56 protein-coding genes and 1 tRNA gene are annotated in these 54,102 nt (G+C 60.1%); 40 read left to right on the forward strand and 17 right to left on the reverse strand.

The genetic code is table 11. The annotated features are described in order from the left end of the window. Nucleotides 1-185: 185 nt before the first annotated feature. From HCZ30_RS15570 to HCZ30_RS15590, 5 genes are all read right to left on the reverse strand, one after another. A complete protein-coding gene (locus HCZ30_RS15570; protein WP_167639235.1) occupies nucleotides 186-932 on the reverse strand; it encodes an ABC transporter ATP-binding protein in 747 nt (248 codons plus the stop codon). A gap of 11 nt (nucleotides 933-943) precedes the next feature. After that, nucleotides 944-1,702 carry an ABC transporter ATP-binding protein gene (locus HCZ30_RS15575; protein WP_167639236.1) on the reverse strand — a complete coding sequence of 253 codons (759 nt, stop codon included), beginning with the start codon at nucleotides 1,700-1,702 and terminating at the stop codon, nucleotides 944-946. Nucleotides 1,703-1,713: 11 nt separating this feature from the next. Continuing rightward, on the reverse strand, nucleotides 1,714-2,901 hold the full coding sequence (locus tag HCZ30_RS15580; protein WP_167639237.1) for a branched-chain amino acid ABC transporter permease: 1,188 nt from the start codon (nucleotides 2,899-2,901) through the stop codon (nucleotides 1,714-1,716). 3 nt (nucleotides 2,902-2,904) lie between these two features. Beyond that, nucleotides 2,905-3,927 carry a branched-chain amino acid ABC transporter permease gene (locus HCZ30_RS15585; RefSeq protein WP_167639238.1) on the reverse strand — a complete coding sequence of 341 codons (1,023 nt, stop codon included), beginning with the start codon at nucleotides 3,925-3,927 and terminating at the stop codon, nucleotides 2,905-2,907. A 93-nt stretch (nucleotides 3,928-4,020) separates the two neighbouring features. Continuing rightward, nucleotides 4,021-5,364, reverse strand: a complete 1,344-nt coding sequence (locus HCZ30_RS15590; RefSeq protein WP_167639239.1) for a substrate-binding protein — start codon at nucleotides 5,362-5,364, stop codon at nucleotides 4,021-4,023. Between the two features lie 230 nt (nucleotides 5,365-5,594). Here HCZ30_RS15590 and HCZ30_RS15595 point away from each other — a divergent pair, with 230 nt between their 5' ends. The 5 genes from HCZ30_RS15595 (at nucleotide 5,595) to HCZ30_RS15615 (ending at nucleotide 11,216) form a co-directional block, all read left to right on the forward strand. Beyond that, nucleotides 5,595-6,878, forward strand: coding sequence for a helix-turn-helix transcriptional regulator (locus HCZ30_RS15595; RefSeq protein ID WP_167639240.1), 1,284 nt, complete (start codon nucleotides 5,595-5,597; stop codon nucleotides 6,876-6,878). A gap of 84 nt (nucleotides 6,879-6,962) precedes the next feature. Beyond that, nucleotides 6,963-7,331, forward strand: a complete 369-nt coding sequence (locus HCZ30_RS15600; RefSeq protein WP_167639241.1) for a response regulator transcription factor — start codon at nucleotides 6,963-6,965, stop codon at nucleotides 7,329-7,331. A gap of 10 nt (nucleotides 7,332-7,341) precedes the next feature. Then, a complete protein-coding gene (locus HCZ30_RS15605; protein WP_167639242.1) occupies nucleotides 7,342-7,611 on the forward strand; it encodes a hypothetical protein in 270 nt (89 codons plus the stop codon). Then, nucleotides 7,611-10,277, forward strand: coding sequence for an ATP-binding protein (locus tag HCZ30_RS15610; protein WP_167639243.1), 2,667 nt, complete (start codon nucleotides 7,611-7,613; stop codon nucleotides 10,275-10,277). The genes HCZ30_RS15605 and HCZ30_RS15610 overlap by 1 nt, the downstream gene beginning before the upstream one ends. A 54-nt stretch (nucleotides 10,278-10,331) precedes the next feature. After that, nucleotides 10,332-11,216, forward strand: coding sequence for a FliM/FliN family flagellar motor switch protein (locus HCZ30_RS15615; RefSeq protein ID WP_167639244.1), 885 nt, complete (start codon nucleotides 10,332-10,334; stop codon nucleotides 11,214-11,216). Nucleotides 11,217-11,270: 54 nt separating this feature from the next. Here the strand turns inward: HCZ30_RS15615 and HCZ30_RS15620 are convergent, their stop codons facing one another. Genes HCZ30_RS15620 through HCZ30_RS15630 form a run of 3 tightly spaced genes read right to left on the reverse strand, consistent with a single transcriptional unit; the run spans nucleotide 11,271 to nucleotide 12,584 of the window. After that, entirely contained in the window at nucleotides 11,271-11,699 is a 429-nt protein-coding gene (locus HCZ30_RS15620) for a TIGR01244 family sulfur transferase (RefSeq protein WP_167639245.1), read from the reverse strand. A gap of 10 nt (nucleotides 11,700-11,709) precedes the next feature. After that, on the reverse strand, nucleotides 11,710-12,141 hold the full coding sequence (locus HCZ30_RS15625; RefSeq protein WP_167639246.1) for a DUF6691 family protein: 432 nt from the start codon (nucleotides 12,139-12,141) through the stop codon (nucleotides 11,710-11,712). Further along, nucleotides 12,141-12,584, reverse strand: coding sequence for a YeeE/YedE family protein (locus HCZ30_RS15630; RefSeq protein WP_167639247.1), 444 nt, complete (start codon nucleotides 12,582-12,584; stop codon nucleotides 12,141-12,143). Before HCZ30_RS15630 ends, HCZ30_RS15625 begins: the two co-directional genes overlap by 1 nt. A gap of 301 nt (nucleotides 12,585-12,885) precedes the next feature. Between HCZ30_RS15630 and HCZ30_RS15635 the strand changes: the two genes are divergently transcribed. The 3 genes from HCZ30_RS15635 to HCZ30_RS15645 all read left to right on the forward strand — a co-directional run bounded on the left by HCZ30_RS15635 (nucleotide 12,886) and on the right by HCZ30_RS15645 (nucleotide 14,920). Continuing rightward, nucleotides 12,886-13,203 (forward strand): ArsR/SmtB family transcription factor, encoded by a 318-nt coding sequence (locus tag HCZ30_RS15635; protein ID WP_217703069.1) that lies wholly within the window; start codon nucleotides 12,886-12,888, stop codon nucleotides 13,201-13,203. A gap of 48 nt (nucleotides 13,204-13,251) precedes the next feature. Beyond that, nucleotides 13,252-13,464, forward strand: a complete 213-nt coding sequence (locus HCZ30_RS15640) for a hypothetical protein (protein ID WP_167639249.1) — start codon at nucleotides 13,252-13,254, stop codon at nucleotides 13,462-13,464. A gap of 97 nt (nucleotides 13,465-13,561) precedes the next feature. Continuing rightward, nucleotides 13,562-14,920 (forward strand): enoyl-CoA hydratase-related protein, encoded by a 1,359-nt coding sequence (locus tag HCZ30_RS15645; RefSeq protein ID WP_167639250.1) that lies wholly within the window; start codon nucleotides 13,562-13,564, stop codon nucleotides 14,918-14,920. Here HCZ30_RS15645 and HCZ30_RS15650 read toward each other — a convergent pair. Further along, nucleotides 14,907-15,122, reverse strand: coding sequence for a hypothetical protein (locus HCZ30_RS15650; protein ID WP_167639251.1), 216 nt, complete (start codon nucleotides 15,120-15,122; stop codon nucleotides 14,907-14,909). The two genes, HCZ30_RS15645 and HCZ30_RS15650, sit on opposite strands and share 14 nt — an antisense overlap. Before the next feature lie 105 nt (nucleotides 15,123-15,227). On the opposite strand from HCZ30_RS15650, the gene HCZ30_RS15655 reads away from it, so the two are divergent. After that, nucleotides 15,228-15,482 carry a DUF2312 domain-containing protein gene (locus tag HCZ30_RS15655; RefSeq protein ID WP_167639252.1) on the forward strand — a complete coding sequence of 85 codons (255 nt, stop codon included), beginning with the start codon at nucleotides 15,228-15,230 and terminating at the stop codon, nucleotides 15,480-15,482. A 53-nt stretch (nucleotides 15,483-15,535) separates the two neighbouring features. On the opposite strand, the gene HCZ30_RS15660 is transcribed toward HCZ30_RS15655, so the two are convergent. Then, nucleotides 15,536-16,411 carry a hypothetical protein gene (locus tag HCZ30_RS15660; RefSeq protein WP_167639253.1) on the reverse strand — a complete coding sequence of 292 codons (876 nt, stop codon included), beginning with the start codon at nucleotides 16,409-16,411 and terminating at the stop codon, nucleotides 15,536-15,538. An 81-nt stretch (nucleotides 16,412-16,492) separates the two neighbouring features. On the opposite strand from HCZ30_RS15660, the gene HCZ30_RS15665 reads away from it, so the two are divergent. From HCZ30_RS15665 to HCZ30_RS15690, 6 genes are all read left to right on the forward strand, one after another. Beyond that, a complete protein-coding gene (locus tag HCZ30_RS15665) occupies nucleotides 16,493-18,145 on the forward strand; it encodes an ABC transporter permease (RefSeq protein WP_167639254.1) in 1,653 nt (550 codons plus the stop codon). Between the two features lie 76 nt (nucleotides 18,146-18,221). Beyond that, entirely contained in the window at nucleotides 18,222-19,226 is a 1,005-nt protein-coding gene (locus HCZ30_RS15670) for a ligase-associated DNA damage response exonuclease (protein WP_167639288.1), read from the forward strand. After that, nucleotides 19,223-20,791: a cisplatin damage response ATP-dependent DNA ligase gene (locus tag HCZ30_RS15675; protein WP_167639255.1), complete on the forward strand. Its 1,569-nt coding sequence runs from the start codon at nucleotides 19,223-19,225 to the stop codon at nucleotides 20,789-20,791. The genes HCZ30_RS15670 and HCZ30_RS15675 overlap by 4 nt, the downstream gene beginning before the upstream one ends. Nucleotides 20,792-20,846: 55 nt before the next feature. After that, nucleotides 20,847-20,922 (forward strand) — tRNA-Thr (locus HCZ30_RS15680). A gap of 290 nt (nucleotides 20,923-21,212) precedes the next feature. Next, the gene (locus HCZ30_RS16850) at nucleotides 21,213-22,361 is read left to right on the forward strand and encodes a tyrosine-type recombinase/integrase (RefSeq protein WP_167639256.1); all 1,149 of its coding nucleotides are present in this window, start codon (nucleotides 21,213-21,215) and stop codon (nucleotides 22,359-22,361) included. 320 nt (nucleotides 22,362-22,681) lie between these two features. Continuing rightward, nucleotides 22,682-23,662 carry a P63C domain-containing protein gene (locus HCZ30_RS15690; RefSeq protein ID WP_167639257.1) on the forward strand — a complete coding sequence of 327 codons (981 nt, stop codon included), beginning with the start codon at nucleotides 22,682-22,684 and terminating at the stop codon, nucleotides 23,660-23,662. 39 nt (nucleotides 23,663-23,701) lie between these two features. Here HCZ30_RS15690 and HCZ30_RS15695 read toward each other — a convergent pair whose 3' ends face one another. Then, nucleotides 23,702-24,334 carry a recombinase family protein gene (locus HCZ30_RS15695; protein ID WP_167639258.1) on the reverse strand — a complete coding sequence of 211 codons (633 nt, stop codon included), beginning with the start codon at nucleotides 24,332-24,334 and terminating at the stop codon, nucleotides 23,702-23,704. Nucleotides 24,335-24,721: 387 nt separating this feature from the next. Here HCZ30_RS15695 and HCZ30_RS15700 point away from each other — a divergent pair, with 387 nt between their 5' ends. Continuing rightward, complete coding sequence (locus HCZ30_RS15700; RefSeq protein ID WP_167639259.1) at nucleotides 24,722-25,333, forward strand: hypothetical protein; 612 nt, start codon at nucleotides 24,722-24,724, stop codon at nucleotides 25,331-25,333. Here the strand turns inward: HCZ30_RS15700 and HCZ30_RS15705 are convergent. Next, nucleotides 25,297-26,001 (reverse strand): biosynthetic peptidoglycan transglycosylase, encoded by a 705-nt coding sequence (locus HCZ30_RS15705; protein WP_167639260.1) that lies wholly within the window; start codon nucleotides 25,999-26,001, stop codon nucleotides 25,297-25,299. The genes HCZ30_RS15700 and HCZ30_RS15705 overlap by 37 nt on opposite strands. A gap of 322 nt (nucleotides 26,002-26,323) precedes the next feature. Between HCZ30_RS15705 and HCZ30_RS15710 the strand changes: the two genes are divergently transcribed. Then, the gene (locus tag HCZ30_RS15710; RefSeq protein WP_167639261.1) at nucleotides 26,324-26,791 is read left to right on the forward strand and encodes an NUDIX hydrolase; all 468 of its coding nucleotides are present in this window, start codon (nucleotides 26,324-26,326) and stop codon (nucleotides 26,789-26,791) included. Between the two features lie 1,242 nt (nucleotides 26,792-28,033). Here the strand turns inward: HCZ30_RS15710 and HCZ30_RS15715 are convergent. Genes HCZ30_RS15715 through HCZ30_RS15725 form a run of 3 tightly spaced genes read right to left on the reverse strand, consistent with a single transcriptional unit; the run spans nucleotide 28,034 to nucleotide 31,567 of the window. Further along, nucleotides 28,034-28,975, reverse strand: a complete 942-nt coding sequence (locus HCZ30_RS15715) for a substrate-binding domain-containing protein (protein WP_167639262.1) — start codon at nucleotides 28,973-28,975, stop codon at nucleotides 28,034-28,036. 54 nt (nucleotides 28,976-29,029) lie between these two features. Beyond that, a complete protein-coding gene (locus HCZ30_RS15720) occupies nucleotides 29,030-30,034 on the reverse strand; it encodes an ABC transporter permease (protein WP_167639263.1) in 1,005 nt (334 codons plus the stop codon). Between the two features lie 12 nt (nucleotides 30,035-30,046). Beyond that, entirely contained in the window at nucleotides 30,047-31,567 is a 1,521-nt protein-coding gene (locus HCZ30_RS15725) for a sugar ABC transporter ATP-binding protein (RefSeq protein WP_167639264.1), read from the reverse strand. A 144-nt stretch (nucleotides 31,568-31,711) separates the two neighbouring features. On the opposite strand from HCZ30_RS15725, the gene HCZ30_RS15730 reads away from it, so the two are divergent. Together HCZ30_RS15730 and HCZ30_RS15735 are read left to right on the forward strand one after the other, a co-directional pair. Then, a complete protein-coding gene (locus tag HCZ30_RS15730; protein ID WP_167639265.1) occupies nucleotides 31,712-32,749 on the forward strand; it encodes a LacI family DNA-binding transcriptional regulator in 1,038 nt (345 codons plus the stop codon). A 105-nt stretch (nucleotides 32,750-32,854) separates the two neighbouring features. Beyond that, nucleotides 32,855-33,298 carry a rhodanese-like domain-containing protein gene (locus tag HCZ30_RS15735; RefSeq protein ID WP_167639266.1) on the forward strand — a complete coding sequence of 148 codons (444 nt, stop codon included), beginning with the start codon at nucleotides 32,855-32,857 and terminating at the stop codon, nucleotides 33,296-33,298. A gap of 15 nt (nucleotides 33,299-33,313) precedes the next feature. Here HCZ30_RS15735 and HCZ30_RS15740 read toward each other — a convergent pair whose 3' ends face one another. After that, nucleotides 33,314-34,198 (reverse strand): LysM peptidoglycan-binding domain-containing protein, encoded by an 885-nt coding sequence (locus HCZ30_RS15740; RefSeq protein ID WP_167639267.1) that lies wholly within the window; start codon nucleotides 34,196-34,198, stop codon nucleotides 33,314-33,316. A 221-nt stretch (nucleotides 34,199-34,419) separates the two neighbouring features. Here HCZ30_RS15740 and HCZ30_RS15745 point away from each other — a divergent pair, with 221 nt between their 5' ends. The 12 genes from HCZ30_RS15745 (at nucleotide 34,420) to ureG (ending at nucleotide 43,129) form a co-directional block, all read left to right on the forward strand. Continuing rightward, nucleotides 34,420-35,202 (forward strand): LysM peptidoglycan-binding domain-containing protein, encoded by a 783-nt coding sequence (locus tag HCZ30_RS15745; protein WP_167639268.1) that lies wholly within the window; start codon nucleotides 34,420-34,422, stop codon nucleotides 35,200-35,202. Between the two features lie 189 nt (nucleotides 35,203-35,391). Beyond that, nucleotides 35,392-35,586, forward strand: a complete 195-nt coding sequence (locus tag HCZ30_RS15750) for a hypothetical protein (protein ID WP_167639269.1) — start codon at nucleotides 35,392-35,394, stop codon at nucleotides 35,584-35,586. A 58-nt stretch (nucleotides 35,587-35,644) separates the two neighbouring features. Next, nucleotides 35,645-37,339 (forward strand): adenine deaminase, encoded by a 1,695-nt coding sequence (gene ade, locus HCZ30_RS15755; RefSeq protein ID WP_167639270.1) that lies wholly within the window; start codon nucleotides 35,645-35,647, stop codon nucleotides 37,337-37,339. A gap of 136 nt (nucleotides 37,340-37,475) precedes the next feature. Continuing rightward, nucleotides 37,476-38,273 carry an urease accessory protein UreD gene (locus HCZ30_RS15760; protein ID WP_167639271.1) on the forward strand — a complete coding sequence of 266 codons (798 nt, stop codon included), beginning with the start codon at nucleotides 37,476-37,478 and terminating at the stop codon, nucleotides 38,271-38,273. Nucleotides 38,274-38,283: 10 nt separating this feature from the next. Next, nucleotides 38,284-38,586, forward strand: a complete 303-nt coding sequence (locus tag HCZ30_RS15765; protein ID WP_167639272.1) for an urease subunit gamma — start codon at nucleotides 38,284-38,286, stop codon at nucleotides 38,584-38,586. 10 nt (nucleotides 38,587-38,596) lie between these two features. After that, nucleotides 38,597-38,902, forward strand: coding sequence for an urease subunit beta (locus tag HCZ30_RS15770; protein WP_167639273.1), 306 nt, complete (start codon nucleotides 38,597-38,599; stop codon nucleotides 38,900-38,902). Then, nucleotides 38,899-39,219: an antifreeze protein gene (locus HCZ30_RS15775; protein WP_167639274.1), complete on the forward strand. Its 321-nt coding sequence runs from the start codon at nucleotides 38,899-38,901 to the stop codon at nucleotides 39,217-39,219. The genes HCZ30_RS15770 and HCZ30_RS15775 overlap by 4 nt, the downstream gene beginning before the upstream one ends. A 2-nt stretch (nucleotides 39,220-39,221) precedes the next feature. Beyond that, nucleotides 39,222-39,668 carry an SRPBCC family protein gene (locus HCZ30_RS15780; RefSeq protein WP_167639275.1) on the forward strand — a complete coding sequence of 149 codons (447 nt, stop codon included), beginning with the start codon at nucleotides 39,222-39,224 and terminating at the stop codon, nucleotides 39,666-39,668. A 3-nt stretch (nucleotides 39,669-39,671) separates the two neighbouring features. Continuing rightward, nucleotides 39,672-41,372, forward strand: a complete 1,701-nt coding sequence (ureC, locus tag HCZ30_RS15785) for an urease subunit alpha (RefSeq protein ID WP_167639276.1) — start codon at nucleotides 39,672-39,674, stop codon at nucleotides 41,370-41,372. 15 nt (nucleotides 41,373-41,387) lie between these two features. Next, a complete protein-coding gene (locus HCZ30_RS15790) occupies nucleotides 41,388-41,846 on the forward strand; it encodes an urease accessory protein UreE (protein ID WP_167639277.1) in 459 nt (152 codons plus the stop codon). Continuing rightward, a complete protein-coding gene (locus HCZ30_RS15795; protein WP_167639278.1) occupies nucleotides 41,830-42,465 on the forward strand; it encodes an urease accessory protein UreF in 636 nt (211 codons plus the stop codon). Before HCZ30_RS15790 ends, HCZ30_RS15795 begins: the two co-directional genes overlap by 17 nt. Nucleotides 42,466-42,496: 31 nt before the next feature. After that, nucleotides 42,497-43,129 (forward strand): urease accessory protein UreG, encoded by a 633-nt coding sequence (ureG, locus tag HCZ30_RS15800; RefSeq protein WP_167639279.1) that lies wholly within the window; start codon nucleotides 42,497-42,499, stop codon nucleotides 43,127-43,129. Between the two features lie 59 nt (nucleotides 43,130-43,188). Here the strand turns inward: ureG and HCZ30_RS15805 are convergent, their stop codons facing one another. After that, a complete protein-coding gene (locus HCZ30_RS15805; protein WP_167639280.1) occupies nucleotides 43,189-44,364 on the reverse strand; it encodes an NAD(P)/FAD-dependent oxidoreductase in 1,176 nt (391 codons plus the stop codon). A 148-nt stretch (nucleotides 44,365-44,512) separates the two neighbouring features. Here HCZ30_RS15805 and HCZ30_RS15810 point away from each other — a divergent pair, with 148 nt between their 5' ends. The 9 genes from HCZ30_RS15810 to ftsZ form a co-directional block, all read left to right on the forward strand. After that, a complete protein-coding gene (locus HCZ30_RS15810) occupies nucleotides 44,513-45,679 on the forward strand; it encodes a peptidoglycan glycosyltransferase FtsW (RefSeq protein WP_167639281.1) in 1,167 nt (388 codons plus the stop codon). A gap of 2 nt (nucleotides 45,680-45,681) precedes the next feature. Next, nucleotides 45,682-46,776, forward strand: coding sequence for a UDP-N-acetylglucosamine--N-acetylmuramyl-(pentapeptide) pyrophosphoryl-undecaprenol N-acetylglucosamine transferase (locus HCZ30_RS15815; protein ID WP_167639282.1), 1,095 nt, complete (start codon nucleotides 45,682-45,684; stop codon nucleotides 46,774-46,776). 3 nt (nucleotides 46,777-46,779) lie between these two features. Then, nucleotides 46,780-48,183 (forward strand): UDP-N-acetylmuramate--L-alanine ligase, encoded by a 1,404-nt coding sequence (murC, locus tag HCZ30_RS15820; protein WP_167639283.1) that lies wholly within the window; start codon nucleotides 46,780-46,782, stop codon nucleotides 48,181-48,183. After that, complete coding sequence (locus HCZ30_RS15825) at nucleotides 48,183-48,419, forward strand: DUF2484 family protein (RefSeq protein WP_167639289.1); 237 nt, start codon at nucleotides 48,183-48,185, stop codon at nucleotides 48,417-48,419. The genes murC and HCZ30_RS15825 overlap by 1 nt, the downstream gene beginning before the upstream one ends. A 52-nt stretch (nucleotides 48,420-48,471) precedes the next feature. Then, the gene (gene murB, locus HCZ30_RS15830) at nucleotides 48,472-49,407 is read left to right on the forward strand and encodes a UDP-N-acetylmuramate dehydrogenase (protein WP_167639284.1); all 936 of its coding nucleotides are present in this window, start codon (nucleotides 48,472-48,474) and stop codon (nucleotides 49,405-49,407) included. 93 nt (nucleotides 49,408-49,500) lie between these two features. Next, nucleotides 49,501-50,415, forward strand: coding sequence for a D-alanine--D-alanine ligase (locus tag HCZ30_RS15835; protein ID WP_167639285.1), 915 nt, complete (start codon nucleotides 49,501-49,503; stop codon nucleotides 50,413-50,415). After that, entirely contained in the window at nucleotides 50,403-51,290 is an 888-nt protein-coding gene (locus HCZ30_RS15840; RefSeq protein WP_246212892.1) for a cell division protein FtsQ/DivIB, read from the forward strand. The genes HCZ30_RS15835 and HCZ30_RS15840 overlap by 13 nt, the downstream gene beginning before the upstream one ends. Continuing rightward, on the forward strand, nucleotides 51,290-52,624 hold the full coding sequence (ftsA, locus tag HCZ30_RS15845; protein ID WP_167639290.1) for a cell division protein FtsA: 1,335 nt from the start codon (nucleotides 51,290-51,292) through the stop codon (nucleotides 52,622-52,624). Before HCZ30_RS15840 ends, ftsA begins: the two co-directional genes overlap by 1 nt. A gap of 175 nt (nucleotides 52,625-52,799) precedes the next feature. Then, a partial coding sequence (gene ftsZ / locus HCZ30_RS15850) for a cell division protein FtsZ (protein ID WP_167639287.1) occupies nucleotides 52,800-54,102 on the forward strand: 1,303 nt, incomplete at its 3' end.

The raw sequence follows: 54,102 nt of genomic DNA on the forward strand, positions 1-54,102 counted from the left end.
TGCTCGCCCCAGAACCCCTCCGGATCCGAAACAGACGCCTCGTACATCGACGCATAAGTGTCGGCGTCAATGTGGGCAGTTTTTACGAAATCAGCCGAAGGTGAGTAGCTCTTGGTCTCGGTCATGTTCTCCCCCCGAAATCCTTTTTCTTAGATGTTAAACCCGCCCCAGTGGGGCGGGCGGGGTCAGATCGCCAGATATTTGGCGCGCAGAGCTTCGTCCTCAAGAACCTCTTGCGCCGATCCGTCGAAGACGACGGTCCCCGTGTCGAGGATCACCGCTCTGTCGGCAAGTTTCAAGGCGGCAACCGCGTTCTGTTCTACGATGATCGTCGTAATCCCTTGGTCGCGGATGATATTCAGGGTCTTTGCGATTTCCTGAACGATAACAGGGGCAAGGCCCTCGTAAGGTTCATCCAGAAGCAGGACTTTGATGTCGCGAGCCAGCGCCCGTGCAATCGCAAGCATCTGTTGTTCGCCGCCCGAAAGGGTGACGCCTTCCTGTGTGCGGCGCTCTTTCAGACGCGGGAAGAGTTCGTAGATTCGTTCAAGCGACCAGCCGATCGGCGGGGCGATCTGGGCGAGCTTGAGGTTCTCTTCTACAGTCAGGCCCGGAATGATGCGGCGGTCCTCGGGAACGAGCGCGATACCGGCAGCGGCAGCCTGATGCGACTTCATCAGGTGCAGCGGCTGGTGGTCGAGCCAGATTTCGCCGTGCTTCAGCGCGGGATCGTCAAGGCGGGCGAGGGCGCGCAGGGTCGAGGTCTTGCCCGCGCCGTTACGACCCAGAAGCGCGAGGATCTCGCCTTCGTGGATGTCGAAGCTGACGCCCTGAACGATGTAGCTTTCGCCGTAGTACGCCTGAATATCCCAGACCGAGAGGAATTTGCTGTGGGTCGCAGCGTTGTTCACGTTTTTATCGAACTTGGACATATGCTGCTTCCTCAGACCTGTGCCTCACCGAGGTAAGCTTCGCGAACCTTCGGGTGACCTTTGATGTTTTCCGGCGTTTCTTCGACCAGCGGCGTGCCTTGGGCGAGAACGGTGATGCGCTCGGCAAGACTGAACACCACGTGCATGTCGTGTTCGATAATCGCCATGGTGATGTCGCGCTTCTCCTTGATCTCCTTGAGCAGGTCGATCGTGTTGTTGGTGTCGGCGCGGGCCATACCTGCGGTCGGCTCGTCGAGGAGCAGGAGCTTGGGCTCCTGCACGAGGCACATGGCCATCTCGAGGCGACGTTTGTCACCGCGGGACATGGAGCCTGCGTGCATGTTGCGTTTGTCGAGCATGTTCACGTCGGCCAGCATCTGCTCGGCCTGTTCGATAATGCCCTTTTCGTCCTGAACGCTTTCGATGCCGTGCAAACGGAACGCACCGTCACGTTTGGCAAAGCAGGGGATCATCACGTTCTCGATGACGGTGAGATCGGTAAAGATCTCGGGCGTCTGGAACACGCGGCTGATGCCCATCTGGTTGATCTCGTGCGGCTTGCGGCCCAGCACGGACTGGCCGTCGAACATAACCGAGCCGCTATCGGGGATCAGCTTGCCGACGAGGCAGTTCAGAAGGGTCGACTTACCCGCACCGTTCGGGCCGATGATGGCGTGGACGGTGTTTTCCTTGACGGACAGGTTCACGTTGCCGAGTGCCTGCAGACCGCCGAAGCGCTTGTGCACGCCTTTGACTTCTAGAATACCCATCAGGTTTCTCCTTATTCCGCAGGATGCTTGGCGGCGTCTGCGTCGCTCTTTTTCTTGCGGCGTGCGGCGAGGCGCTTGCCACCTTCGACGAGACCGCCGGGCAGGAACGTCACGATCAGCATGAACATCACACCGAGGGTGAGGTGCCAGCCTTCGCCGACGAAGCGTGCAAAGATCCATGTGACCACATCTTCGACGCCGTCAGGCAGGAAGCTGAACCAGCTGTGCAGAACGCTTTCGTTGATCTTCGAGAAGATGTTCTCGCAGTACTTGATAAAGCCCGCGCCGAGGACAGGACCCATCAGGGTGCCGACACCGCCGACGATGGTCATCAGAACGACTTCGCCCGAAGCGGTCCACTGCATACGCTCTGCGCCTGCAAGCGGGTCCATAGCAGCCAGCAGGCCGCCAGCGAGACCGGCGTACATGCCGGAGATCACGAAGGCTGCGAGGGTGTAGGGGCGCGAGTTCAGACCGGTGTAGTTCATGCGCTGCTGGTTCGACTTTACCGCGCGGAGCATCATGCCAAAGGGCGAGCGGAAGATACGGAGCGACAGGTAGAAGCCGATCAGGGCGATGACGGCACAGAAGTAATAGCCGACCGAGAAGGTAAACGACCAACCCGCGATGTCGATAGTGTGCGCCGCGTTCATCTTCAGACCGAAGAAGCCGGGGGTCGGCAGCGAGCTGCTGGTCGGTGCGCCATCAAGAATGCGCGGGTCCGACAGGGTGATCTGGAGGCCGGTCTCACCATTGGTGATTGGCGTCAGAACCGAGTAGGCGAGGCGGTAGCACATCTCTGCGAAGGCGAGCGTCAGGATCGAGAAGTAGATACCCGAGCGGCGCAGCGACACGTAGCCGATGGCCAGCGCGAATACGCCCGAAACCAGAGTGGCCGCGATCAGCGCGGGGATAACGTTCATGCTCAGCAGCTTGAACATCCATACCGATGCGTAAGACCCCACACCGAGGAACGCCGCGTGACCGAACGACAGGTAGCCGGTCAGACCGAACAGAATGTTGAAACCGATCGCCATGAGGCCGTAGATCGCGAAACGCTGCATCAGAGCCGGATAACCGGCATTGAACTGCGCCAGCGCGCTGTCGGCGGGGAAGGGGTTGAGGATGAACGGGGTGAGCAGCGTGAGTGCCACCACGATCAGCATGAAGCGGGAGTCTTTAGCGTTCAGGCCGAGCATGGATTATTCCTCCATCACGCCGCGACGACCCAGAAGGCCACGCGGACGGGTGAGTAGAATGACGATTGCGACAACGTAGATGATGATCTGGTCGATGCCGGGGATGATCGCCTTGACTTCATTAAGCGAGGCAAAGGATTGCAGGATGCCCAGTAGGAAGCCCGCAGCGACTGCGCCAGGCAGCGAACCCATGCCGCCGACAACCACCACGACGAAGGACAGCACAAGGAAGTCCATGCCCATGTGGTAGTTCGGAGACAGGATCGGTGCGTACATCACGCCCGCCAGACCCGCGACAGACGCCGCGATGCCGAACATCAGGGTGAAGCGCTTGTCGATGTCGATGCCCAGCAGACCAACGGTTTCGCGGTCAGCCATACCTGCGCGGACCACCATCCCGAAGGTGGTGAACTGGAGGAAGGCGAACACGCCGCCGATCACGATGGCCGAGAAGAAGAAGTAGACGAGACGCCAGACCGGATAGAAGATCTGCATGCCGAACATCGCGCCGATGTTCACGGTGCCCGAGTAGTCCGACGGCGAGGTCGTCTGGATCGGGTTCGCGCCGTAGAAGTAGCGGACGACTTCCTGAAGAACGATCGCAAGGCCGAAGGTCACGAGGATCTGGTCGGCGTGGGGACGCTTGTAGAAGTGCTTGATGAGGCCGCGTTCCATGACGTAGCCGACCAGCAGCATGACCGGAATGGTCAGCAGGATGGACAGCGGAACGGAGTAGTCGATCATCCACGCACCTGCGTCGGCGCCGAACCACTTTTCCACATACGGAGTTTCAACCTGTAGCGGATTGCCGAGGAAGTCCGTTTGCGTCGGATCTTCGGTGAGGAAGCTGATCTGGAAGATACGGCTGAGAGTAACGGCACAGAACGCGCCGATCATGAACAGCGCGCCGTGGGCGAAGTTCACCACGCCGAGCGTGCCGAAGATGAGTGTCAGACCAAGAGCGATCAACGCGTAAGCGGATCCTTTCTCGAGGCCGTTGAAGAGTTGCAGGATAATAGCGTCCATGGTCCCCGCCCTGGCTTGGGTGTGACTGAGCCCCCGCAGATGCGGGGGCAGGAACCGGCCACAGATGTCTGCGGCCGGCCTATTGAGGGGTGATTATGCGCCCGGGTTGCACTCGCCCAGTTCGCCGCCGGCGAACATCGGATGATCGGGCTCGTACTCGACCTGCGAACGCGGGGTGACTTCCACGATTTCGAGGGTGTCGTACTGGTTGGTCGGGTTGTCAGCGCCTTTCATGACGAGAACGTCCTTGAAGCACTGGTGGTCGGCGCCGCGGTAGTAGGTGTTACCGATGCCCAGACCGTCGAACTCGAAGTCTTCGAGAGCTTCGACAACGCCGCACGGGTTGAAAGTGCCTGCGCGGGTGACCGCATCCGCGTACAGAAGGGTCTGTACGTAGGAAGTGTGTGCCGAACCCGACGGCGGACGACCGTACTTCTTGCCGAACGACTGAACGAAGGCCTGAGTGCCCGGATCCTGAAGCTGCCAGTTCCAGTTCATCGAACCGTAAACGCCCTGAATGTTCGAGCCGGCGCCTTCTGCCATCAGTTCCGAGTAGAGCGGAACGATGATTTCGAAGTTCTTACCGTTGACCTGCTTGTCACGCAGACCGAACTGAACAGCCTGGGTCAGTGAGTTCACCATGTCCCCGCCGTAGTGGTTCAGGATGAGCACATCTGCGCCCGAGTTCAGAACCGGAGCGATGTAGGACGAAAAGTCGCCTGCGCCGACCGGAGTACGGACAGTTTCGACGGTTTCCCAGCCAAGAGCTTCGGTCGAAGCCTTGATCGACTCTTCCTGCGTCCAACCCCAAGTGTAGTCGGCGGTCAGGTGGTAAGCGCGACGCTCGTTGCCGTATGCGTTGCTCAGAACCGGAGCCAGAGCAGCGCCCGACATGTAAGCGTTGAAGAAGTAACGGAAGCCGTTGGCCTTCTTGTCCTTACCGGTGGTGTCGTTCGAGTGGGTCAGAGCGGCCATGAAGATCACGCCAGCTTCCTGACACAGACCCTGCACAGCAACAGCCACGCCAGAGGACGAACCGCCCGAAACCATGACGACGCCGTCTTTCTGGATCATCGACTGGGCCGAGGTACGTGCCACGTCCGACTTGGTCTGGGTGTCACCGGTGACGAACTCGACTTTCTTGCCGAGGATACCGTTGCCTTGAAGTTCCTTCGACGAGAAGGTGCTCAGCATACCGCCGTCGCCTTCACCGTTCAGGTGTTCGACAGCGAGCTCGAATGCGCGCAGTTCGTCGAGGCCTTCTTCGGCGTAGGGGCCGGTCTGCGGAACGTTGAAGCCCAGCTTGACGCTCGAGCCGGTCGGCTCGTTCGTGTACGCGCTGGCGCTCGAGGTAAAGATCGTCGGCAGTGCAAGGCCACCGGCGGTTACCGCACCGGTGCGCAGCAGGCCGCGACGCGAGATATTCTTGATGGACATAAAATCCTCCCTTTGCGTGGACTCCGTCACCGGGCTCCTCTTCCCTGCGACGGCACGTGTTGATGCATTTTACAATGCCCCTCCATTAGAGTGTCGGGTTCGAAAATTTCTCAACAAGTGCAGAAGAGAGAACGATTTTTTTGTAAAGAAAATCACAATACGCTGGTACACATTGTAAAAAGCTTTTCTCGCAAGTGCAGAAAGGTAATGAAATTGCTCAGGGATCAGCCATGCCGCAGCGCCAGCTTACGGGCTCAAGAATTCGCGAAAGACGAACCGATCTGGGGATCAAGCAATCTGAACTTGCGGAAAAGGTCGGAATTTCGGCGTCATACCTCAATCTAATCGAGCACAATCGCCGCAGAATCGGAGGTAAACTGCTCAATAGCCTCGCGCGGGAGATGAAAACGGACCCGTCGTCTTTGGTCGAAGGCGCTGAAACCGCGCTGCTCGACCAGTTGCGCGAAGCCGCCGCCGCCGACCGCGCAGCCGGTGCCGAACTGGGGCGGACCGAAGATTTCGCGGGCCGGTTTACAGGCTGGTCCAACCTCGTGGTGCGTCAGGCGCGGCGGATCAACGATCTGGAGACCCGTGTAAAGGCTTTGACAGACCGCCTCGCGCATGATCCGCAATTGGCGACATCACTGCATGAAGTCATCTCATCCGCCACGTCGATCCGCTCCGCTTCGTCCATTCTGGTGGGCGAGGAAGAGGTCGACCGCGATTGGCAGCGCCGTTTTCACCGCAACATCTATGAAGACAGTCAGCGCCTCGCCGACGCGTCCCGTGCTCTGGTCGCCTACCTTGATGCGCCGAGCGATGAGGGCTCGGTCGCCATGTCCCCGCAGGAAGAGGTCGAAGCCTACCTCGACGCGCAGTCGTTCCACTTGCCCTATCTCGAAGGAGACGGCACGCCGCAGCACGCCCCGACATTGCGGTCGAAAGCGGCTTCTTCGCTGCTGTCCGAATTCCGGCGCGTATATAAGGAAGACGTGCAGGCGATGCCCTTGGACGACTTCAGCGCCAGCGCGATGGAATTGAACCACGATCCCGCACTGCTCGCCGACCGTTTCCGGGTTTCGCTCAGTGCCGCGATGCGCCGCCTCGCGACACTGCCCGTGGACCTCGGCCATCCGGAGTTCGGGCTGGTGATCCTCGATGGCTCCGGCACTATCTTAATACAGAAGCAGATTACTGGCTTCGGACTGCCGCGTTCCGCCGTCTGCCCGCTCTGGCCAGCCTTCCGCGCATTCACACAGCCGATGCAGCCCATTCGCCGCGACGTGCAGCTGCCCGTCGAAGGGGGCGGGCGGTTCCGCTGTTTCGCGATTGCCAGCCCCGTCGGGCCTGCCAGTTTCGACGCCCCGCCAACGCTCGAAGTGACGATGCTCGTGCGCGCCATAGCGCCGTCCGGTCAGCCTGCGGACCCCGTCGGCGTGGCCTGCCGTGTGTGCTCGCGGAGCGGTTGCCGCACCAGACGCGAACCGTCGATCCTCAACGAGGCTCCGAATTGATCTGATTGCTTTGACTCGGCTAGCCAATCCATTGATAGTCGGCTCTAATCAGAGGGGAGCCGAAGTCTTGGGAGGGGCTGACGCATGGGGAAACGTGTTCTCGTTATCGAGGATGAACCGAACATTATCGAAGCCATCAGTTTCATTCTGTCGAGAGACGGATGGACGGTGCACACCCATGCAGACGGCGAAACCGCCAATAACAAGATCAAGGCGATGCCGCCCGACCTCATTATTCTTGATGTGATGCTTCCGGGGAAAAGCGGTTTCGATATCCTGCGCGACTTGCGTGCGGACGGCGAAACCCATGAAATTCCAGTACTTATGCTGACGGCGAGGGGCCAGACCCGCGACCGCGAGATGGCAGAGCGGCTTGGCGTTACCCAGTTCATGACAAAGCCGTTTTCGAACGCCGAGGTGATCGAGAGCGTCCGCACACTGGTCGCCGACTGAGGCCCGCCCGATGGCTGCGCCCAAGAAACTGACCTTCCTCGAACGCTCAAGCTACCGCAGGCGGCGCATCCGGGACGTCATGCGCGTCATGCCGATAGCGGGTCTGCTGCTGATGTTTCTGCCACTTCTCTGGCCGAAAGGTGAAGGAAGTGGATACTTCACGTCCGCCGCGCTGATTTACCTGTTTGTGCTTTGGGTGGCGCTGATCGTCATCGCGGGCGTGCTTGCCCGTTATTTGGGCATCGAGCCAGACAGCCTGCCGCAGCAGGACAAGCGCTGATGGTCTCGTTCCAGTTCCTTGTCTTCGTTGCGGTTTTCTACGTTGCCTTCCTGTTTGTCATCGCGTTCGCGGCAGAACGCAGCGCGGCAAAGGGCAAGGGCAAATGGCTCCGCTCGCCGATCATCTACACGCTGTCGCTGTCGATTTATTGCACTGCGTGGACGTTCTACGGCGCGGTCGGTTACGCGGCGCGCTCGGGGCTGGAGTATCTGACGATCTACCTTGGCCCGACCATTGTAATGATCGGCTGGTGGTGGGTGCTGCGCAAGCTTGTGCGGATCGGGCGGATGCACCGCATCACATCCATCGCCGACCTGATTTCATCGCGCTTCGGTAAATCGACGTCGCTGGGCGTGATGGTCACGCTGCTGATGGTCGTCGCGGCCACGCCCTACGTGGCGCTGCAACTCCAGTCCGTCACGCAATCCATCGCGGTCTTTTCGCAGAGCGCGGGGCAGGGCTGGGTCACTGACGACCTCGACCGCGCAACGCTCTGGGTCGCAGTCGGCCTCGCCATCTTTACCATCGTCTTCGGCACGCGGAACCTCGACGCCAACGAACGCCACCACGGTATCGTCATCGCGATTGCGGTGGAGGCCGTGGTGAAGCTCTTCGCGCTACTGGCCGTCGGCATTTTTGTCGTCTGGGGAGTCGCGGGCGGGATCGGCCCGACGCTCGAACTCATCGACAAATCCCCGATTGCAGAGTGGGACCAGCACTCCGGTCGCTGGGTGGGCCTGACGTTCCTTGCGGGCGCTGCGTTCCTCACCTTGCCGCGCATGTTCCAAGTGTTAGTCGTTGAAAACGCCGACGAAAATAACCTGCTGATGGCGAGCTGGGCCTTCCCGCTGTACCTCATGCTCATGAGCCTGTTTGTGGTGCCGATTGCCGTAGTGGGCCTCGACCGCTTGCCTGCTGGCTCAAACCCCGACCTGTTCGTGCTGACCCTGCCATTGGCCGAAGGGCAGAGTTTCCTCGCGATCTTCTCCTTCCTCGGCGGTCTGTCGTCCGCGACTTCGATGGTCATCGTGGCGACGATTGCGCTGGCGACGATGATCTCGAACCACATCGTCACCCCAATCTGGCTGACGTCCAAAGGCGCAGGCGCAATGGTATCCGGCGACGTGCGCCAGCTCGTGATCGGTGCGCGCCGTCTATCCATCGGCGGCGTACTGCTGCTTGGCTACGTCTATTATCTGCTGTCGGGCGGGTCTGCCGCGCTTGCCGCAATCGGACTTATTAGTTTTACCGGCGTCGCGCAGATCCTGCCCGCGCTCATTGGCGGCCTGTTCTGGCGCGGCGCGACGCGTTGGGGTGCTGTCGCAGGCATCGGCGTCGGCTTTGTCGTTTGGACGTGGACGCTGCTGCTGCCGTCGTTCGGGCCTGACGCCGTGGTGCCCGCCGCCGTGTTCGACAACGGCCCGCTCGGGCTGCGGTATTTGCGGCCCTATGCGCTCTTCGGGATCGACGGCATCGACCCGCAGCTCCACGCGATCCTATGGTCGATGATCCTGAACACGACGATATTCTTTGTTGTTTCGGTGCTGACATTCCCGCAGCCGCTCGAGCGCCTTCAGGGTGCGCAATTCGTCAATGTTTTCGAGCATTCCCAAGGTGCGCGCGCGTGGACCCAATCGACCGCCGAGGCTGAGGATCTGCTTGTCATGGCGCAACGGATCATTGGCGCGGGCGAGGCGCAGGCCCTGTTCCAGCGCGAGGCGCAGTTGCAGGGGAAAGCCAGCTATCTTCCTGATGTCACGCCGGATTTCGTCGCTCACTTGGAGCGCGAACTGGCAGGCTCCGTTGGCGCCGCGACTGCTCACGCGATGGTCGGGCAGTTGACGCAAGGCGTCAGTGTCTCGGTCGAGGACCTTATCGCGGTGGCGGATGAGGCCGCCCAGATCCTCGAATACTCGAACAGGCTGGAGGCCAAGTCGGCAGAGCAGGAACGCACCGCTCTCCAGCTGCGCGAGGCGAACGAGAAACTGACCCAACTATCGATCCAGAAGGACGCGTTTCTGTCCCAGATCAGCCACGAACTCCGGACGCCCATGACCTCGATCCGCTCGTTTTCAGAGATCCTGCGGGACGGTGACATGACGGCGGATCAGACGGTGCGCTATTCGGGCATTATCCACGCCGAGGCGGTGCGCCTGACCCGTCTGCTGGACGATCTGCTTGATCTGAGCGTGCTCGAAAACGGGCAGGTCACGCTGAACATGCAGCGCGGAACCTTGCGCGATCTGATCGATCAGGCGGTCTCTGCAACGGGCTCGGGTCAGGCGATGGCGATCAAGCGGCGTCCGGCGGAGGAGAACGTGCCGCTCTATACGGATGTCGACCGACTGACGCAGGTTTTCATCAATCTTATCGCAAATGCGCAGAAGTATTGTGACGGCGAGAAGCCAGTTCTGCGGATCGTTACCCGCCAGATCGGCGGAAGCTCGGTGGTCGATTTCATCGACAATGGAAGCGGCATCGCCAAGCAGAACCAGCAGGTTATTTTCGAGAAATTCTCGCGGCTTACGGATGCGCGCAAGGCGGGCGGTGCTGGCCTTGGCCTTGCCATTTGCCGCGAGATTATGACCCGTCTGGGCGGCGAAATCGCGTACTTACCGGGGCAGGGCGGGGCTGCGTTCCGCGTGGTGTTGCCGCCGGCCAGTTAACCGGATGGTAAGTTCGCTCTGATACATCGGTCTTGGGTTGGCAAAGAGGCGATGATGATCAAGCAAATGCTGCGCGATAAGGCGGAACCGCCGGACAGGGTATATCTGACGCCCGTCCGCGCGCTCAGATTGGCGGCGGAGCGCGCGGCGGAGCGATCTATCGGGATGTCGGCGGTGGTGGCCGACGTCGAGCAAACAGCGATGACAATTGACCAGCTGGCAGGGGCGCTGGCCGATGACACTCTGCTGGTCCAATGCGTGAGGGGCGGCGAGGCGGTGGGGTTCGTGGGGCTCGACCTCCAGATGCGCGCGGCGGTGGTAGAAACGCGCACCTCGGGGCAGGTGATGCCGAAGGACGCGCCATCGCGGGAGGTCACTCGCGCGGACCATGCCTTGAACGCAGTATTCGTGCAGCAGCTTTTGACGGAGTTGCTAGAATATTGCGAAGGGACCGAATTGGCAGACTGGATCATTGGCGCGGCGACGGGCCGTCCACTCGCCAGTCCGCGGACATTGGCCATGGAATTCGATGACATTCGCTATTCGGTCGTGCGGCTCACGCTGTCGCTGGTGGCGGGCCGCGACGGGATTATCTGGGTTGCGCTGCCGGAGCCTCAGGTCGCTGTCGTCGCTGAAGTGAACAGCGACTGGCAGGAGATGCTGGAGGCGCAGGTGATGGCCTCTGCCGCGTCGATCAACGTCGTCCTGTCACGGATAAGCGTTCCGATTACGCAGATTGCGCGGCTGTCGGTCGGTGATGTGCTGCCGCTTTCGGGGGCGGGAGTAGAGGCGGTGTCGCTCGAAGGACCAGGTGGCAGGCAGGTTGGACAAGCGCGGCTCGGGCAGCTCGCTGGACAGCGGGCGATTAGGCTGGAGGCGATCACGCAGCGCGAAATGACCGAGATGCCCTATACTCAGCAGAGGTTGCAGCAGCCCTGAAAAACAAAACGCCGCCCGAAAAGGCGACGTTTAGGTTGGGGATATTCGGCAGCGTTACTGCGCGCTTGCCAGCCCGTCAATCTGCGGCGCGAGACCGGCGAGGTCGTAACCTGCGTCGGCAGTGGCCTTGATGATCTCTTCGGTCGGCATCTTACCTGCCATACCAAGCGACCAAACGATCGACGAACGGGTGCCCGATGCGCAATACGCCAGAACCGGACCGCCAGCTGCCTCGATCGCGTTCATCTGCGTTGCGACCATATCCATGTTCAGGCCCGCGTGGGTCACTGGATTGGCGGTGAACGCAAGGCCCGCAGCCTCGGCCGCCGCGCCCATTACATCGGTGTGCCACTCGGGCGGGATCTCCGCATCGGGGCGGTTGTCGATGATGGCGACAAAACCGGCCTCTTTGATTGCGGGAATGTCCGCCGGATCGATTTGCGGCGTGACGGAATAGGCGGGGGTAATTTGACGAATATCCATGTGCGAATCCTTAGGCCGCGACACCCACCGCGTCTAGTCGGTTCTTGATCTGCGGCGCCATCAGCATCCCTACGCCCATCGCGAGCACAAAAGTTGCGACTTGGATGCCGCCGTAGGACAGCGAAGCGATCGCCGGACCCGGGCACAGACCTGCCAGACCCCAGCCGATGCCGAACATGGTCGAGCCGATCACCAGCTTGCGTCCGATGACGGGATCGGGCTTGGCCGGAAACATGCCGCCCAGAGCAGGGGTGCGGTTCGTAGTGTATCGCCACGCAAAGAACATCGGGATGATCGCGCCGCCCATAACGAACGCAAGCGTCGGATCCCAGTCACCGAATACATCGAGCCAGCCCTGAACGCGGCGGGTGTCGGTCATGCCCGAAACATAGAGGCCCGCACCGAACAGACCGCCCGAAAGAAGTGCAAAGAGGTTACGCATTAGACCCACCCAAGGATGTGTTTAAACACGATGACCGAAAGGCCACCTGCCATGATGTAGAAGACGGTCGCGACGATTCCGCGAAGCGAGAGGCGGGAGATGCCGCAGACGCCATGGCCTGACGTACATCCGTTCGCGATGCGCGTGCCGACGCCGACGAAGAGGCCGGCAGCAATTACAGCAGCGATGTTGGACGTGACGAACGTGTCAGCCGGTCCATCGGTTTGCGCGTTGCCGAAAATCAACGCCAGAACGGCCGGAACGCCGAAAAGTCCGAGGATGAAGAAGATTCGCTCCATCGACTGGCTTCCTGCTGTACGGTCGATCAGACCGCCGATGATGCCCGAGGCACCCATGATGCGACCGTTGACCAGCAAGTACATCGCGGCGGCCAAACCGATCAAAAGCCCGCCCGCGAGCCCGAAGATCCATTCAGTTTGCATTTTCTTTACTCATTTCCACCATGGCGAGATTAGGTAGCGCCTACGCGTGGCTTTCATTATATTGACCCCAAGTCGGATCGAGGTTTGCATTCTAGAACGACATTACCATATGGTGTTATCGAGACTGGAATTGCGTCCACCGCGCGAGTCATGCAGCTAACCCGTGCTTTCTCGGCGGCCACGCCTATATCCGATACAGATTACTATGTATTCATGTTTCGGATGCATTGCAAGAATTAAATATGTGTGTTATGGAATGCTTGAGGTGACCATGAACGATCTATCAACGACGGCACAAGCAATGGACAAAGCTGCAGATGAAGCTGCAGAGGTGTTGAAGGTTCTCGCGAACCCTTCGCGTCTCCGCATTCTATGCGCACTCCTTCCTGGTGAGCGCTGTGTGGGCGAACTGGAAGAGATTCTGGGCGCATCGCAATCCTACGTGTCTGGCCAGTTGGCGCGTATGCGTTCCGAAGGTCTGGTGAGTTGTGATCGTGACGGTCGCACCATCCGCTACAAGCTCGCGGATCCGCGCATCAGCCCAATTCTTGAGCGTCTGTACGATGTTTTCTGCCCCGAGCATGTGAAGCTTGACCTAAGTCAGAGCGTCAACGCGTAAACCTGCTACCTTCACACTGTACCCAGTTTCAGTGTGAAGGAGGCAGTTATGACCACGAAGGTTCTTGAAAAGCGGCTCTATTCCCTTCTTGGAGAGATGGAGGCCGACCCAGCAGGTCGCTACGTTCATCAACCCGCATTCCGCGCGTTGTTGTCGGAGATGGAGACCGCAGGTATGGCCGTTCCCGAGCGGCTCTATGACCTCGACCAGCAGTTGATCGAAGAGGGCGAAGAGGCCAATTTCGACAACATGCCCGTCTGAGGCGGCTTCCAACCTATCGGAAGTCCATGAAAAGCTTGCCAGATGCAGCGTTGGCTGCACTAATAGGCGCAAGTAAATCGTGAAGTTCGGAAGCCTAGTGAAACTCGTCAAGCATCGCGTCGTCGAAGGTATCGCGGTCGTCGTACTGGCCGCGCCGCCGCTCAATGCGTTGGAACAGCCGGTGCGCGCACAGTTGATCGACCTGCTGGACGCACTTCAGGCACGCGATGATGTCGGCGCGATCTGCATGACGGGTGAGGGCGTTGGATTCTCGGCGGGGCTGGACCTCAGCGATCCGGCGGAAAAAGAAACTAACCCCACAATGAGAGAGCTTTGCGCGGCGGTGGCAAACTGCCGCGTTCCCGTTGTCGTGGGGCTGCGCGGTGCGGTCATGGGGCGCGGCGTCGCGCTGGCATTGGCGGCGCATCACCGCTTGGCCGAACAGAAAACGACCCTCGCACTGCCGGAAGTGTCCATCGGGCAGATCCCGTTGGGCGGTACGACCCAGCGTCTGGCGCGCCTCGCGGGGGCTGACGGCGCGATGTCGCTGATGCTCGGCGGGCGTCCTGTGTCCGCGTCTGCCGCGATGGAGCGCCGAATTGTCGACGGAATCGTATCCTCGAACGTGCAGGCCGCTGCCTACGAGATGTGCAAACGCCTGATCGAAGAGGGCGCGTCGCCTCGCAGAACCAGTGAACTGCGCGACGGCTTTGCCGATGGGATCGGATACATGCAAGCCATCGCGACCCGCCGTCAGGAACTGGGTAAGGGGCTCGTTGCGCCTGTCCGCATTGTCGACTGTGTCGAGGCCGCTGCGGTTCTGCCGTTCGACGTCGGTTGCGACTACGAAGAAGAGCGCCTGTTGGAGTGCCGCAAGAACCCGCAGGCCGCCGCGCTTCGTCATATCTTCTTGGCCGAACGGCAGACGAACTCCAAGCTGACCGCGCTCGACCCCGAAACTAACCGCCGGACGCTGAAGAAGTCGGGTGAGATGGTCGCGCGCGCTCTGCTCACCGCCCAAGGTCAGGCGGGGGCTGCGATGGTGGCGGGAGGGCTGACCGAAGAACAGATCGACGGCGCGCTAGTTTCCGCCGGTTATCGTCGCACGCCGTTTGGCGGCACCACGGCGAGCCATGCGAGCCTCGCGCCCGAAGTCACCCGCAAGCTGATCGCCGCGTTCATGGGGGCGGGGGCGCGACTGCTGGAAGACGGCACCATCGAAGAACCCGCAGCCGTGGACGCGATCAGCGTGCAGACCGGCCTCATGCCGCGCCAGACAGGCGGCCCGATGCACGCGGCTCGCGCGATGGGCCTACTGCGTCTGCGGAACGATATGCGCAAATGGTCCGAGACGGCCAACGTCTGGGACGTGCCGCCGCTGCTTGATGAAGCTGTGAAATACGCGAAAGGGTTCGACGCGCCCGAAGTACTCGGTGCGGACGTCAGCCCAGACTGATACCGACGATCACGGCCATCAGGCCGATCATCGAAACGGCCAGCGCGGCAAAGTTCATCGGGATGATTTTCTGAAGGCGGGCACGCATTTCCTCGTCGTTCGCCGACGATTTCTTGGCCTTTCCGACCATGACGACAGTGCTCATCAGGCCGATGACACCAAGCAGCGTAACAGCTGCGCCGATCCAGATCACGATATCCATAGTACCCTCCGCTAGGCGGGCACGGGCCTAACCTGCCTCGCGGGACTTGGCAAGGGGCGGGGCAGCCGCTAGGGATGGCCTCCGACAAGAACAATGGAGATCCGAATGTCCGATTCCGACGTGACCGGCGGTGTGGCCGCTCAAGAGCTGCGCTCCTTTATCGAGCGTATCGAGCGCCTCGAACAAGAGAAGAAGGACATCGCCGATCAGATCAAGGAAGTCATGGCCGAAGCCAAGGGCCGCGGCTACGATACCAAGGTGATGCGCAAGATCGTTTCGCTGCGTAAGCGCGATCAGGACGACATCGCAGAGGAAGAAGCGATCCTCGACATGTACAAGTCCGCGCTCGGCATGAGCTAAGGCTCGTCAGTCCAGAATAGCGAAAGGCCGGTGCGATGCGCCGGCCTTTTTCGTTAGATGTCGAGGAAGCGGATACCCGGCATCGATTTGATCTTGGCCACGTCCGCCTCGTAGTGCTGCGTGATGCGGTCCACGAGGTTCTGGTCCCAGCCTTCCAGCTCGAATTCATCGTAGATCGCGTCCTCCTTTGCGAACTTGTCGAGGAACGTGGAGATGATCCGCCGCTTGCGCGCCTCGGTCTGGGGCGGGTGGGCACGGATGTAAGCGAGGAAGCGCTTCATCCCGTCGAGCGTCATGACCTCTTGCAGCAGATCGAAGCCGCCGGAAATGCGGGTCATCGGATCGACGCCCGAAATTTCGCGGATCAATTGCGCCCAGAGCAGCGGAGTGTCCTCATTGCACCAGACAGTAATGTCGACATCGGCGGCCACGCTGTGCATCCGTTCGATCACGTCGGCCCAGCGCAACGTCTCCGGATCGCGTCCGTTCATGAACTTCAACAGGTCTGTCTGTTTGGATGCTGAATAGACGGCGGGAATGAAGGTCGCGGGATTGCGTATCGCGAAGAAGAACTGGATGCGGTCTTCGGGAAACAGTTGCCGCAGGATCGAGACCTTCTCGATCGCGGTCGAATAGAACTGCCCGTTTTCAAAAATCCGGTTAGGCACGCACAGAAAGTCGGGATTCGACAGCACGACACGGCGGCCCTCGTTTTCTTCGAGGATCGCGTCGAGCAAAATGTCGCGGGTGTCGGGCTTGGGCGGAGCGCTGACGCAGGCGTGCATCGTCTCGCGCAGAAGACGGCGGTACTTGTTGGGGAGCGGGGCGACAATTCCCTGTTCATTCAGTGCTTTGGAGTTTTTCAGAAGGCTCTTCAGCAGGCGTTCTTCGTCCGTGCAATTCGCACCGATGTGAAACGCAATATCCATAGTCCTGCCCGTCGTTTTGTTTGTAAGCCAATATAGGGGCTTTTCTGGACAGCGAAACAGCTTTCGGCTACCTCGCTGATTATGTCCGACCAGTCTACTCAGATTTTGTCCTCAGCGCGTCGCTTCCGTGTCGATCCTTGGTCGATTACGGCAATTCTGATCGCGGCGCTTATGGTCATGCCGATTATCGCGGTGATCTGGTTCGCCTTTCACCCGACCGATAACATCTGGCCGCACCTTCTGGCGACGACGCTGCCGCGCTACCTGACCAACACGCTGGTGCTCGCGCTGTCAGTCGGCGTGATGTGCGCGATGATCGGGGCAGGGGCCGCGTGGCTGGTCGTGATGTACGAATTTCCGGGGCGAAAATGGCTGCAATGGGCGCTGCTGATGCCGCTCGCCGTGCCCGCCTATGTGGGGGCTTATGCGCTCGTTGACCTGCTGGAATACGCGGGTCCGGTGCAGACGGCGCTCCGCGAAGTGTTCGGCTGGACGCGGCCCACCGACTACTGGTTCCCCGCCATCCGCACGCGCTGGGCGGCGATCGTGGTGCTGTCGTTTTCGTTCTACCCCTACGTCTACATCCTCGCCCGCGCAGCGTTCCGCGAACAGTCGGGCGCTGGCTACGAGGTTGCCCGCGCGCTGGGTGTCGGCCCCATTGGCCGCTTCGTCCGCGTTGGCCTGCCGCTGGCCCGCCCTGCGATTGCCGCTGGCTGCGCAGTCGCGATGATGGAGACGGTGAACGATTTTGGCACCGTGGACTATTTTGCCGTGCAGACCCTAACGACGGGCATTTTCTCGACGTGGCTGCAAGGCGCGAACCTCGGCGGTGCGGCGCAGATCGCGGCGCTGGTGCTCGGGATCGTAGTGTTCCTCGTGACGCTCGAAAAGGTGTCCCGCCGCAAGAGCCGTTTCTTCAGCTCCGCCCGTGGCCAGCGCCCTGTGAGCGCCGTGAAACTGCGCGGTCCTGTGGCGTGGCTGGCGATGATCGCGTGCCTGATCCCGCTGAGCGTGGGCTTCATCCTGCCCGTCACCGTGCTGACGAGCCACTCGCTTGTGGCCCGTGAATGGATGGCCCCTGGCCTGATGAAGGCGCTGTTTCACACCATCACCGTGGGCGGCATCGCCTCAGTTCTGACCGTCGCGGGCGGCGTGCTGATGGTCTACGGTGTGCGCCTGTCGGGCAAGCAGTTGCCGCGCCTTCTAATGCCTGTGACTGCTATCGGCTACGCCGCGCCGGGCGCTGTGCTCGGGATCGGTATCCTCGTGCCGCTCGCTGCGGTCGACAACACCGTGGCGGATACCGTTCTGAACATCACCGGCTATGATCCGGGCCTTCTGCTGACCGGCACCGCCGCCGCGCTGTGCATCGCATACGTGGTGCGTTTCTTCGGCATTGCCCAAGGCGCTGCCGACGCCGCGCTGGGCCGCGTTGCGCCGAGCCTTCCGATGGCCGCCCGTTCGCTCGGCCAGACAGCCGGAGGCGTCCTTGGCCGCGTTTACATGCCGCTGGTACGCGCCTCGATTGGCTCCACGCTGCTGCTCGTGTTCGTTGACTGTGTCAAGGAACTGCCCGCGACGCTGCTGCTGCGGCCCTTCAACTACAACACGCTCGCGACCCGCGTGCACGAGAAGGCCAGTCTCGAAGACCTGACCCAAGCTGCCCCTGCCGCGCTGGTCATCACTGCTGTCGGCCTGATCGCCGTGGCCTTCCTCGCCCGCGCTAACCGCTAGGACAGGTTTCGCATTCGGCGGAACGCGATCACAGTTTGCGGCGTTGGCCTAAGCCTGCCGCAAAGAAAGCCTCGTGATGCGTTTCGAAGACCTTCTGATCCCCAAGCCGGAGGGCCTCTATTGCCCGCCCGGGGATTTCTACATTGATCCGGTCAAGCCCGTGTCCCGCGCGCTCATCACTCACGGCCACGCCGATCACGCAAGGTCGGGCCACGCCGCGGTCATGGCATCGCAGCAAACGCTCGACATCATGGCGATCCGCTACGGCGAGGATTTTACGAAAACCCGCCAGACCGCGGAGGGGAGGACCACCGTCGGCGATGTCACAGTGTCATTCCACCCTGCGGGCCACGTCCTCGGCTCCTGCCAGATCGCGGTAGAGCAGGGCGGCACCCGCGCTGTCGTGTCCGGAGACTACAGCCGTGTCGCCAATCCCGCCTGCGCGCCCTTCGAACCTGTGGATTGCGATCTCTTCATCACCGAGGCCACCTTTGCGCTGCCCGTCTTCAACCATCCGCCGCCCAGTCAGGAAATCGGGCGGCTGCTGGATTCCGTTCGGGAGTTTCCCGAACGCGCCCACCTCGTCGGAGCCTACGCGCTGGGCAAGGCTCAGCGGGTGATCATGCTGCTGCGCGAGGCGGGATATGATGCGCCGATCTTCATCCACGGCGCGCTTCAACGGCTCTGCGATTATCACATCGAGCAGGGCATCCCGCTCGGCGATCTGCGCCCTGCGACGATGGACAAGGCCGAGGCAAAGAAGCTCCGCGAGGCTGTCGTCATCGCGCCGCCCTCCGCTTTTGCCAGCCCTTGGGTGCAGCGGTTCGCCGATCCCGTCATCAGTTTCGCGTCCGGCTGGATGCAAATCCGCGCCCGTGCCCGCCAACGCGGGGTAGAGCTGCCGCTGATCGTTTCGGACCACGTAGACTGGCCTGACCTGACGCGGACGCTCGAAGAACTCAATCCCGAGGAATTCTGGATCACCCACGGGCGCGATGATGCCCTAATGCGCTGGGCGGACCTCACGCAGCGCAAGGCGCGTCCGCTCCATCTGGTGGGATACGAGGAGGAGGGCGAATGAAAGCCTTTGCAGAACTCCTCACCCGCCTTGCGTTCTCGCCGGGCCGCAACGCCAAGCTCGCCCACCTCGCGCATTATTTCCGCGATGTGCCCGACCCCGAACGGGGCTACGCGCTGGCCGCTTTGACCGGCAACCTCGACATGGGGACGGCCAAGCCCGCGTTGGTGCGCGGCCTCGTGGCCGACCGTGTCGATGCCGAACTGTTCGCCATGTCCTACGATTACGTCGGCGACCTTGCCGAGACGGTCGCGCTAATCTGGCCGACTAGGCAAGACCCCCGCGACATCGGCCTCAGCGAGGTCGTGGAGGCACTCACGGGCAGCGGCAAGGTCGAGGCCGCGCGCCTCATTGCAGGATGGCTGGACGCATTGGAAGCGTCGGAACGCTACGCCCTGATCAAGCTTGTCACGGGCTCCATGCGCGTCGGCGTATCGACCCGCATGGCCCTCACCGCGCTCGCCAGCAACGGCACCGTCCCGATTGAGGAAATCGAGGAGCTATGGACCGGCTTCGTCCCGCCATACCTAGACCTTTTCGCGTGGGTCGAAGGCGGCCCGAAACCCGAAGTGCTCGCCCGCGCGCCGTTCCGCCCTGTGATGCTCTCCACGCCCACGAACGAAGACGAACTCGCCGCCCGCGATCCGTCCGAATACGCCGCCGAGTGGAAATGGGACGGCATCCGCATTCAGGCCGCCTGCGAGGGCGGTGCAGCGCGGCTCTACACCCGCACGGGCGAGGATATTTCGCACAGTTTCCCTGATCTCGTGGAGCGGATGCAGTTCACTGGCACCCTCGACGGTGAACTGCTGGTGCGCCGCGATGATGTTGTGGCCCCCTTCGGCGATCTGCAAAAACGCCTTGGCCGCAAATCACCGGGCAAGGCGCTATTGAATAGCCACCCCGCTGCCCTGCGCCTTTATGACGTGCTGATGTGGGAGGGCAAGGATCTGCGCGGCCAGCCCTTCGACGCCCGCCGCGCCGCACTGGAAAACGCCGTCGCGCAGATGAACGAGCCGCGCTTCGATGCCTCACCGTTGCTGGAGTTTGCGACGTGGGACGACCTCGCCGCGCTCCGCGCCAATCCGCCCGATCCCGTTATCGAAGGCGTCATGCTCAAACGCCGCGACAGCGTCTATCAGGCGGGCCGCCCCCGCGGTCCTTGGTTTAAATGGAAGCGCGATGCGATGACCGTCGACGCCGTGCTGATGTACGCCCAGCGCGGCCACGGCAAGCGCTCCGGTTTCTACTCGGATTTCACCTTCGGCCTCTGGGATGGAGAGATGCTGGTACCCGTCGGCAAGGCGTATTCCGGCTTCACCGACGAGGAGCTCCTCCGCCTAGACCGTTTTGTGCGCAACAACACGACCGAGCGCTTCGGCCCCGTGCGGAGCCTTGCCCCCAAGCTCGCCGTAGAAGTCGCTTTTGAGGGCCTGAACCGATCCACCCGCCACAAATCCGGCGTCGCCATGCGCTTCCCTCGTATCGCGCGTATCCGCTGGGACAAACCTGTCGAAGAGGCCGATGTCCTCGACACACTCAAAGCACTTTTGCCGCCCGAGACCTGAACCACGAAAAACCCACTTTACAGCCCCAGCGCGACACACTAGGAAGCGGCGCAGTGCCTCTATAGCTCAGCTGGTAGAGCGTCTGATTTGTAATCAGAGGGTCGGGAGTTCGAGTCTCTCTGGGGGCACCATTTACACCTTCTCAGGTGGCTTTTTCTCAACATTCTAAGGCCTTTCGTGGTTGTTCCGGGACACAAATCGGGACACATTCGGGACACTTTGAATGGCTTTGATACTAAGAATGAAATACGTAGGCACACTGAGCGGTGGTCGTAAACGGTTCCGCAGGCGTTTCCCTAACGACGTAATTAAGGTGCTCGGAAGGGAATACTTCCAAGTCGCAATGAAGGCGCGAGACGGGGCGGACTTCCACACGGAGTACGCAAAGCTCTTAGGTTAATACGATGAGGTCTGCCGTCGAGTGCTTCGAACGACAGAGGACGAGCAGAACGTACCGCCTCTAAAGCGCTGGGCCGAACTTCAGGAACAAGCCGCTGAGTTGCTCGCGGGGGTGCATGGCGCTCGTGATGAGGATGAAGCCCGAACGATACTCGCTGACGATCTTGAAGCGAGAAATGCTGACACGGCTCTCTACTCGGCAGTTCAAGGTCCTAGCAACAGACCAGATGTGACGCTGCTCGACGTCAAAGAATTGTACCGACAGGAGCGTGTCCACGACGACACCAAAGATCATCAGAGGCTTGATCGTATCTTCGCTCGTATTGAGAAGGCGATAGGGCCTTTGAGTGCGGTTAAGCTCAAAGAACTAAAGCGCGAACACGCTCGAACGACACGAGACTACTACCTGACGATGAAGAAGAAGAACGGTGAGTTCTTGGCGGTCAACTCCATCAAGCGTGAGTTTAAGACCATCAATGCCGCGATCAATCTGGCGCTCGTTGAAGATGACCTCAAGGGGAAGGTCGCCAATCCGTTCGAGCATTTGGTTGTAGTAAGGCAGGGCGATACTGAGGTGGCCGAACACGAACAGCGTGACCCTCTTCCGAAGGATGTCATCCTTTCTATGCGGATACATATGGAGAGAAAGGTCAAGATACCTGAGTTGCGCCTAATCTGGACCCTCCTCGAGGGCACGGGGTGCCGCGTGTCGGAGGTCGTAGGTCTTCGGGTCGAAGATGTGGTCTTAGAGGGAGCTTACCCTCATCTACGGGTTGTCTCGCATGATGGCCGCCGCTTGAAAACCAAGGTGTCCAACCGCTTGGTTCCCCTTGTTGGCGAAACTCTAAAGGCCGCTCAAGAGGCCGTCGTCCTTGCCGGTGGCGCAGCTAATTTGTTTGAACGCTACGCTGCCGATGGCAAATCTACTGCGGTCTCAAAAGCTCTGATGAATTACCTCCGCAACTACACCAAAGACCCGAAGCACGTAGTCTATTCACTGCGGCACAACATGAAGGACTACTTGCAAAGCGCAGGGGTGCCTGAGCGCGACGAGCACCGCATTCTGGGCCATTCAGAGGCCAATATGGGTGATAGGGTATATGGTGGTGGAGAGGCCCGTCTAAGGGCCGCCTACGAGGCTATGCAAAAAGCTCACGCTTGGATGCCTTAGAGCAAGACAACATGCTCGCACTCTGTTTTAACAGATTGGCATCCACCTGCGGGCATGGCTCTGATTTTCAGACGTTTGGTCGAGTTTGAAAACGGCGGTGCCGTCAATCTTGCGCACATTGATTGCGAATAACAGGCATCTGTTTGGCTAGCTATTTTCCGCTTAAGTGCATGATTTTAAATTACTAACGGAGATCTAGCTGCGGGGTGGGGCGATTGACCCACCCAATTGAATAGATACGAACCATCTGTCGCGACACCTACTTCGGACCGCGACAGGTCGCTCGGGTCTTCTTTCCTCAAGCAGCGAGAAATCTCACAATGAAAAATCACCTACACAATGCCCGTGGGCAAACGACACCTCGTGCCTACAACACCGCACCCACTTCTCACCTTCACCCAAAGCATCAAAGCCACGTTGAAGTGGCTATCCGAAGCGGAAGCTTCTCTATTGGGGAACACCTTATTGATTGTTCTGTCCTTCCTAACGGTACGCGAGTGCTATCCGAGCGTTCGGTGCATCGGCTATTTCGTAGCAAGCGCGGTGGGGCGCACTACCAACGAAAAAAGAAGAATGAGGATGGCGCCTTTTTGCCCTCATATCTTTCCCCTAACAACCTTTATCCCTATATAAACAACGACTTACTGGTGGCGCTGAAACAGCCAATTTCCTATCGACAGGTTGTTGGTGGGAAATCAGCAAACGGCCTAAACGCCGAGATGCTTCCCGACATTTGTAGTGTCTACCTAAGGGCGCGGCGCGCTGGGCGCATCCACTCCAAACAAGTGCATTTTGCAAACCAAGCGGAATTGCTTCTAGAGGCCTTCGCAAAGACTGGCATTATCGCGCTCGTTGACGAGGCAACAGGCTATGAGAAGGTTCGGCCAGAGAGGGCGCTGCAAGGTAAGTTCTCAAAATATCTCACAAGGGAGATGCAGCCATGGCAAAAGACCTTTCCTGATGAGTTTTTCGCGGAGTTAGATCGTTTGCATGGCATGCGGACGACTGCGGGCAATCGCCCCGTCTGCTATGCGGCCTTCATCAATCGAACTGTATATGACTGTCTCGGAGATGGTGGGCTGCGTTGTCAGATCGAGAAGTTCAATTTCACGCCGAGCGGCAATAGGCGGGGTCGTTCACATCAGTGGTTGTCCCAAGAGGGGCGTTTTCTCTTGATTGAGCAGATACAGAAAGTTCTCGAACTCATGACGGCTTGTCGCAATATCAAACACTTCAATCAAACTTTTGAGCGGCGTCGCAGAGCGGTTCGAGAGCCATACCTCTTCGACTTTATGAACTAGAGAGCCGTGAAATAGAGCTTGTAGTAAGGCCCGTTTAGCTCACCTCCACACCTCCAACGCCGCCTCTGCCTTCGCCGGGTCGTCCTTAATCCGCAGGACGGCCTGACGGGAGAGACCCGTGGCTTTGGAGATGGAGGAGGTGCCAGCGCCTTGGCAGAGCATCTCCATTACCACCGATAGCTGCTCACGGTCATAGCTCGGTTTGCGTCCACGGTAACTCTGAGGGTCACGCTCACGGGCAGCCGCTATGCCAGCCTTCTGCGCCTCCTTCGTGGCTTCTGCCTGCGCCTGTGCCGTGGCAGCCATGAAGGCAATGAGAGCGTCCCTCACGGCCTCCTGCATGGGGTCTGTGGTGGCTCCGTCGAAGGTGAGGTTGTTGATCACCGTGCGGATGATGACGCCTCGACGCATGAACTCCCTGATGGTGTCCGTCACGTCCTGATAGTTACGCCCCAGACGGTCCACCCAGCGGACCACGAGCGTGTCACCTCTGCGGAGCATGTCGAACAGCCTACGGCCTTCTTCGCGCTCTCTGAGCGTCGTGGTGACGCCTGAGGTGCCGTGGTCGGCCACCACCTCCTCAATGACAAACCCTGCGGCCTCTGCCTGAGATTTCTGGTGATCGAGGGTCTGCTCCGTGGTGGAGACGCGGGCATAGAGAATAGTGGTCATGGTGCTGTCCAGAAGTGTCCGTAAAGGTTACGACCGCTAGATTGACTGTCCGTTGATGAAAGTCAACTCTTACGGACACACTTTCGGACAGTCTTCGGGGGTGACCGTTACGGTATACCCTTACGGACAAAACGAACAGATCGCGCTAGGGCTGGTCTGCTAAGGGCGCCTCAACTCAAAATTGCTCTGAGATGGGTGTCGGACAAGTTCGCCAGAGAGATAAGCAAGTTAAGGACACGGCAGTCTTCGTTGACGAAAAGTCGACAGTTGTGCAATTTATATTTCTAGCGCTTGGCACAGGCCACCGTGCATGATGCAATATCATCAATATTGTACGCCTCGGAGCGAAGTAGAGAGAAATCTGAACATATATATGAGGCCGGAAAAATGTTTCCACAATCCGTTCTAATAGGCCTAGTAGTAGCGTTTGTTGGCTACTTTCTCCAACAGAGATCGTGGGGGCACAACAAGCGAGAAGAGGTCCGTCAGAGGGAATTTGAGGCGTGCACCAAGACTGTAGAAGAATTAGCACGTGCTGTTGATAAGAGAATTCAAGCTACTGCTGAATTTGTCCGAGAAGTGGATATCGGCCAAGTGAGTGACGATGCACTGGAGCGATATAAGGTCAGCGTCAGAGAGTGGATGCACGATTTCTCATACTTTAAGTCGCGAATTTTTCACTATTTTGGCCATAGCAAAATGGTGGATTTCGAACTCAAAGTTCACTCTAGCATACAATCGGTGGGCGCCATCGCTCTTAGAACAAAGAAGCTTGGGAAAGATAATTTAAGTGCGGCGCACAAACTAGAGCAAGAAGACGCGCAGAGAAAGCTGCACGTCGCACGCTTTGTTGCCTACGAGTTTATTGCTGCACTTGATGAGATGACGGCCAATGAGCAAACATCAAGAGTTTCTTTATATGACAACGTTGACGCTGGACAACTCGACATGATTTCAAGGGTCTATCTCGTTAAGAGGCTTTTGAATCTAAAGCCATAAGCTCGTTGTGCTATTTTGAAGCGAAACTTTATTCGACCGGCCCAGCGCGGCGCAACGTTTTCCGAAAAATCAATCAAGTCATCTGGATCGAGCAAGGGATAAATGGCCGCGTTACGGTAGCTGTGATAGACTTCTTTAGGGAACGGGAGCGGGAAAAGGCTCGCAATAAAGGCGGCTTGTTTCTTGTTTAAATCACAAGCTCTCAAATCAAAAATATTTTTTGATGCGACCTCGCAGCCCTGCATCCGATATCCGAGATATGCATTATGAATATAGTAATCGAATATTTCTCTCTTGGAGAGGTGGAGGTTTAGGATAAAGCCTAAGAATATCTCACGCAGCTTACGTGTGATCGACCTTTCGTGTCGCTTCGTAGCAATTCTGACCACTTGCTGCTCTATTGTGCTTATGCCATTTATTTTTCCTCGACGAAGCAACCGAATAAGTGCGCGAGGAATGGACCGCACCTCAAACCCTTTGTGATGATAGAATCTTCGATCTTCCAAATAGAGTATAGCTACTTCTATGTTTGAAGTGGCGTCTGATTTGAGCGGCAAGGAATGACCGAAGAGATGGCCAAATTCGCTGTTGAGCTCGACGGCGCGATTAATATTGTCCAGCTCTCTATTTAGAGAAAGAAGCGACTTCTTTAAACCAAGCTGGATCATCGGTTTGTGAATTCTGGCAAAAGGAATACGCAAGATACTGAACCTTTGAAATCATCCAAGGGTTGTTTATCACTAAGCTCGGGTCCGGCCAACCGCTAAGCCATTAAGGGCGGGTGCAAGTTCATGTAGAGGTTTGGCCAACTAACGGATGTGATTTGTACCTTTGAAGCCCTAGTCACGTAAGGTGGGGAGGGGGGGGATAGCAGCTTAAGCTATATCTAATATCGGCCTGACAGATGCGTGCGGTAAAACAATCAGCACCTCTCACGGGCAATACGCGTATCCCCTTGTCGGCACCGCAACACGCCCCTAGCGTGCCCATATGACGACTTGGCGACCCGCACCCCGCATCCGGTTCAAAGCTCTCGGCCTTCACTGGCGGGAGGGCAAGCTGCTCGCGAGCGAAGTCCCAGATGATGAAGGCAACGTCACAGGCGTTCGCCCTTTAGGTGGGGCTGTCGAGTTCGGAGAGACGGCGGAGGAGGCCGTCGTGCGGGAGTTCCGTGAGGAGCTGGACGTCGAGGTGAAGACCCACGGCCCAGCGCTCTATTTGGAGAACATCTACACACACGAGGGCAGCCTCGGCCACGAAATGATAGCCTTGTTCAACGTCACCTTCACGGACACCGCCTTCGCTGGAGAGACCCGGATTGAGTTCCAAGAGAGCGATGGAAGCTCATGCTTCGCTGAATGGTTCGATCTAGAGGAGCTCGACCTCCTCGACGGCCCCCGTCTCTATCCTAATGGGCTCAAGGCTTTATTAGCGGGTCGCCCTAAGCGGGAAAGTTAATGGCAGCCTTGGAGTGACGAACCCTTAGGAGATGTAAGAGGTGTTCAACTCCTTCATCATCTGGGTCAGCAGCACCTCTTAGGGGTCTAGATAATGGGAGAAGGAGGAGGAGGTCGGCCTCTAACGGGAACCGCTAACATACACCGTTATGTATAACCTTAGCGGGGAGGGCGTATTCAATTGGGTGGGATTATCCCAAGCCACGGAAATAAAACACTTTTTTGAGGGTGTTTAAAATGAGTCTCAAACCGACAAAAAAACCAAGCATGGAGCCTCTAAGTGGCCCTCAGAGCGCCCTTAAAGGAGCAGCGTTGCTTGGGTGTATGGTTGGGTAGTGAGTGAGCGGCGGCGCATCCAGCCGCTACCAAGCGCTATAAGCGAACCGCACTAGCGAGACCGTTAGAGATATCTTTGGCGGGTGGCATGAGAGAGGACTACGAAGAGGTGGTCTCCACCTTCGCTGGCACCCTCACTAACACCTCTACTTTGCTTCTCTTTAGAGGGAGGAGGTGGAGGAGATGTACCCTCTAGCTGTACCCTCTCACGGGAACCTCTAACTACACCTCTTCTATATAACCTTTTTTCTATCTAGATCATAAGCGTGGGAAATTCCCAAGCCTTTGAAATAAATGCATATTTTTCTATGCAAAAACAGGTCAAAAACCCCCCTCCTAACTTGCAAAAAAAAATCGCCAAGCAAGTAGCCTCTAAGAGGCCCGCTTGAGGCCCGCTTGAGGCCCGCTTGAGACCCGCAGAGGGGTATCTGTGCTTGCTGTGGGTCGGGCAATAGAAGGCCCTTGCGGCTTCTCAGGGTAGGCTTTGAGAGTCTCTGTTAGCGTCTCATGCCTTAGAGGTCACTTAGGTGAGATGTCTGACCCAGACTATCGGCTCCAACTCATTGCCAGATGCGAGCCAAAGCTCCTATTGCGCTTGTATTAGTCAAGCCAATATGGGACACAAATCGGGCACAAGTTGGGACACACGTTTAGCGCTCAGAAGTTGTAAGTATATGATTTTAAATAATTATATGCGATGAAAAGTTGGACCCGTCACCCTCTGGGGGCACCATAAATCACTCAAAAATTACAGATTTTTAGGTTGTGCCATTTACTTCGTGTGATTTTACTCGAAGGTGCGGGTGGCATTGACCTGTCGGAACACCTCCACATTCTGTAATTTCGACCGCCAAACAAAAAGCCCGCCCGGATGTCTCCGGACGGGCCTTGTTTGTAACGGCACCGATTAGAACGGGCTGTCGGGGAAGTAGTATTCCTCGGCGTTCTCGGGGGTCACGAGCGTTGCGTCGATGGTGTAGACACCGGCGACCGGCAGCTGGCCCATGAGGCCCGCAACAGTCATCTCGATCGCGGTGCCGACCATCGCCGGCGGATAAAGCACGTCGACCGGCATCATCGGATCGCCGTCCATGACCATCTTGATCATGTCTTTCGAGCCGGCGCCGCCGATGACGTACTGGATGTCGTCACGCTGCGACTGTTCGATGGCTTGCAGAACACCAACCGCCATGTCGTCGTCCTGACACCAGACCACGTCAATGTCGTCGAACTTGGTCAGGTAGTCCTGCATGACGCGGAAGGCATCGTCGCGGTTCCAGTTGCCGAATTGACGGTCGAGGACTTCGACGTTCGAGCCTTCGATACCAGCGTCAAAGCCGTCCTGACGCTCTTGGTCGATCGGGATCGGCATGCCGCGGATCACGACGACTTTGGCGTCGGGGTTGTTTTCAGCGATGTACTCGCCAGCCGCTTCGCCGAGGCCGTAGTTGTTGCCCGCGACGTAGAGGTCACGCACGCTGTCGTCGTTGTTCGACGGTGCGCGGTCGACGAGCGCGACAAAGGTGCCCTTCGATTTGACTTCCATGATCGCGTTGACGAGCGCGTCGGGGTCGGTCGGCAGGATCACCAGCGCGTCGATGCCCTGAATCTCGAGATCCTGAAGCGCATTGGCTTGGCTTGCCGGATCGGGCGAAGTTTTGACGATGACTTCGACGTCGTCATAGGAGCCCATGACTTCTTCGGCGATCCGGTTGGCGTGGAAGACCACGCCCGAAGTCCAACCGTGGTCGGCGGCGGGGATCGACACGCCAATGGTGAGGTCAGCTGCAAAAGCCGTGCTGACGAAGGATGCACTGGCAAGCAGGGCTCCGAAAATTGTCTTACGCATTAAGTTCACTCCCTTGAAATTGGGCGTTTTATGACCGACGCCCATACGGTCTCTTCAGGCCCTACGGGTCAGCGAACGCTGAACCAGCATGGCAAGGATGATGATCGTCCCTTGGATGGCGAGGAGGAGGTATTCGGAGATGAAGTTGGACAGCAGCATGATGTTGCCCACCAGTTCGAGGATGAATGCGCCCGCAATCGAACCCCAAACGCGGCCCGAACCGCCCTTGAGAGCCGTGCCGCCGATGACCACGGCGGTGATCGCCTGAAGCTCCCACATCGTGCCCGTGGTGGAGGAGGTGGAGCCGAGGCGCGGCACATAGAGGATCACGGCGACAGCAACCGTCAGACCTTGGATCATGAAGGCATAGAGGCGCACGCGGCTGACATTGATGCCCGAATGGCGCGCAACTTCACGGTTGGAGCCGACAGCGACCACGTGACGGCCAAACCGCGTGCGGTACATCAGCAGCGAGCCGAGCAGCGCCACGGCGAGGGTGATCAGGATCGGCCACGGCACGCCGAAGAAGCGGCCAAAGTAGACCTCGCGATAGAGCGCCTGCTGCTCCTGCGCTTGCAACGTGATCGCGCCGCCTTGGGACAGCCACGTGGTCAGGCCGCGGAAAATGCCCATGGTTCCGAGGGTTACGATGAACGGCTCAAGCTGGCCTTTCGTCGTCAGTACCCCGTTGAACAGCCCGCAGAGCGCCCCCAGCGCCATGGCCAGCAGGACAGCGGTGAGAACCATCATCAGCGGGCTCGCGAAGACCTGCGTGTTCATGAACAGGATCATGACGGAGGCGACAAAGGCCACCATCGAGCCGACAGACAGGTCGAGGTCGCCGGACGAGATGACGAAGGTCGCGCCGACCGCAATTGTCGCGATGAACGCGCAACGGGTCGCCACGTTGGCAAGGTTATCGAGGCCAACGAAGCGCGGATTCACCATCGCGCCCGCGATGATCAGAACGATCAGCGCGATGAAGGGCGCAACGGCGCGCATGTCGACTGACGACAACGTGCGGCGGATGGAGGTGAGGGGGCTGGTCTGGGTGCTCATCTATGGTCTCCGTCAGGCCGCGACGCGAAGGCCGGAGGCCAGTCGCATGATGTTGTTTTCCTGAATGCCGTCGCCGGTCAGCATTCCCATGATCCGCCCCTCACGCATTACCGCGACGCGGGTGGAGAGGCCGATGATCTCGGGCATTTCGGACGAGACGACGATCACGGCATGGCCTTCGCGGGCCAGTACGGACAGGAACTGGTAAATCTGTTGCTTGGTGCCAACGTCGATGCCGCGTGTCGGCTCGTCGACGATCAGAATGCCCGGTGCGAGCTCCATGATCTTGGCGAGCAGGAGCTTCTGCTGGTTGCCGCCGGACATCTGCGACACCATCACACGCGGATCACGGACACGGATGTCGAAACGGCGGTTCGCGCGTTTGAGCGCCTTCGCCTCCGACGTGCCGGAGATCATCCCCCAGCGTTCATGCAGGTCGAGCGTCTGGAGCGTCAGGTTCGGGCGGATGCGTTCGCCGACCAACAGCCCGCGACCCTTGCGGTCCTTGGTCATATAGGCCACGCCCGCTTCGCGCGTCGCCGCCATATTGGCCGAGGGCAGGGGCGTTCCGTTCACGGTCACACTGCCGGAGTGGTATTTACGAAGGCCCGCAATCGCCTCCATCAACTCGGTGCGTCCCGAGCCGATCAGGCCGGAAAAGCCGAGGATTTCACCCCTTTGCAGCGTAAAGCTCGCGTCTTTGACAAAGCCGGTGGAAAGGTTCTCGACAGTCAGCACCTCTTCGGCATCGACATCGGGTTCGTGCTTCACCGGATAGAGGTCCGACAACTCGCGGCCCACCATCAACTGCGCGATGCGGTCGGCGGTTAGATTGCGGGTCAGGTCCGTCTTGATCCACTGCCCATCGCGCAGAACCGTCACGCGGTCGCTGAGGGCCATGACCTCGCCCAGCTTGTGGGACACGAAAACAAAGCTGGTCCCTTCGGCGCGCAGACGGCGCACCTGAGCGAATAGGCGGTCGGTTTCGCCTTCGGACAGCACCGCGGTCGGCTCGTCCATGAAAACGACACGGGCGTTGCGGCTGATGGCTTTTGCGATCTCGACCATCTGCTTATCGGCAAGGCTGAGGTCGCTGATCAGCGCGTCCACATGAATGTCGGTGCCAAGCTCGTCCAGCGCGTCGCGGGCTACCTTGCGCATAGCGGGGCGGTCGAGGAAGCCGAACTTCGTGATCTCGCGGCCCAGAAACAGGCTCTCGGTCACGGTTAGATGTTCGGCGAGATTTAGTTCCTGATGGATCAGCGCAATACCGAGCCGTTCCGAGTGGCCATTGCCAGGCAGGTTGACAGCGTTGCCGTCCAGCAGGATCTGACCTGCGGTAGGTTGCTCAAATCCCGACAGGATTTTGACCAGCGTGGACTTGCCCGCGCCATTCTCGCCCATGAGGGCATGAACCTCGCCGGGGAGTATTTCCAGATCGACACTGAAAAGTACCGGCACTTCACCGAATGACTTAGACACCCCCCGCGCTGCCAAAATCGGCACCGGGCCCTGATCTCCGATCGCGGACATCACAGTATTCCTATTTCCTCTTCCCTAGCGCCTTGTGTAAACCTTTTCATAGTTTGTGTAAAGCTTTTCATCGTGGCGTTGGGGGCGCTATTCTGGCAGTGAACGCCGGGCCGCTCAGGCGGAACGGGCAAGGAGTATGGGGACTTGGCAGCTAAGCCTACGGCGACAATCGAGGACGTGGCCCGTATCGCGGGCGTCTCCATCGCAACGGTCAGTCGTGCCGTCCACAACCCTGAAAAGGTGGCCAAAGCCACGCGCAAGAAGGTCAACGAAGCCATCCTCGTGACCGGCTACACGACCAACGCCATGGCGCGCAGCCTGCGGATGGGGCGGACCAATATCATCCTCGTCCTTGCGCCCGATATAGGCGATCCGAATTTCACGACAACACTTATCGGGATCGAGAATGAGGCCCGCGCACGCGGCCATGCGATTCTCATCGGGCATACCCAGAACGACCCCGAACGCAGCCTTGACTACCTGCGCTATGTCGCCTCGCACAAACTGGCGGGGATGATCCTGTTCACGGGCCGCCTGCCGTTCGAAAGCCTCGAAGGCATCAGCCTGCCGCCCGTCGTGTCCGCGTTCGAGCCTGCGGGCGACAATAGTTTTACCTACGTCGGCGTCGATGATCGGGCAGGGGGCCGCAAAGCGGCAGAGCACCTCTTGGCCGCCGGTCATCGCCGCGTTGCATTCGTCGGCGATACGCTGTCCCGCATGTCCTACCGCCGCCGCCGCGAAGGTTTCGATCAAGCGATGGACGCAGCGCGCATCCCCGAAAGCGACCGCGTCATTGTTCCAGGAGATGGCTCGCTCGAAAGCGGGCGTCACGCGGTCGAACTGCTGTTCATCCGCGATGATGTGCCGTCCGCGTTCATGTGCGTGAACGATATTACCGCGATTGGCGTGATGAACGGCCTTGCCGCGCGCGGCTACACGATCCCTCAGGACTTTTCCGTGATCGGTTTTGACGATGTGCCGCAAGCGACATTTATCTCGCCGCCGCTGACGACGATCCGCCAGCCGCGCAACCTCATCGGACGCACCGCGATTGTCCGTTTGTTGGCGATGATCGAGGGCGAAGCGGGCGACGCGCCTGCCGAAGAAGAGCTTATCATGCCCGACCTGATCCTGCGTGGGTCAGTGACTTCCCCCGGTCCCATCGGGCGGCCCAATTCGTAGGCAGAGCGGGACGATTTCGGAAACGAATGGACTCCATCAAATATTCTGATTTTGCGTTCGCGGCATCCTGTGCGACGGTCTGCGCATTACCTTTGGAGAGTATTGATGACCGCCGTTTCCCCCTCCGCCGTCGCCGAAACGCCCGCCGCTGCATCCGAAGATGCGCTGGCCCATTTTTCGAAACGCCTCACCTTCGAAACCGACTGCTGGGACACCCATTATTCGTTGTCGAACGGAGCGACCGATTTCGTCCTGCTCGACGTTCGCGGCCCTGCGCTCTACCGCGAAGGCCACGTGCCCGGCGCAATCAGCCTGCCGCACGGCAAAATGACCGAACGCAAGATGTCAGAATGGCCCGACGATACGCTGTTCGTTGTTTATTGCGCCGGTCCGCATTGCAACGGCGCGAACAAAGCCGCCGTGCGTCTGGCCCGCATGGGCCGTCCGGTCAAAGAGATGATCGGCGGCGTCACCGGCTGGATCGACGAAGGTTTCGCCTTGGCGATGGGCGACGAGCCTTCCAGCGTTCCCGAAATCGAAGCGGCCTAAGCGGCGGTTATGTAACTAGTCGCTGACGCCAATCGCGACGGAGGTCACGGTGATTGACTGGCCTTCGTCGTTCGGATCGGGCTGTACGCCGATCGCAAAGACATGGTCCGTGGTGTCTTCGGGCAGGTTGAAGTTCAGCGGAAGGAAGTTCGGCCCTTCACTCAGGCGGTTCATTTTCCAGCCCGAATTCGCGCCGTCAATCAGTCCGCCGATCACGCCGACCATGCCGGTGTGATCCGACTGGACCCGCAAGATCGCCGTCACGCGCTGACCCGCAAGGCTCGCGGTTTGTTCAGCATCAAGCGTCAGGAACGCGCCTTGGATACGCGGGCTGCCGGTGGTCGAGACACTGCCCGAAAGCATGGCGCCGTTCTGCGCCCCTTCAACCCGAATGCTGGGAGCTGTCGTGCCGAATGCGTTCGCCATTTCGACCGGATCGGTCATCAGGAAAATTCCCGGAGCGTCGATGACCGTTGCGTCGGGTTCTGGCTCCGCTACTTCGACTTCCTCAACCTCAATGACCGCTTCAGGCTCGGGCAGAGCAGGCTCCTCATCTTCCTCGGCAGGCTCTTCGGTGTCGTCCTGAGCAACAGTTTCCTCGTCAGCGCTCGCCGCCAAAGCCGCCGCCCACTCGGGCATCGCATCAAGCAAATCGGACCCGCTGCTGTCGGACTCCTGCTGACCGTTCGGAATTTCCAAAACAAGCCCCGGATAGATGTTCTCACAATCCGCTAGGTTCGTCTCATTAGCCGTACAAATCTCCGGCCAGCGCGCGCCGTTGCCCAGCTCGCGCGCTGCGATGCCATAAAGAGTATCGCCACCCTGCACGGTGTAAGGCTCGGCGAGTGCCAAGGAAGTCGGGGACAAAAGCGCGAGAATAGAGACTTTGAAAGCTTGCATAGATCGCCGCGATAGAACCAGATCAGAACTCAACTGCAGGCGTACACTGCAATCGACATGTCATCTAGTTCGGATTGGTGTCGAGGTCGAATATTATGCAGCAGCAGCAAACTTTCGCCCTTGGCGAGTGTCGCTGTAAGCTGTGGGTTGCGGTGAGTGTTAAGCTTTGGAACTCTTGTTTCACAATTTGTATCCAAAGTGTGTTCCTTAAGGGGGTTACTATGAAATCAACAGTTTTACTGACTGTCGCAAGCGTTCTGGCTGCGAGCGGCTCATTTGCCGAAACCTATACCGTTAAACGGGGTGATACGTTGCTCGACATCGCGCGAGAGCAACTTGGTTCGTCTTCGATGTGGTCGGAGATTTGTGAAATGAACTCGGGTCTGATTGACGACTGCGACAGCATTCAGGTCGGTATGGTTCTGACTTTGTCGCCTGAAGACGTAGCCGCCGAAGAGCCAATGGAGGTTACCGAAGAAGAGGCAACCGAAGAAATGCCGGAAGAAGAGGCGGTTGTCGCGATGGCAGCTGAGACCGAAACGGGGGAGATGATGGCAACCTTCGAAATGGCAGGGCAGGAGCTAGTGGACGCGCTTATGACCGCCAATGAAGACTACAGCGTAAATAGCAGCGAAATGGGCGCAGTGTTGGCTGGAAGCGCCGAGGAAAGCGTAACATCTACCGGCCGAACCGGCGCTGTGTACCTCCAAGTCCCGGAAATGTTTGAAACCTCTGCGAGTGCCTCGATGATCGAGATGGCAGTAGATTTGGTCGCTGAGGCCGATGGAAACATCGCAATCGCCTACTCGACCAGTGAGGTTGGTAATTCGGGTTGGAAAATGCTGCCAATTACCGCCGGCGAAAACACTGTGACGATGACCTATGCCGTGCCGGCGATGAAGAATGGCAACGGGGATTACTTCGGCATCCAGCCCGATCCCGAGGCTACGGGCCAAACGATCACCGTGACCAGCATCTTGGGCGAAGTATTGCCTGCCGAATAACTCTCATGAGTAGCGCCGGATACCGGCGCTACTCATACTTTAGGATGCCACCCTACCGATAGTTGCTCGCCTTTGATCCGTGCGGGTGCGGACGACTCGCACGTTTTGCGGGTATTTCGGGGAAAGTCTCGAAATATGGGTAGTGTGATGGTTCTACGGTTAACAATTCTGCTTTGTCTGGCGCCTGCCATGGCGTCCGCACTGCCGGTGCTTGTGCCGCAGCATGTCATGTCCGCGCGCGCTCTCGAGATGCTTGTGCCGATGGCCGATGAACCTCTGGCGGTCGAGCCGGTCGAATGTCTGCCCGAAGAATGTGACGAAGAGTTCGTGGCCGAGCAGGAAGCCGGAAGTCCGCAGGTGCCCGAGGTCGCGTTCGGCTTCTGACCTTGTTGGCCCTTTGCCAATCGTGTCTACTGTCTGAAAGACAGTGCAGGAGACAGGCATGGATACTCTCGAGACCAGAATTGCGATGGGCCGCGGGGATATTCCGGCCGATGTGGTGCTCTCGGGCGGAGAGGTTCTGTGCGTTGTTACCGGCTCCGTGTTCGATGCCGATGTGGCGATCTGCGGCGATACGATTGTCGGTGTGGGGCAGGGCTACGAGGGGAAGAAGGTCATCGACGTTTCGGGCCTGACTCTCGTTCCCGGTTTTATCGACACGCACCTTCATATTGAAAGCAGCCTCGTCACGCCGTTCGAATTCGACCGCTGCGTTGCGCCGCGCGGGGTGACGACGGCGATCTGTGATCCGCATGAGATCGCGAATGTCATCGGCCTCGACGGCATCCGCTATTTCCAGTCGGCGAGCGAGCGGACGGTGATGGATATCAAGGTCCAGCTGTCGTCCTGCGTGCCGTCCTCGCATATGGAAACGGCAGGAGCGACCTTGCTGGCGGATGACATTGCGGAGGTCATGGGGCATCCGTCGAACATCGGTCTGGCAGAGTTCATGAACTACCCCGGCGTGATCTTCCGCGACCCGGATTGCATGGACAAACTGCGCCTCTTCGAGGGCGGGCATATTGATGGGCACTGTCCGCAGCTTTCGGGCAATGACCTGAACGCCTACATCGCGGCGGGTATCCGCACGGAACACGAGGCGACGACCGCCGAAGAGGCGCTGGAGAAGCTGCGCAAGGGGATGCGCGTTCTGATCCGCGAAGGCTCGGTGTCCAAGGATCTCCACGCGCTTCAGCCGATCCTGAATGATCTGACCTCGGCCTACCTGTGCCTCTGCACTGACGACCGCAATCCGTTGGATATTGGAGAGCACGGGCACCTCGACTACATGATCCGCACGCTGATCGCGCTGGGCTCTCCCGTGCCTGCGGTCTACCGCGCCGCGTCGCTGTCGGCGGCGGAGGCGTTCGGCATGAAGGATCGCGGTCAGATCGCGCCGGGCAAGCGGGCGGACATCGTGGCGGTCGGATCGCTGCAAAGTTGTGACGCGAAGCTAGTGCTATGCGGCGGCACTGTCGTCAATGACGCGGCCTTCGCGGCGCGTGAGGTTATCGAACCCGTTGGCCGCCAGTCCGTCAAAGCGCCGAAGGCCGTGGCAGAGCAGTTCCGCCACGGCGGCAACAACCCCGAAACGCCTGTGATCGGCATCCTCGAAGGCAAGATCATCACCGAATTCCTGACCGAGGATATCCCCTCGACCGATGGCGACAAGAAACCCGACACGGACCGCGACCTCATCCGCATTGCCGTCGTCGAACGTCATGGAAAGAACGGGAATATCGCGACGGGCTTCGTCAAAGGCTTCGGGCTGAAGGAGGGGGCGATTGCCTCCACCGTTTGCCACGATCACCACAATATTGCTGTGGTCGGCGCGAATTACGCGGACATGGCCGTAGCGTCGAACCGTCTGGGAGAGATCGAAGGCGGGTTTGTCGTCGTGAAGGACGGCGAAATCCTCGCTGAACTGGCGCTGCCCGTGGCGGGCCTCATGAGCCTTGAGCCGTTCGAGGCTGTTCGCGATCATCTGGTCGATCTGCGGTCTGCGGCGACCTCGCTCGGTGTGACGCTCGAAGAACCGTTCCTCCAGCTCGCGTTCCTCGCGCTGCCCGTCATTCCAGCTCTCAAAATCACCGATCGCGGGATGGTCGATGTGCACAAATTCGAGTTGATTTCTTGAGTGCGTAAAAACTGGGCAGCCCGCCCAATTCTTGGGCTGCTACGTCCGCTGCTGCATATCATTTGGGCGCAAGACGAAGGTCGCGCTACCGCCTGTCGTAATCGGGTGTCTAGCTGTCGGTAACAGCGGGGTACATATGCTCGACACAGCGACGATCGCGGGGATGCAACGCGCCAAGGGTAAGGTGCGCGCCGGTTTTTCCGGTGCGAGCAACCGTTTGCGCGATCTGCACCAGTCGGGCAGCCTGAAGGCGCTTCTCCCGCGCAACCACGCGCCTGTGCCCGATCTGGTTCTGGTGAATACTGCTGGCGGGCTGACAGGCGGCGACGATTATGCCGTGAGCATAGAGGCGCTGGACGGCGCGTCGCTCAATGTCGCCACGCAAACCGCCGAGCGTGTTTACAAAGCCTCCGCAGGTGTCGCGCAGATGAACGTCAGCCTGACGGTCAGGGGCGGCGGAACACTTTGCTGGATGCCGCAGGAAACCATCCTGTTCGACCGCAGCGCCATTGCCCGCAAGATCACCGCAGAGATGGACGAAGGCAGCCGCCTGCTGATCGTCGAGCCGATTGTCTATGGCCGCCGCGCGATGGGTGAGACGCTCGAAACCGTGCATTTCAGCGACCAATGGCGCATCCGTCAGGGCGGCAGGCTGGTTCACGCCGAGGCGACAGCGATCACTGGTCCGTTCTCCGCCTATCAGGGGATCGGCGCCCTCGATAATGCCCGCGCCAGCGCCACTATCCTCTATGTGGCAAGCGACGCCGAAGACCGGCTGGACGAAATGCGCTCCTACGGCGTCACCGCTTCGGCTTGGGGTGGTCGCCTCGTTGTTAGATTGCTGGCCGATGACGCGCTGAAACTACGCCGCCAAATGACTGAAATTCTGACCCGTTTTCGCGGCGCGCCATTGCCCCGCGTCTGGACTATGTAAAGGAGGCCCGATGAACCTCACCCCTCGCGAAAAAGACAAACTGCTGATCTCGGTTGCGGCAATGGTTGCCCGCAATCGCCTTGAGCGGGGCGTCAAGCTGAACCACCCCGAAGCGATCGCACTGATCACCGACTACGTGGTTGAAGGCGCCCGCGATGGCCGTAGCGTGGCCGACCTCATGGAGGCAGGCGCACATGTGGTCACCGCAGCGCAATGCATGGAAGGCATCCCCGAGATGATCCACGACGTGCAGGTCGAAGCGACATTCCCCGACGGCACAAAGCTCGTCACCGTTCACCACCCCATCCGCTAAGGAGCAAAAGATGATCCCAGGAGAACTCTTTCCAGCCGAAGGCGAGATCGAGCTGAATGCCGGTGCCGAAGTGACCACGCTGCTGGTCGCGAACACCGGCGACCGTCCCGTGCAGGTGGGCAGCCACTACCACTTTGCGGAAACAAACCCCGCGCTGTCGTTTGATCGTGATGCCGCACATGGTAAACGCCTCGACATCGCTGCTGGAACCGCTGTTCGTTTTGAGCCGGGGCAGGAGCGTGAGGTGAACCTCATCCCGCTGCTTGGTGATCGAAAAGTCTACGGCTTCAACCAGAAAGTCATGGGCGCGCTATGAAAATCGCAACCCCCGCAGAGCTGATCGGCGCATCGACGGCCCTGACCATGCTGGTCTGGGAAACCAACGCCGTGATGTCGATGCGTGTGCTCGGCATGATGGGGCTCTGGTCCGTTGCGCCGTCCGAAAACGCACGGATGTTCAGCGAAAAGCCCGCCGCTTTCGCAAAGTCCGCCGCTGCCGGAATGTCCGCTGCCGTCAGCGGTAAGCGCCCCGACGAGGTCGCGATGGCGATGATCAAACCGCTGCGCGCCAAGACCAGATCGAACAGCGCCCGGCTGGCCAAGAAAGGTCCGAGCTTTCCGAAGCTGAAGTAGCGATGACGAAGACGGTAAAGCTTTCCCACTGGTACGACGTCCCGCCCGCAAAACTGTGGGACATTGTGACCGACTACGATGCGCTGGCCGAGGTTTGTCAGCCGCTGCTGGCCTTCGAGGGTCTTCCCGAAGGTAGGGTCAGGGAAGGACAGGACTTTACCGTCAAAGTGCGTCTCTTCGGACGCTTGCCTGCACAGGATTACCGGATGCGGGTCGTGCGCTGCGACGACAAGGCCATGCAATTCGAGTCCGACGAGGTCGGCGCGGGTGTCAAAACCTGGCAGCACCTCCTGAACATCACGCCCGAAGGTTCGGGTAGTCGGCTCGACGAAAACATCACCTTAGACGCGGGCGTTCTGACCCCGCTTTTCGCGCTTTGGGCGCGCAAATTGTATTCCCATCGGGACGGCCCGCGACGCGTCCTCTTGGGGCTCGATAAAAAGGAATAAGTCATGCCCGCGAAAATCTCCCGCGCCACCTATGCTGACATGTTCGGACCGACGACCGGCGATAAGCTCCGTCTGGCCGACACCGACCTGATTATCGAGGTCGAGAAGGACTTCACCACCTATGGTGAAGAGGTCAAATTCGGCGGCGGCAAAGTCATCCGCGACGGCATGGGCCAGTCGCAGCGCACCCGCGCCGAAGGCGCCGTCGACACCGTCATCACCAACGCGCTGATCGTCGATCACACCGGTATCTACAAAGCTGACGTTGGTCTGAAAAACGGCCGCATCGCTGGCATCGGCAAGGCGGGCAACCCCGACACCCAGCCGGGCGTGAACATCGTCATCGGCCCCGCTACCGAGGCCATCGCGGGCGAGGGACGTATCCTCACTGCGGGCGGTATCGACAGCCACATCCACTACATCGCGCCGCAGCAGTTCGACGACGGGCTGCATTCCGGCGTCACCACGATGATCGGCGGCGGCTCGGGCCCTGCCCACGGCACGCTGGCGACGACCTGCACGGGCACGTGGCACATCGGCCAGATGCTCCGCGCGTTCGACGGCCTCCAGATGAACACCGGCATCGCGGGCAAAGGCAACGCAGCGCTCCCCGCTCCGTTGAAAGAGATGATTAGCGCGGGCGCGTCGTGTCTGAAACTGCACGAAGACTGGGGCACCACCCCCGCCGCCATCGACAACTGCCTGACCGTGGCGGACGAGATGGACGTGCAGGTGATGATCCACACCGACACGCTGAACGAATCTGGCTTTGTCGAGAACACCGTTGCGGCGATGAAGGGCCGCACCATCCACGCCTTCCACACCGAAGGCGCGGGCGGCGGTCACGCGCCGGACATCATCCGCGTCTGCGGCGAGCCGAACGTCATTCCGTCCTCGACCAACCCGACGCGCCCCTACACGGTGAACACGCTCGAAGAGCACCTAGACATGCTGATGGTGTGCCACCACCTCGACCAATCGATCCCCGAAGACGTGGCCTTCGCCGAAAGCCGTATCCGCAAGGAAACCATCGCGGCAGAGGATATCCTGCACGACATGGGCGCATTCTCGATCATCGCGTCCGACAGTCAGGCGATGGGCCGCGTCGGTGAAGTGCTGATCCGCACGTGGCAGACCGCGCACAAGATGAAAGTCCAACGCGGCCGCTTGGCCGAGGAGCAGGGCGCGAACGACAACACCCGCGTCAAACGCTACATCGCGAAGTACACCATCAACCCCGCGATCGCGCACGGCATGTCCAAGCACATCGGCAGCATCGAAGTCGGCAAGCGCGCCGACCTCGCGCTCTGGTCGCCTGCGTTCTTTGGCGTGAAGCCGGAAATGGTTCTGCTTGGCGGCACCATCGCTGTGGCGCAGATGGGTGACACCAACGCCTCGATCCCGACCCCGCAGCCCGTCTACAGCCGCGCGATGTTCGGCGGCTTTGGCGGTGCGCTTCTGGCAGGCAGCGTGACCTTCGTGTCCAAGGCCGCTTACGAGGCGGGCGTCGGGCAGGGGCTCGGCAAAGAGGTTCTGCCGGTCGAAAACTGCCGCAACATCGGCAAGGCGGACATGGTGCACAACAGCCTCATGCCCAAGGTCGAGGTCGATCCCGAAACTTACGAAGTCCGCGCTGACGGTGAACTTCTGACTTGCGAGCCCGCATCGGAGCTTCCGATGGCGCAGCGCTATTTCATGTTCTGATCGGAGAGCGACAGAATGCCCGTTACGCAGATCACTTTTCCCGTCGCCCGCACCGTCACGCGTGGTCCGAACCTGACCGCGCCCGACACGCTCACGCTGACCTATGAGGACCGTTTCCTCCGCCGCAAGAAGCTCGATACCGACAGCGGCGCGGCGATCCTGATTGACCTGAAAGAGACGACTTCGCTCAATCAGGGCGACGTGCTGGAAACCGAGCACGGCGGCGTCATGGTCATGGCTGCTGCCGAGGATCTGATCGAAGTGCGCGGCCACAACCTCGGCCGTCTGGCGTGGCACATCGGCAACCGTCACACGCCCTGTCAGATCGAGCACGAACGCATCCTGATCAAGCATGACCACGTGATCGAAGACATGCTCAAACTGCTCGGTGCAGAGGTGAAAAGCGTGACCGAACCCTTCACTCCCGAAGGCGGCGCCTACGGCCACGGACGGACGCATGGCCACGAGCACTGACATTCTCACGCTGTCCCAGTGGTTCGGCGCGAATTTCCCCGTCGGGTCTTTCGCCTATTCTCACGGGCTGGAAGCGATGTGCGAGGCGGGCAAAGTCTCGGACGCAGATACTTTTTCCGCATGGCTGTTTGATGTCATGCAGTGCGGAGCGGGACGGCAGGACGCTATTTTGCTGGCGCTCGCATATCGCGGAGACGCGGCTGAGGTCGCCGAACTGGCGACTGCGCTGGGCAGTTCGCGAGAGAGGCATCTGGAAACAACCGCGCAGGGACGGGCGTTCAGCAATGTCATTTCGGACGTCTGGGACGGCCCGAAAGAGGCGTGGCCCTTGCCCGTGATCGCAGGCGCTGCGGCCAAAGCCGAGGGGTTGCCGCTGGCCGAAACGCTGACGTTCTATCTGCAAGCGTTTGCGGGGAACCTCTGCACCATCGCCGCTCGCTGCGTGCCCATCGGCCAGACCGAAGCGCAGCGCGTTTTGCGCGGTGACGCGCCGATTATCGAAGCCATCGTCGCAGAGGCGATGACGGCGAGCGAAGACGACCTCGGCAGCGCGGTCATGGCAAGCGACATCGCGGCCATCGCGCACGAGACACAGACGACACGGATCTACCGCACATGACGGGCGGTCTGACTATAGAAGGAATGGCGCTATGAGTTCTCCTCACGGCCCGCTGCGCGTCGGGATCGGTGGTCCCGTCGGTGCCGGCAAAACGACACTGACCAAAGAGCTGTGCAAGCAGCTCGCGCATCGCTGCTCGATGGCGGTAATCACCAACGACATCTACACGCGCGAAGACGCCGAGGCGCTTATGCGGGCGCAGGTTCTGCCGAATGAGCGTGTGCGCGGTGTGGAGACGGGCGGCTGTCCGCACACGGCGATCCGCGAGGATGCGTCGATCAACCTTGCGGCTGTCGCGGAACTGAACGAGGCGTTTCCGGACCTCGACCTGATCCTGATCGAAAGCGGCGGGGACAACCTGTCCGCCACGTTCTCGCCCGAGCTGGCGGATATGACGATCTATGTCATCGACACGGCTGCGGGCGATGACATTCCGCGCAAGGGCGGCCCTGCGCTGACTAAGTCGGACCTGCTGGTGATCAACAAGCGTGACCTTGCGCCCTACGTCGGTGCTGACACCGCGCGGATGGAGCGGGACGCGACCGAGCACCGCAAGGGCAAGCCCTTCGTGTTTTGCGAGCTGCGCAACGGGATCGGACCCGAAGAGATCGTGTCTTACATCGTCGATATTGGCGGGCTGGTGCTCAAAGAGGACGCGGCGTAAGGGGCGCTGCCCCTCTGCCTGCGGCATTCACCCCGGGATATTTTTGGCACAAAGGCATGTTAGGCGATCGATTGTCCTGCCGCGTGGGCCGAGGCCCATGCCCATTGGAAATTGTAGCCGCCGAGCCAGCCTGTGACGTCGACGCTTTCGCCGATGAAATAGAGGCCGGGGGCGTTTTTCGCTTCCATCGTTTGCGAGGATAGGCCGTCCGTGTCGATGCCGCCGAGGGTGACTTCGGCGGTGCGGTAGCCTTCGGTGCCCGTCGGTTTGACCGACCAGTTCGAGAGCGCGCGGGCCAGTGTGTCGATGCGGGCATCGGACCATTCGGCGCAGTTGCCGGTGACGGAGAGTTCGTCTTTGAGCAGGTCGACGAGGCGTGCAGGGAGGAATTTGCCGAGCGCGGTCGTCATCGACTTGCGCGGGCTGTCCTTGCGGGCCTGTTTCAGCGCGTCGGTGACTTTGGTCGTAGGGGCGAGGTCGATGTGGATGTCCTCGCCTTCCTGCCAGTAGCTGGAAACCTGCAGCATCGCGGGGCCGGAAAGGCCGCGGTGGGTGCAGAGCATCGCTTCGGCGAAAGCGGGGCCTTGGTCGGCGCGGGCGGTGACGGGCGTTGCAATGCCAGAGATCGCCGCGAAACGGTTGTCCGAGAAAGTGAACGGCACGAGCGCGGGACGGGTGTCTGTAAGCGAAAGACCGAACTGCTCGGCGACTTTGTAAGCAAAGCCCGTCGCGCCCATTTTCGGGATCGACTTGCCGCCCGTCGCGATAACCAGTTTTTCGGCCTTGCAGACCGTCTGTCTGCCGCCGCGCAGGAGGATGACGGTGTAGTGGCTACCGTCGTATTCGATCGCTTCAACAGAGGTTTCCAGCATCAGCTTTGCGCCTGCGTTGTCCATTTCGGACTGGAGCATCGCAATGATGTCCTTGGCACTGTCGTCGCAGAAGAGCTGACCGAGGGTCTTTTCATGCCACGCGATGCCATGACCGCTCACCAGACCGATGAAATCCCACGGTGTGTAGCGGGCGAGGGCGCTTTTGGCGAAATGCGGATTGCGGCTGATGTAGTTGGACGCCTTCAAATCGAGATTGGTGAAGTTGCAGCGTCCGCCACCCGAAATCCGGATTTTCTCGCCCGGTTTTTTGGCGTGATCGACAATCAAAACGTCAGGGCCGGCATTCGCCGCGCAGAACATGCCGGCTGCTCCGGCACCGATGATAAGGGTTCTCACTCGCATAGGCGTCACCTGACGGGAAAAGCGGAAAGGCGCAAGAGGGCAGGAAACCCCGCCTTTATTTTACTGGCAAAGAACCCGCGTTGGCACTACACTTCATCCCATCAGATCCGGCAAACGGACGATCACGAGGCAGAAAAGCGGTACACCCATGACTGAGATGGTCTATGGCACGATCCCGGTATCCACCGGAGATCCGATCCTTCCACGTTGGTGGCGGACAATCGATAAATTCGCGCTGACGTGCGTGTTGAGTTTGTTCGGCATCGGTATTCTGCTGGGGCTCGCGTCCTCGCCGCCGCTGGCAGAGCGCACGGGCATGGCGCCGTTCTACTACGTGATCAAGCAGGCCCAGTTCGGGATGCTGGCAATGATCGTGATGTTCATCACCTCGATGATGTCGCCCAAGCTGGTGCGGCGCCTTGCGACCCTGGGTTTCGGGGTAACGTTTGCCATCATTATCGCGCTGCCGTTCATCGGGACCGACTTTGGCAAGGGCGCTGTGCGCTGGCTGTCGCTGGGCGGTTTCTCTGTCCAGCCGTCGGAATTCCTCAAGCCCGGATTTATCGTTGTGGCTGCGTGGCTTATGGCCTCGGCGCATGACCTTGGCGGCCCTCCGGGGCGGATGTATTCGGCTATTCTGGCGGCGACGGTGTGTCTGCTGCTGGCGCTTCAGCCTGACTTTGGCCAAGCCTGTCTGGTGCTCTTTGCCTGGGGCGTGATGTATTTCGTCGGCGGTGCGCCGATGTTTCTGCTGGTCGGTGTGGCCGGTCTGACGATTGGCGCGGGCATGTTCGCCTACGGCAATTCGGAGCACTTCGCCCGCCGTATCGACGGCTTCCTCAGCGCTGACCTCGACCCGCGCACGCAGCTCGGTTTTGCGACCAACGCGATCCGCGAGGGTGGTTTCTTTGGTGTCGGCATCGGTGAAGGTCAGGTCAAAATGAACCTGCCCGACGCGCACACCGACTTTATCATTGCGGTTGCCGCGGAAGAGTACGGCCTCGTGCTCGTCGGTTGCATCGCGCTTCTCTACATGACCATCGTGATCCGCTCGCTCTATCGTCTGACGAAAGAGCGCGATCCGTTCATCCGTCTCGCCGGTACCGGCCTCGCATGTGCATTCGGCATTCAGGCCGTGATCAACATGGGCGTGGCCGTGCGCCTTCTGCCTGCCAAGGGCATGACCCTTCCATTCGTTAGCTACGGCGGTTCGTCCGTGATCGCGTCGGGCATCCTGATCGGGATGCTGCTGGCACTGACGCGGACCCGTTCGCAGGGCGATATCGGCGACATTCTACTCAGAAGGGGACGCTGACTATGGCGGCACCGCTGCTCATTATTGCCGCCGGTGGTACCGGCGGCCATATGTTTCCTGCCCAAGCGCTGGCCGAGGCGATGCTCGCCAAGGGCTGGCGTGTTCAATTGACGACCGACGCGCGCGGCGCGCGTTACACGGGCGGCTTCCCCAAAGAGGTCGAGGTTATCGAGCTTGGTAGCGCGACCTTTGCCCGTGGCGGCATCGCGGCCAAGGCGCTGGTTCCGTTCAAGATCGCGGGCGGCGTCATCGGTGCGATCGGCCGCATGATGCGCGACAAGCCCGCCGTGGTCGTAGGCTTTGGCGGCTATCCGTCGATCCCCGCGATGGCTGCGTCAACCGTGCTGCGTCTGCCGCGCATGATCCACGAACAGAACGGCGTGCTGGGCCGCGTCAATCAGGTATTCGCCAAGCATGTGTCCAAGATCGCATGTGGCACATGGCCGACCGCGCTGCCCGACGGGGTAGAGGGCGACCACACCGGCAATCCGGTGCGCGGCTCCGTGCTGTCCCGCTACGCCGCCGGCTATATCGAACCGGGTGCCTATCCGATGTCCATGCTCGTGATGGGCGGCAGCCAAGGCGCGCGCATCCTGTCCGATGTTGTTCCCGCCGCCGTTGCCGCGCTGCCCGAACATATCCGCCAGCACCTGCGCGTTTCGCATCAGGCACGCCCTGAAGACCTTGACCGCGTCAATGCGGCCTACGCCGATTGCGGCGTGCGTGCGGACGTGCAGAGCTTTTTCACCGACGTGCCTGAACGCATGGCCGAAGCTCAGCTGGTCATCAGCCGCTCGGGTGCGTCGTCGGTTGCCGATATCTCGGTGATCGGTCGTCCGTCAGTGCTGGTTCCCTTTGCCGCTGCGACCGCGGACCACCAGACCGCCAATGCCCGCGCGCTGGTCGAAGCCGGCGCCGCGATCCTCATGCCGGAAAGCAAAATGAACGCCGAGGCGCTCAAGGATCAGATCGAACTGGTGCTGACCAACCCGCAGGGCGCTGCCCAAATGGCGGGTGCCGCGCTGTCTTGCGCCTTGCCGGACGCCACAGAACGGCTAGTTACGCTTGTCGAAGACTTGGCACAGAAGAAAGACTGAAGAATGAACTCGACCGCTACCAAACTGCCGACCGATGTAGGCCCAATCCATTTCGTCGGTATTGGCGGCATCGGCATGTCCGGTATTGCCGAGGTGCTGGTCAACTTCGGTTACACCGTGCAGGGCTCGGACGCGAAAACGTCCAAGATCACTGACCGTCTGGCCGGTATGGGCGTGAAGATTTTCGAAGGCCAGTCGGCAGACAACCTCGCCGATGCGAATGTGATTGTCATTTCTTCCGCTATCAAACCGGGCAACCCCGAACTGGACGAAGCGCGCCGCCGCGGCCTGCCGATTGTGCGCCGTGCAGAGATGCTGGCCGAATTGATGCGTTTGAAATCCAACGTCGCGGTCGCCGGTACGCACGGCAAGACAACCACGACCACGATGGTGTCCGCGCTACTGGACCACGGCAACTTTGACCCGACCGTTGTGAATGGCGGTATTATCCATGCCTATGGCTCCAACGCCCGCGTGGGCGAAGGCGAGTGGATGGTGGTCGAGGCCGACGAGTCCGACGGCACGTTCAACCGCCTTCCGGCGACCATTGCGATCGTCACCAACATCGACCCCGAGCACATGGAGCACTGGGGCTCGATCGAGAACCTGCGCAAGGGCTTCTACGATTTCGTGTCGAACATCCCGTTCTACGGCGTCGCCGTCTGCTGCACCGACCACCCAGAGGTTCAGAACCTTGTCGGCAAGATCACCGACCGCCGCGTCATCACCTTCGGCTTCAATGCTCAGGCGGACGTGCGTGCGATCAATCTGCGCTATGAGAAGGGCGTCGCTCACTTCGATATCGCGCTTCAGGCCGAAGACGACGTGATCGAGGGCTGCTCACTCCCGATGCCGGGTGATCACAACGTATCGAACGCGCTGTCGGCCGTCGCCGTCTCGCGCTTCCTTGGCATGTCGAAGGACGGTATCCGCGAGGCGCTGGCCAAGTTCGGCGGCGTGAACCGCCGCTTCACCAAGGTCGGCGAAGTCCTTGGCGGCGTGACCATCATCGACGACTACGGCCACCATCCGGTCGAGATTGCCGCCGTGCTGAAAGCCGCGCGCCACGCTTCCGAAGGCCGCGTGATCGCCGTGCACCAGCCGCACCGCTACAGCCGTCTGGCGAGCCTGTTCGATGACTTCTGCGGCTGCTTCAACGAAGCCGACGTGGTTGCCATCGCCGAGGTTTACGCCGCTGGCGAACAACCCATCGAAGGCGCGGGCCGCGATGACCTTGTCGCCGGTCTGATCCGTCACGGCCACCGCCATGCGCGCGCGATCATCTCCGAAGACGATCTGGAGCGCCTCGTGCGCGAACAGGCCCGTCCTGGCGACATCGTTGTCTGCCTCGGCGCGGGTACCATCGGTCAGTGGGCGAACAATCTGCCCGCCCGACTGGAGAAATGATCTCACTCTCCCTTGCTGTCGCCTTTTGCTGGTTCATCGCGGCCAATGTTGCCGCGTTGATCCCCAGCAGGGACAATCACTGGTCGCGGGCATACATGCTGATCGCGACCGGTATCCCGCTCCTTGGCTGGGTGACATGGGAAAACGGGCCGATCATCGGCCTTCTGGTGCTGTTCGGCGCGATGTCCGTGCTCCGCTGGCCCGTGTACTTCCTCTGGAAACGCATTCGCGGTTGATTTTCGGCTCTGATCGCTTGGCAGATTCATGCCTCCGGGCTACATCCGAGGCATGACTGAATTCGCACTTCCGCCCGTCCGTGGCACGCTCACCGAAAACCGTAATCTTGCCGATCTGACGTGGATGCGCGTCGGTGGTCCGGCGGATGTGTTCTTCCAGCCCGCCGATCCCGACGACCTGGCCGATTTCCTGAAAGCGCTCGATCCTGCGGTGCCCGTTTTCCCGATGGGCGTGGGGTCCAACCTCATCGTGCGTGACGGCGGCATTCGCGGCGTGGTCATCCGCATGGGCCGTAATTTCAACGGGATCGAGATTGACGGCACTACGGTCAAAGCCGGCGCCGCACTGCTCGATGCAATGGTTGCGCGGAAAGCCGCCGATGCCGGGCTCGATCTGACCTTCCTGCGCACCATTCCCGGCACCATTGGCGGCGCTGTGACCATGAACGCGGGCTGCTACGGCACCTACACGGCGGACGTCCTGCGCGAGATCGAAGTCATCCTGCGCGACGGCTCCCGTCAAATTCTACCTGTCAGCGAATTGGGGATGCAGTACCGCCAGTCCTCGCTGCCCGAGGGTGCGATCATCATCTCGGCCACGTTCGATGCGCCCGAAGGCGATCCCGAAACGCTGCGCCAACGCATGGAAGATCAGTTGAAAAAAAGGGACGAAACGCAGCCGACCAAAGACCGGACGGCTGGTTCGACGTTCCGCAATCCCGCTGGTTATTCCTCAACGGGGCAGGCGGACGATACGCACGAACTGAAGGCGTGGAAGGTCATCGACGACGCCGGAATGCGCGGCGCGGCCATCGGCGGTGCGGTCATGAATGAAAAGCACTCCAACTTCCTCACCAACGCGGGCGGCGCAACGGCGGCTGATCTCGAAGGGCTAGGTGAGGCTGTGCGGAAAAAGGTTTACGATTCAAGCGGTATCACGCTACAGTGGGAAATCATGAGGGTCGGTGAACCGGCCCCTTCCGAATAAAAATAAAAGACAGGCTTCATGCTCCGTTAAGTAACGCAGGGCATGTTTTCAAAAACTGATACGCCACAAAGGCGTGCAAAAGAGGCAGTGGGAATGTCGAGCAGGGCAAACCCCTTGGTTGCTGTTCTGATGGGTGGTCCATCATCCGAGCGTGAGGTTTCCCTCAGCACGGGTAAGGAGTGCGCAAAAGCGATCCGCACCGCAGGGTTCGAAGTCGTAGAAATTGACGCTGGCAATGATCTGCCGGAGCAGTTGACGCGCATCAAGCCCGACGTCGTTTTCAATGCGCTGCACGGCCGCTGGGGCGAAGATGGCTGCGTTCAGGGTCTGCTTGAATGGCTCCGCATTCCCTACACCCACTCGGGCGTTCTGGCCTCTGCCGTTGCAATGGACAAGGAAAAGACCAAGGGCGTTTACCGCGCCGCCGGTCTGCCGTTTGCCGAAAGCTTCCTCGCTGACAAAGACGACGTTTCCGCCCGCCACCTGATGGCCGCGCCCTATGTCGTGAAGCCCTACAACGAAGGCTCCAGCGTTGGCGTCTATCTGGTGCAGGAAGGCGCGAACACGCCGCCGAAGCTGTCCGAAGAGATGCCGCAGACCGTCATGGTCGAAGCCTACATTCCGGGACGTGAGCTGACGACCACCGTGATGGGTGACAAGGCGCTTTGCGTCACTGATATCATCACCACAGGTTGGTACGACTACGACGCCAAGTACAAAGAAGGCGGCTCGCGTCACCAGATCCCCGCCGACATCCCGTCCGAGATCTATAACGCCTGCCTCGACTACGCGCTCAGGGCGCATCAGGCGCTGGGGTGCCGCGGTATCTCGCGCACCGATTTCCGCTGGGACGAGCGTCGCGGTCTGAACGGTCTGTTCCTACTGGAAACCAATACCCAGCCGGGCATGACGGCAACGTCGCTCGCGCCGGAGCAGGGGGCTTATGCCGGTTTCGACTTCCCCGCGTTCTGTAAATGGCTGGTGGAGGACGCTTCATGCGATCGATGAGCAGCCGCGGCAATCAGCATCGCCGTGATCCCGCGCCTTCGCGCTGGTCGTATCGCTATGAACGCTGGATGCTCACACCTGCGTATCGCCGCCTGTTCCGCGTTGGCCCGCCGGTCGTGCTGGCCGCTTGCGCCGTGGCGTTTGTCGCACTGGACGAAGGCCGCCGCACCTACGTAACCGACCACGTCAATGAATGGGTCGACGCGTTCCAGCACCGCCCCGAATTCATGGTCGCCGAATTGACCGTCGAAGGCGCAAGCGATCGCTTGGCGACCGAGATCGTCGCGGCGCTTCCCATCGAATTCCCGATTTCTTCCTTCGACATGGACCTGCCCGCTATGCGCACCACGGTCGAGCAAATTGCGGGCGTCGAAAAAGCGATCCTGCGGGTCACCTCTGCCGGCGCGCTCGAAGTCGACGTGACGCCCCGCGTTCCGGTTGCCATCTGGCGTCTGGATGACGGGCTGCGCATGATCGACGGCGAAGGCAATTTCGTCGCTTCGGTACAGGCCCGCAGCGAACGCCCCGAACTGCCGCTGATTGCAGGCGACGGCGCGAAAGAAGCAATTAACGAGGCAATGGCGCTCTTCGCCGCCGCTGCACCGATCAAGGACAAGGTCCGCGGTCTGGTGCGCATGGGCGAACGCCGCTGGGACGTGGTCCTGGACGGCGACCAGCGTATCATGTTGCCCGAACGAAATGCGGTCACAGCATTGGAACGAGTGATCGTCATGGCTCAAACGCAGGATCTGCTGCGCCGTGACGTTCAGGTGGTCGATATGCGCAACGATGACCGACCGACCCTAAAATTGGGCATCACAGGCACAGAAGAAATGCGGCGACTGAACGCCGCTTTGTCGGGGGCAGGCAAATGATGAATCAGCTGTACGATAACCAGCGCGCCATGCGGAATATGCGCAAAGCGGCACTGCAACGCGGATTGATCGCGATCCTCGACGTGGGCACGTCGAAGGTTGCGTGTCTGGTTCTTCGCTTCGACGGCCCCGACCGTTTCCGCGCCGAAGACGGTGTCGGCTCGCTCGCAGGGCAGGCACAGTACCGCGTCATCGGCGCCTCGACCACCCGTTCGCGCGGCGTCCGTTTCGGCGACATCGACGCGATGCAGGAAACCGAGCGCGCGATCCGCACCGTCGTCCAGTCGGCCCAGAAAATGGCCGGCGAGCGTGTCGACCACGTGATTGCTTGCCTCTCGGGTGCACGTCCGCGTTCCTATGGCCTCGCGGGTGACATCATGCTCGACGGCGACGTCGTCACCGATCAGGACATCGGCCGCGTTCTGGCTGCCTGCGATGTGCCGGACCTTGGCGAGGGCCGCGAGGCGCTCCACGCTCACCCGATCAACTTCTCGCTCGACCAGCGTTCCGGCCTGACCGACCCCCGTGGTCACTCCGGCAACAAGATGTCGGCGGACCTGCACATGCTGACCGTCGAAAAGTCAGCGCTCCAGAACCTCGTTCACTGCATCCGTCGCTGCGACCTCGAACTCGCCGGTATTGCGTCGTCGGCTTACGTTGCGGGCATCTCCTCGCTGATCGAGGACGAACAGAAGCTCGGCGCGGCCTGCATCGACATGGGCGGCGGCACTACGGGCGTGTCGATCTTCCTCAAGAACCACATGATCTACGCCGACAGCGTCCGGATGGGCGGCGATCTGATCACCCACGACATTTCGAAGTGCCTTGGCGTTCCCGAAGCGACCGCCGAACGCATCAAGACCTTCTACGGCGGCGTTGTCGCGACCAGCCTCGACGACCGCGAAGTCATCGAGATCGGCGGCAACTCCGGCGACTGGCACCATGACCGCCGCAGCGTGACCCGCGCCGAACTGATCGGCATCATGCGTCCGCGCGTCGAAGAAATCCTTGAAGAGGTGAAGGACAGCCTCGACGCTGCGGGCTTCGACAGCTTGCATAATCCGGCGATCGTCCTTACTGGCGGCGGACGTCAGATTCCGGGCCTCGACGAGCTTGCCACCCGCATCCTTGGCACGCAGGTCCGTCTGGGCGGTCCGATGCGCGTCAGCGGTCTTCCGCAGGCGGCCACAGGCCCCGCATTTGCAGCGGCGGTAGGTCTGACCATGTTCGCGGCTCACCCGCAGGACGAATGGTGGGATTTCGAGGTGCCGGACACCATCTATCCCGCACGTTCTCTGCGCCGCGCGGTGAAATGGTTCAAGGACAACTGGTAATGCGCTAAATCTTGCCGATTGGCCGAGATAGCGACGTTTGCGCCTTCGATTCCTCCAGATTTTGTGGCTCGTATCCCTTTTTTCCCGTGACGTTGCATTCGTGTGACGTTAGACTGGGGATTAAATCGGTATAAACTCCCGTTGGGACGGGCAACAAAATACAGGCGGACTGAGTATGGCATTGAACCTTTCCATGCCCGGGCAAGAAGAACTGAAGCCCCGGATTACTGTTTTCGGCGTTGGTGGTGCGGGCGGTAACGCCGTCAACAACATGATCGAAAAGCAACTCGAAGGCGTGGAGTTCGTTGTCGCGAATACGGACGCCCAAGCGCTCCAGCAATCGAAGTCGGAAGCACGCATCCAGATGGGCCTTAAGGTCACCGAAGGTCTGGGCGCAGGTGCCCGCGCTTCGGTAGGTGCAGCCGCCGCCGAAGAGTCGATCGAACAGATCGTTGACCATCTTGCTGGCGCTCACATGTGCTTCATCACCGCCGGTATGGGCGGCGGCACCGGCACCGGCGCTGCTCCGATCATCGCTCAGGCCGCTCGCGAGCTTGGCGTTCTGACCGTCGGCGTCGTAACCAAGCCGTTCCAGTTCGAAGGCGGCAAGCGTATGCGTCAGGCCGAAGCAGGCGTCGAAGCCCTGCAAAAGGTCGTCGATACCCTGATCATCATTCCGAACCAGAACCTGTTCCGTCTGGCGACCGAAAAGACTACCTTTACCGAAGCCTTCGCAATGGCCGACGACGTTCTGTATCAGGGCGTCAAAGGCGTGACCGACCTCATGGTCCGTCCGGGTCTCATCAACCTCGACTTCGCCGACGTCCGTTCGGTCATGGACGAGATGGGCAAGGCGATGATGGGTACGGGCGAAGCCAACGGCGAAAACCGCGCTATCGACGCGGCAGAGCAGGCGATTGCCAACCCGCTCCTCGACGAAATCAGCCTCGAAGGCGCACGTGGTGTTCTTATCAACATCACCGGCGGCTACGACCTCACGCTGTTCGAACTCGATGAAGCTGCGAACAAAATCCGCGAAAAGGTGGACTCGGACGCCAACATCATCGTCGGTTCGACCCTCGATCCGGAAATGGAAGGCTCCATGCGCGTTTCGGTCGTTGCCACCGGCATCGACGCCAGCGAAAAGCGCGAAGAGATGCCGACCCCGCGTCGTTCGATGGCCCAGCCGCTCACCCAGCAGGTCAGCGCAGAAGCTCCGGCTCCCGCACCGCAGGCCGCTCCGGTTCAGCAGCAGCCCGCTCCGGTAGCCCAGCAGCCCGCTCCGGTAGCCCAGCAGCCGGTTCAGCGCGAGCAGCGCGCCCAGTTCGAAGACACCTTCCAAGCGCCGGAAGAAGACGTGTTCAACGCCTTCGAAGAAAACGCAGCAGACGACCTGCCGCCGCCGGCGTACCAGCCGCGTCCCGAGCCGGAAGCCAACGAATTCGTTGCCCCGCGCGCTCCCGCCGCTCAGGCTGGTG

Source organism: Marivivens donghaensis (assembly GCF_011806565.1).
Classification (GTDB): Bacteria; Pseudomonadota; Alphaproteobacteria; order Rhodobacterales; family Rhodobacteraceae; genus Marivivens; species Marivivens donghaensis_A.

Bases quoted from the DNA above. Each gene is read 5' to 3' on its own strand.
- ureG (WP_167639279.1), top strand. From the start codon at position 42,497: ATGAGTTCTCCTCACGGCCCGCTGCGCGTCGGGATCGGTGGTCCCGTC.
- HCZ30_RS15775 (WP_167639274.1), top strand. From the start codon at position 38,899: ATGAAAATCGCAACCCCCGCAGAGCTGATCGGCGCATCGACGGCCCTG.
- HCZ30_RS15700 (WP_167639259.1), top strand. From the start codon at position 24,722: ATGTTTCCACAATCCGTTCTAATAGGCCTAGTAGTAGCGTTTGTTGGC.
- HCZ30_RS15615 (WP_167639244.1), top strand. From the start codon at position 10,332: ATGATCAAGCAAATGCTGCGCGATAAGGCGGAACCGCCGGACAGGGTA.
- murB (WP_167639284.1), top strand. From the start codon at position 48,472: ATGACTGAATTCGCACTTCCGCCCGTCCGTGGCACGCTCACCGAAAAC.
- HCZ30_RS15625 (WP_167639246.1), bottom strand. From the start codon at position 12,141: ATGCGTAACCTCTTTGCACTTCTTTCGGGCGGTCTGTTCGGTGCGGGC.
- HCZ30_RS15600 (WP_167639241.1), top strand. From the start codon at position 6,963: ATGGGGAAACGTGTTCTCGTTATCGAGGATGAACCGAACATTATCGAA.
- HCZ30_RS15675 (WP_167639255.1), top strand. From the start codon at position 19,223: ATGAAAGCCTTTGCAGAACTCCTCACCCGCCTTGCGTTCTCGCCGGGC.
- HCZ30_RS15745 (WP_167639268.1), top strand. From the start codon at position 34,420: ATGAAATCAACAGTTTTACTGACTGTCGCAAGCGTTCTGGCTGCGAGC.
- HCZ30_RS15650 (WP_167639251.1), bottom strand. From the start codon at position 15,122: ATGGATATCGTGATCTGGATCGGCGCAGCTGTTACGCTGCTTGGTGTC.
- HCZ30_RS15715 (WP_167639262.1), bottom strand. From the start codon at position 28,975: ATGCGTAAGACAATTTTCGGAGCCCTGCTTGCCAGTGCATCCTTCGTC.
- HCZ30_RS15660 (WP_167639253.1), bottom strand. From the start codon at position 16,411: ATGGATATTGCGTTTCACATCGGTGCGAATTGCACGGACGAAGAACGC.
- HCZ30_RS15575 (WP_167639236.1), bottom strand. From the start codon at position 1,702: ATGGGTATTCTAGAAGTCAAAGGCGTGCACAAGCGCTTCGGCGGTCTG.
- HCZ30_RS15840 (WP_246212892.1), top strand. From the start codon at position 50,403: ATGCGATCGATGAGCAGCCGCGGCAATCAGCATCGCCGTGATCCCGCG.
- HCZ30_RS15810 (WP_167639281.1), top strand. From the start codon at position 44,513: ATGACTGAGATGGTCTATGGCACGATCCCGGTATCCACCGGAGATCCG.
- HCZ30_RS15635 (WP_217703069.1), top strand. From the start codon at position 12,886: ATGGACAAAGCTGCAGATGAAGCTGCAGAGGTGTTGAAGGTTCTCGCG.
- HCZ30_RS15735 (WP_167639266.1), top strand. From the start codon at position 32,855: ATGACCGCCGTTTCCCCCTCCGCCGTCGCCGAAACGCCCGCCGCTGCA.
- HCZ30_RS15720 (WP_167639263.1), bottom strand. From the start codon at position 30,034: ATGAGCACCCAGACCAGCCCCCTCACCTCCATCCGCCGCACGTTGTCG.
- ade (WP_167639270.1), top strand. From the start codon at position 35,645: ATGGATACTCTCGAGACCAGAATTGCGATGGGCCGCGGGGATATTCCG.
- HCZ30_RS15765 (WP_167639272.1), top strand. From the start codon at position 38,284: ATGAACCTCACCCCTCGCGAAAAAGACAAACTGCTGATCTCGGTTGCG.
- HCZ30_RS15795 (WP_167639278.1), top strand. From the start codon at position 41,830: ATGGCCACGAGCACTGACATTCTCACGCTGTCCCAGTGGTTCGGCGCG.
- ureC (WP_167639276.1), top strand. From the start codon at position 39,672: ATGCCCGCGAAAATCTCCCGCGCCACCTATGCTGACATGTTCGGACCG.
- HCZ30_RS15790 (WP_167639277.1), top strand. From the start codon at position 41,388: ATGCCCGTTACGCAGATCACTTTTCCCGTCGCCCGCACCGTCACGCGT.
- HCZ30_RS15780 (WP_167639275.1), top strand. From the start codon at position 39,222: ATGACGAAGACGGTAAAGCTTTCCCACTGGTACGACGTCCCGCCCGCA.
- HCZ30_RS15665 (WP_167639254.1), top strand. From the start codon at position 16,493: ATGTCCGACCAGTCTACTCAGATTTTGTCCTCAGCGCGTCGCTTCCGT.
- HCZ30_RS15670 (WP_167639288.1), top strand. From the start codon at position 18,222: ATGCGTTTCGAAGACCTTCTGATCCCCAAGCCGGAGGGCCTCTATTGC.
- HCZ30_RS15835 (WP_167639285.1), top strand. From the start codon at position 49,501: ATGTCGAGCAGGGCAAACCCCTTGGTTGCTGTTCTGATGGGTGGTCCA.
- HCZ30_RS15610 (WP_167639243.1), top strand. From the start codon at position 7,611: ATGGTCTCGTTCCAGTTCCTTGTCTTCGTTGCGGTTTTCTACGTTGCC.
- HCZ30_RS15640 (WP_167639249.1), top strand. From the start codon at position 13,252: ATGACCACGAAGGTTCTTGAAAAGCGGCTCTATTCCCTTCTTGGAGAG.
- HCZ30_RS15705 (WP_167639260.1), bottom strand. From the start codon at position 26,001: ATGATCCAGCTTGGTTTAAAGAAGTCGCTTCTTTCTCTAAATAGAGAG.
- HCZ30_RS15760 (WP_167639271.1), top strand. From the start codon at position 37,476: ATGCTCGACACAGCGACGATCGCGGGGATGCAACGCGCCAAGGGTAAG.
- HCZ30_RS15605 (WP_167639242.1), top strand. From the start codon at position 7,342: ATGGCTGCGCCCAAGAAACTGACCTTCCTCGAACGCTCAAGCTACCGC.
- HCZ30_RS15595 (WP_167639240.1), top strand. From the start codon at position 5,595: ATGCCGCAGCGCCAGCTTACGGGCTCAAGAATTCGCGAAAGACGAACC.
- HCZ30_RS15655 (WP_167639252.1), top strand. From the start codon at position 15,228: ATGTCCGATTCCGACGTGACCGGCGGTGTGGCCGCTCAAGAGCTGCGC.
- HCZ30_RS15805 (WP_167639280.1), bottom strand. From the start codon at position 44,364: ATGCGAGTGAGAACCCTTATCATCGGTGCCGGAGCAGCCGGCATGTTC.
- HCZ30_RS15750 (WP_167639269.1), top strand. From the start codon at position 35,392: ATGGCGTCCGCACTGCCGGTGCTTGTGCCGCAGCATGTCATGTCCGCG.
- HCZ30_RS15580 (WP_167639237.1), bottom strand. From the start codon at position 2,901: ATGCTCGGCCTGAACGCTAAAGACTCCCGCTTCATGCTGATCGTGGTG.
- HCZ30_RS15690 (WP_167639257.1), top strand. From the start codon at position 22,682: ATGAAAAATCACCTACACAATGCCCGTGGGCAAACGACACCTCGTGCC.
- ftsA (WP_167639290.1), top strand. From the start codon at position 51,290: ATGAATCAGCTGTACGATAACCAGCGCGCCATGCGGAATATGCGCAAA.
- HCZ30_RS15585 (WP_167639238.1), bottom strand. From the start codon at position 3,927: ATGGACGCTATTATCCTGCAACTCTTCAACGGCCTCGAGAAAGGATCC.
- HCZ30_RS15725 (WP_167639264.1), bottom strand. From the start codon at position 31,567: ATGTCCGCGATCGGAGATCAGGGCCCGGTGCCGATTTTGGCAGCGCGG.
- HCZ30_RS15630 (WP_167639247.1), bottom strand. From the start codon at position 12,584: ATGCAAACTGAATGGATCTTCGGGCTCGCGGGCGGGCTTTTGATCGGT.
- murC (WP_167639283.1), top strand. From the start codon at position 46,780: ATGAACTCGACCGCTACCAAACTGCCGACCGATGTAGGCCCAATCCAT.
- HCZ30_RS15570 (WP_167639235.1), bottom strand. From the start codon at position 932: ATGTCCAAGTTCGATAAAAACGTGAACAACGCTGCGACCCACAGCAAA.
- HCZ30_RS15770 (WP_167639273.1), top strand. From the start codon at position 38,597: ATGATCCCAGGAGAACTCTTTCCAGCCGAAGGCGAGATCGAGCTGAAT.
- HCZ30_RS15740 (WP_167639267.1), bottom strand. From the start codon at position 34,198: ATGCAAGCTTTCAAAGTCTCTATTCTCGCGCTTTTGTCCCCGACTTCC.
- HCZ30_RS15710 (WP_167639261.1), top strand. From the start codon at position 26,324: ATGACGACTTGGCGACCCGCACCCCGCATCCGGTTCAAAGCTCTCGGC.
- HCZ30_RS15695 (WP_167639258.1), bottom strand. From the start codon at position 24,334: ATGACCACTATTCTCTATGCCCGCGTCTCCACCACGGAGCAGACCCTC.
- HCZ30_RS15590 (WP_167639239.1), bottom strand. From the start codon at position 5,364: ATGTCCATCAAGAATATCTCGCGTCGCGGCCTGCTGCGCACCGGTGCG.
- HCZ30_RS15620 (WP_167639245.1), bottom strand. From the start codon at position 11,699: ATGGATATTCGTCAAATTACCCCCGCCTATTCCGTCACGCCGCAAATC.
- HCZ30_RS15815 (WP_167639282.1), top strand. From the start codon at position 45,682: ATGGCGGCACCGCTGCTCATTATTGCCGCCGGTGGTACCGGCGGCCAT.